The 56379-nt window shown below is 71.4% G+C and carries 53 protein-coding genes and 1 tRNA gene (1 of these 54 only partly in view); 18 read left to right on the top strand and 36 right to left on the bottom strand.

The genetic code is table 11. The annotated features are described in order from the left end of the window. From ACWDX6_RS22765 to ACWDX6_RS22755, 3 genes are all read left to right on the top strand, one after another. Positions 1-130, top strand: the 3' end of a protein-coding gene (locus ACWDX6_RS22765; protein WP_451486716.1) for an AIM24 family protein. It extends 521 nt beyond the left edge of the window; 130 of the gene's 651 nt are visible here — the last part of the coding sequence; the start codon falls outside the window, past its left edge; the stop codon is at positions 128-130. Next, positions 127-912, top strand: coding sequence for an AIM24 family protein (locus ACWDX6_RS22760; RefSeq protein ID WP_451486715.1), 786 nt, complete (start codon positions 127-129; stop codon positions 910-912). The genes ACWDX6_RS22765 and ACWDX6_RS22760 overlap by 4 nt, the downstream gene beginning before the upstream one ends. Positions 913-1032: 120 nt before the next feature. Continuing rightward, positions 1033-1509, top strand: coding sequence for a MarR family winged helix-turn-helix transcriptional regulator (locus ACWDX6_RS22755; protein ID WP_451486714.1), 477 nt, complete (start codon positions 1033-1035; stop codon positions 1507-1509). Between the two features lie 20 nt (positions 1510-1529). Here ACWDX6_RS22755 and ACWDX6_RS22750 read toward each other — a convergent pair whose 3' ends face one another. After that, positions 1530-2948: an ATP-binding protein gene (locus ACWDX6_RS22750; protein WP_451486713.1), complete on the bottom strand. Its 1419-nt coding sequence runs from the start codon at positions 2946-2948 to the stop codon at positions 1530-1532. After that, positions 2945-3610 (bottom strand): response regulator transcription factor, encoded by a 666-nt coding sequence (locus ACWDX6_RS22745; protein WP_451486712.1) that lies wholly within the window; start codon positions 3608-3610, stop codon positions 2945-2947. Before ACWDX6_RS22745 ends, ACWDX6_RS22750 begins: the two co-directional genes overlap by 4 nt. 116 nt (positions 3611-3726) lie before the next feature. On the opposite strand from ACWDX6_RS22745, the gene ACWDX6_RS22740 reads away from it, so the two are divergent. Next, complete coding sequence (locus ACWDX6_RS22740; RefSeq protein WP_451486711.1) at positions 3727-4254, top strand: PepSY domain-containing protein; 528 nt, start codon at positions 3727-3729, stop codon at positions 4252-4254. A 67-nt stretch (positions 4255-4321) separates the two neighbouring features. On the opposite strand, the gene meaB is transcribed toward ACWDX6_RS22740, so the two are convergent. Further along, on the bottom strand, positions 4322-5278 hold the full coding sequence (meaB, locus tag ACWDX6_RS22735) for a methylmalonyl Co-A mutase-associated GTPase MeaB (protein WP_451486710.1): 957 nt from the start codon (positions 5276-5278) through the stop codon (positions 4322-4324). Positions 5279-5303: 25 nt separating this feature from the next. Next, complete coding sequence (locus tag ACWDX6_RS22730; protein WP_451486709.1) at positions 5304-6521, bottom strand: acetyl-CoA C-acetyltransferase; 1218 nt, start codon at positions 6519-6521, stop codon at positions 5304-5306. 137 nt (positions 6522-6658) lie between these two features. Here ACWDX6_RS22730 and mce point away from each other — a divergent pair, with 137 nt between their 5' ends. From mce to ACWDX6_RS22695, 7 genes are all read left to right on the top strand, one after another. Then, positions 6659-7099: a methylmalonyl-CoA epimerase gene (gene mce / locus ACWDX6_RS22725; RefSeq protein ID WP_356891400.1), complete on the top strand. Its 441-nt coding sequence runs from the start codon at positions 6659-6661 to the stop codon at positions 7097-7099. A gap of 212 nt (positions 7100-7311) precedes the next feature. Continuing rightward, complete coding sequence (gene scy / locus ACWDX6_RS22720) at positions 7312-11601, top strand: polarized growth protein Scy (protein ID WP_451486708.1); 4290 nt, start codon at positions 7312-7314, stop codon at positions 11599-11601. A gap of 114 nt (positions 11602-11715) precedes the next feature. Continuing rightward, complete coding sequence (locus tag ACWDX6_RS22715) at positions 11716-12654, top strand: cellulose-binding protein (protein WP_451486707.1); 939 nt, start codon at positions 11716-11718, stop codon at positions 12652-12654. A gap of 94 nt (positions 12655-12748) precedes the next feature. Continuing rightward, positions 12749-13714 (top strand): ABC transporter ATP-binding protein, encoded by a 966-nt coding sequence (locus ACWDX6_RS22710; protein WP_451486706.1) that lies wholly within the window; start codon positions 12749-12751, stop codon positions 13712-13714. A gap of 3 nt (positions 13715-13717) precedes the next feature. After that, the gene (locus ACWDX6_RS22705; RefSeq protein ID WP_451486705.1) at positions 13718-14497 is read left to right on the top strand and encodes an ABC transporter permease; all 780 of its coding nucleotides are present in this window, start codon (positions 13718-13720) and stop codon (positions 14495-14497) included. Positions 14498-14653: 156 nt separating this feature from the next. After that, positions 14654-15748 carry an ATP-binding cassette domain-containing protein gene (locus ACWDX6_RS22700; RefSeq protein WP_451486704.1) on the top strand — a complete coding sequence of 365 codons (1095 nt, stop codon included), beginning with the start codon at positions 14654-14656 and terminating at the stop codon, positions 15746-15748. Further along, positions 15745-16563, top strand: a complete 819-nt coding sequence (locus ACWDX6_RS22695; protein WP_451486703.1) for an ABC transporter permease subunit — start codon at positions 15745-15747, stop codon at positions 16561-16563. Before ACWDX6_RS22700 ends, ACWDX6_RS22695 begins: the two co-directional genes overlap by 4 nt. A gap of 43 nt (positions 16564-16606) precedes the next feature. Here ACWDX6_RS22695 and ACWDX6_RS22690 read toward each other — a convergent pair whose 3' ends face one another. Beyond that, on the bottom strand, positions 16607-16933 hold the full coding sequence (locus tag ACWDX6_RS22690; protein ID WP_451486702.1) for an ATP/GTP-binding protein: 327 nt from the start codon (positions 16931-16933) through the stop codon (positions 16607-16609). A gap of 199 nt (positions 16934-17132) precedes the next feature. On the opposite strand from ACWDX6_RS22690, the gene ACWDX6_RS22685 reads away from it, so the two are divergent. Beyond that, positions 17133-18167 (top strand): LLM class flavin-dependent oxidoreductase, encoded by a 1035-nt coding sequence (locus tag ACWDX6_RS22685; RefSeq protein ID WP_451486701.1) that lies wholly within the window; start codon positions 17133-17135, stop codon positions 18165-18167. Between the two features lie 146 nt (positions 18168-18313). On the opposite strand, the gene ACWDX6_RS22680 is transcribed toward ACWDX6_RS22685, so the two are convergent. Then, positions 18314-18706: an SCO5389 family protein gene (locus ACWDX6_RS22680; protein ID WP_015036224.1), complete on the bottom strand. Its 393-nt coding sequence runs from the start codon at positions 18704-18706 to the stop codon at positions 18314-18316. Positions 18707-18935: 229 nt separating this feature from the next. On the opposite strand from ACWDX6_RS22680, the gene nucS reads away from it, so the two are divergent. Next, a complete protein-coding gene (gene nucS, locus ACWDX6_RS22675) occupies positions 18936-19616 on the top strand; it encodes an endonuclease NucS (protein ID WP_451486700.1) in 681 nt (226 codons plus the stop codon). 73 nt (positions 19617-19689) lie between these two features. Here the strand turns inward: nucS and ACWDX6_RS22670 are convergent, their stop codons facing one another. From ACWDX6_RS22670 to ACWDX6_RS22660, 3 genes are all read right to left on the bottom strand, one after another. Next, positions 19690-22263, bottom strand: coding sequence for an ATP-binding protein (locus ACWDX6_RS22670; protein ID WP_451486699.1), 2574 nt, complete (start codon positions 22261-22263; stop codon positions 19690-19692). Positions 22264-22535: 272 nt separating this feature from the next. Beyond that, positions 22536-22859, bottom strand: coding sequence for an STAS domain-containing protein (locus ACWDX6_RS22665; protein WP_019889522.1), 324 nt, complete (start codon positions 22857-22859; stop codon positions 22536-22538). A 138-nt stretch (positions 22860-22997) separates the two neighbouring features. Then, positions 22998-23846: a 3-hydroxyacyl-CoA dehydrogenase family protein gene (locus ACWDX6_RS22660; protein WP_403288552.1), complete on the bottom strand. Its 849-nt coding sequence runs from the start codon at positions 23844-23846 to the stop codon at positions 22998-23000. Between the two features lie 190 nt (positions 23847-24036). On the opposite strand from ACWDX6_RS22660, the gene ACWDX6_RS22655 reads away from it, so the two are divergent. Continuing rightward, positions 24037-24609 carry a cob(I)yrinic acid a,c-diamide adenosyltransferase gene (locus ACWDX6_RS22655; RefSeq protein WP_451486698.1) on the top strand — a complete coding sequence of 191 codons (573 nt, stop codon included), beginning with the start codon at positions 24037-24039 and terminating at the stop codon, positions 24607-24609. On the opposite strand, the gene ACWDX6_RS22650 is transcribed toward ACWDX6_RS22655, so the two are convergent. Continuing rightward, entirely contained in the window at positions 24529-25167 is a 639-nt protein-coding gene (locus tag ACWDX6_RS22650) for a hypothetical protein (protein ID WP_451486697.1), read from the bottom strand. The two genes, ACWDX6_RS22655 and ACWDX6_RS22650, sit on opposite strands and share 81 nt — an antisense overlap. A gap of 152 nt (positions 25168-25319) precedes the next feature. Between ACWDX6_RS22650 and ACWDX6_RS22645 the strand changes: the two genes are divergently transcribed. The 3 genes from ACWDX6_RS22645 (at position 25320) to ACWDX6_RS22635 (ending at position 29164) form a co-directional block, all read left to right on the top strand. Next, the gene (locus ACWDX6_RS22645) at positions 25320-26516 is read left to right on the top strand and encodes a sensor histidine kinase (RefSeq protein WP_451486696.1); all 1197 of its coding nucleotides are present in this window, start codon (positions 25320-25322) and stop codon (positions 26514-26516) included. Further along, positions 26513-27166 carry a response regulator gene (locus ACWDX6_RS22640; protein ID WP_451486695.1) on the top strand — a complete coding sequence of 218 codons (654 nt, stop codon included), beginning with the start codon at positions 26513-26515 and terminating at the stop codon, positions 27164-27166. The genes ACWDX6_RS22645 and ACWDX6_RS22640 overlap by 4 nt, the downstream gene beginning before the upstream one ends. Before the next feature lie 138 nt (positions 27167-27304). Next, the gene (locus ACWDX6_RS22635) at positions 27305-29164 is read left to right on the top strand and encodes a glycosyl hydrolase family 18 protein (protein WP_451486694.1); all 1860 of its coding nucleotides are present in this window, start codon (positions 27305-27307) and stop codon (positions 29162-29164) included. On the opposite strand, the gene ACWDX6_RS22630 is transcribed toward ACWDX6_RS22635, so the two are convergent. The 26 genes from ACWDX6_RS22630 to ACWDX6_RS22505 all read right to left on the bottom strand — a co-directional run bounded on the left by ACWDX6_RS22630 (position 29161) and on the right by ACWDX6_RS22505 (position 55888). Continuing rightward, the gene (locus tag ACWDX6_RS22630) at positions 29161-29877 is read right to left on the bottom strand and encodes a 4'-phosphopantetheinyl transferase family protein (protein WP_451486693.1); all 717 of its coding nucleotides are present in this window, start codon (positions 29875-29877) and stop codon (positions 29161-29163) included. The two genes, ACWDX6_RS22635 and ACWDX6_RS22630, sit on opposite strands and share 4 nt — an antisense overlap. Positions 29878-29931: 54 nt before the next feature. Then, positions 29932-30378 carry a DUF2550 domain-containing protein gene (locus ACWDX6_RS22625; protein WP_451486692.1) on the bottom strand — a complete coding sequence of 149 codons (447 nt, stop codon included), beginning with the start codon at positions 30376-30378 and terminating at the stop codon, positions 29932-29934. Positions 30379-30505: 127 nt separating this feature from the next. Further along, on the bottom strand, positions 30506-30880 hold the full coding sequence (locus tag ACWDX6_RS22620) for a F0F1 ATP synthase subunit epsilon (RefSeq protein ID WP_356891436.1): 375 nt from the start codon (positions 30878-30880) through the stop codon (positions 30506-30508). Between the two features lie 109 nt (positions 30881-30989). Then, positions 30990-32432: a F0F1 ATP synthase subunit beta gene (gene atpD, locus ACWDX6_RS22615; protein WP_451486691.1), complete on the bottom strand. Its 1443-nt coding sequence runs from the start codon at positions 32430-32432 to the stop codon at positions 30990-30992. Next, positions 32432-33349: a F0F1 ATP synthase subunit gamma gene (locus ACWDX6_RS22610; protein ID WP_451486690.1), complete on the bottom strand. Its 918-nt coding sequence runs from the start codon at positions 33347-33349 to the stop codon at positions 32432-32434. Before ACWDX6_RS22610 ends, atpD begins: the two co-directional genes overlap by 1 nt. A 20-nt stretch (positions 33350-33369) precedes the next feature. Then, positions 33370-34968 (bottom strand): F0F1 ATP synthase subunit alpha, encoded by a 1599-nt coding sequence (gene atpA, locus ACWDX6_RS22605; protein WP_451486689.1) that lies wholly within the window; start codon positions 34966-34968, stop codon positions 33370-33372. Positions 34969-35101: 133 nt separating this feature from the next. Continuing rightward, entirely contained in the window at positions 35102-35917 is an 816-nt protein-coding gene (locus tag ACWDX6_RS22600) for a F0F1 ATP synthase subunit delta (RefSeq protein WP_451486688.1), read from the bottom strand. Then, positions 35914-36456: a F0F1 ATP synthase subunit B gene (locus ACWDX6_RS22595; RefSeq protein WP_403288536.1), complete on the bottom strand. Its 543-nt coding sequence runs from the start codon at positions 36454-36456 to the stop codon at positions 35914-35916. The genes ACWDX6_RS22600 and ACWDX6_RS22595 overlap by 4 nt, the downstream gene beginning before the upstream one ends. A gap of 42 nt (positions 36457-36498) precedes the next feature. Next, complete coding sequence (atpE, locus tag ACWDX6_RS22590; protein WP_137993321.1) at positions 36499-36729, bottom strand: ATP synthase F0 subunit C; 231 nt, start codon at positions 36727-36729, stop codon at positions 36499-36501. Positions 36730-36818: 89 nt separating this feature from the next. Beyond that, on the bottom strand, positions 36819-37628 hold the full coding sequence (gene atpB / locus ACWDX6_RS22585) for a F0F1 ATP synthase subunit A (protein WP_403288533.1): 810 nt from the start codon (positions 37626-37628) through the stop codon (positions 36819-36821). 225 nt (positions 37629-37853) lie between these two features. Then, the gene (locus ACWDX6_RS22580) at positions 37854-38270 is read right to left on the bottom strand and encodes a hypothetical protein (protein WP_451486687.1); all 417 of its coding nucleotides are present in this window, start codon (positions 38268-38270) and stop codon (positions 37854-37856) included. A 265-nt stretch (positions 38271-38535) separates the two neighbouring features. Beyond that, positions 38536-39864, bottom strand: a complete 1329-nt coding sequence (locus tag ACWDX6_RS22575; protein WP_451486686.1) for an MraY family glycosyltransferase — start codon at positions 39862-39864, stop codon at positions 38536-38538. Positions 39865-39971: 107 nt separating this feature from the next. Further along, positions 39972-41219 (bottom strand): serine hydroxymethyltransferase, encoded by a 1248-nt coding sequence (locus ACWDX6_RS22570; RefSeq protein ID WP_451486685.1) that lies wholly within the window; start codon positions 41217-41219, stop codon positions 39972-39974. A 133-nt stretch (positions 41220-41352) separates the two neighbouring features. Beyond that, positions 41353-41997 (bottom strand): arsenate reductase/protein-tyrosine-phosphatase family protein, encoded by a 645-nt coding sequence (locus ACWDX6_RS22565; protein ID WP_451486684.1) that lies wholly within the window; start codon positions 41995-41997, stop codon positions 41353-41355. Then, positions 41994-42641, bottom strand: coding sequence for an L-threonylcarbamoyladenylate synthase (locus ACWDX6_RS22560; protein ID WP_451486683.1), 648 nt, complete (start codon positions 42639-42641; stop codon positions 41994-41996). Before ACWDX6_RS22560 ends, ACWDX6_RS22565 begins: the two co-directional genes overlap by 4 nt. A 73-nt stretch (positions 42642-42714) precedes the next feature. Further along, positions 42715-43560 carry a peptide chain release factor N(5)-glutamine methyltransferase gene (prmC, locus tag ACWDX6_RS22555; protein WP_356891462.1) on the bottom strand — a complete coding sequence of 282 codons (846 nt, stop codon included), beginning with the start codon at positions 43558-43560 and terminating at the stop codon, positions 42715-42717. A 37-nt stretch (positions 43561-43597) separates the two neighbouring features. After that, positions 43598-44674, bottom strand: a complete 1077-nt coding sequence (prfA, locus tag ACWDX6_RS22550) for a peptide chain release factor 1 (RefSeq protein WP_451486682.1) — start codon at positions 44672-44674, stop codon at positions 43598-43600. A 105-nt stretch (positions 44675-44779) separates the two neighbouring features. Beyond that, entirely contained in the window at positions 44780-44998 is a 219-nt protein-coding gene (rpmE, locus tag ACWDX6_RS22545; protein WP_351666445.1) for a 50S ribosomal protein L31, read from the bottom strand. A gap of 197 nt (positions 44999-45195) precedes the next feature. Further along, complete coding sequence (locus ACWDX6_RS22540; RefSeq protein WP_451486681.1) at positions 45196-46287, bottom strand: LCP family protein; 1092 nt, start codon at positions 46285-46287, stop codon at positions 45196-45198. Between the two features lie 215 nt (positions 46288-46502). Then, a complete protein-coding gene (rho, locus tag ACWDX6_RS22535) occupies positions 46503-48533 on the bottom strand; it encodes a transcription termination factor Rho (protein ID WP_451486680.1) in 2031 nt (676 codons plus the stop codon). 400 nt (positions 48534-48933) lie between these two features. Further along, complete coding sequence (gene thrB / locus ACWDX6_RS22530; RefSeq protein WP_451486679.1) at positions 48934-49851, bottom strand: homoserine kinase; 918 nt, start codon at positions 49849-49851, stop codon at positions 48934-48936. Between the two features lie 316 nt (positions 49852-50167). Further along, the gene (gene thrC, locus ACWDX6_RS22525) at positions 50168-51238 is read right to left on the bottom strand and encodes a threonine synthase (protein ID WP_451486678.1); all 1071 of its coding nucleotides are present in this window, start codon (positions 51236-51238) and stop codon (positions 50168-50170) included. Between the two features lie 6 nt (positions 51239-51244). Further along, complete coding sequence (locus tag ACWDX6_RS22520) at positions 51245-52537, bottom strand: homoserine dehydrogenase (RefSeq protein WP_451486677.1); 1293 nt, start codon at positions 52535-52537, stop codon at positions 51245-51247. A gap of 104 nt (positions 52538-52641) precedes the next feature. Next, positions 52642-54033: a diaminopimelate decarboxylase gene (gene lysA / locus ACWDX6_RS22515; protein WP_451486676.1), complete on the bottom strand. Its 1392-nt coding sequence runs from the start codon at positions 54031-54033 to the stop codon at positions 52642-52644. Between the two features lie 11 nt (positions 54034-54044). Next, positions 54045-55202: an ArgS-related anticodon-binding protein NrtL gene (nrtL, locus tag ACWDX6_RS22510; protein WP_451486675.1), complete on the bottom strand. Its 1158-nt coding sequence runs from the start codon at positions 55200-55202 to the stop codon at positions 54045-54047. Positions 55203-55345: 143 nt separating this feature from the next. Next, complete coding sequence (locus tag ACWDX6_RS22505; protein WP_451486674.1) at positions 55346-55888, bottom strand: response regulator; 543 nt, start codon at positions 55886-55888, stop codon at positions 55346-55348. A gap of 111 nt (positions 55889-55999) precedes the next feature. Here ACWDX6_RS22505 and ACWDX6_RS22500 point away from each other — a divergent pair. Further along, positions 56000-56071, top strand: a tRNA-Arg gene (locus ACWDX6_RS22500). The last annotated feature ends 308 nt before the right edge of the window (positions 56072-56379 follow it).

Genomic DNA, 56379 nt, shown 5'->3' with positions numbered 1-56379 from the left:
CGTACGGAACAAGCTGTCCACCGCGCTGGGCTGGCGCGACATGGTGGGACGCGGCTCGGGCGAGGCGTTCCAGCTGGAGCTGAGCGGCAGCGGTGCGGTGTACGTCCAGGCCTCGGAGGAGAAGCTGTGAGCGCCCCGGTGATCCACGACCCGATGACGCTGCCGTCGGACGACAACGTCAACCCGTACACCTTCTGCGTGGAGCTCAAGGGCTCCCAGTGGTTCCTGCAGAAGGGGAAGATGATCGCCTACTACGGGCGGATCGACTTCAACGGCATCGGTCACGGTCGGCTCGACCGCCTGGTCCGTACGTCCTTCCACTCGCCGCTGCACGCGAGCGACTGGGTGGTGGCGGAGGGCAGCGGCAAGATGCTGCTCGCCGACCGGGCCTTCGACGTGAACTCGTACGACCTGGACGAGGGCAATCTGACCATCCGTTCGGGAAATCTCCTCGCGTACCAGCCGACGCTGGCGCTGAAGCAGTCGATCGTGCCCGGCTTCGTGACGCTGCTGGGCACGGGCAAGTTCGTGGCGGCCTCGAACGGTCCGGTGGTCTTCATGGAGCCCCCGCTGCGGGTGGATCCGCAGGCGCTGGTGGGCTGGGCGGACTGCCCGTCGCCCTGCCACCACTACGACCACGGCTACCTGACGGCTGTGATGGGCGGCGTGCGGGCGCTGACGGGCCTGGGCGGCAGCTCCGGTGAGGAGCACCAGTTCGAGTTCATGGGCGCGGGTACGGTCCTGCTCCAGTCGACGGAGCTGCTGATGGCGGAGCGCGCGACGGGCGCGGCCCCGCATCAGCCGGGGGTGCCTGGTACGCACCATTCCGGCCATTCGGGCCAGGGTCAGCACGGTTCCGCACCGCGCCTTCCCGGCCAGCTGGGGGACCTCCAGCGTCGCTTCGGGCTGTGAGCGGTAGTCTGCGGAGTGTGACGTCCTCGAACGTCTGCACCCGTACTCCGGGGCCCCGGGTGCGTGGCGTCACACTCCCTGACTTCGTCCAGTATTCAACTTCTTAGGTAGAATCCATATATGGAGACCGAGACGGCCACCCCCTGGCTCACCGACGCCGAGCAGTGCGCCTGGCGCACCTACCTGGACGTCAACAGAATGCTGACGTACCAGCTGGAGAAGGACCTGCAGCCCTTCGGTCTGACCATCAACGACTACGAGATCCTCGTCAATCTCTCGGAGTCGGCCGACCGGCGGCTGCGGATGAGCGACCTCGCGACGGCGACCCTGCAGTCCAAGAGCCGGCTCTCGCACCAGATCACCCGGATGGAGAACGCCGGTCTCGTCCGCCGGCAGAACTGCGAGTCGGACCGGCGCGGTCTGTACGCGGTCCTGACCGAGCAGGGCATGGAGACGATGAGGAAGGTGGCGCCGCATCACGTCGAGTCGGTGCGCAAGCACTTCATCGACCAGCTGACCCCCGAGGCGCTTGGCGACCTCCACGAGTCCCTGAAGCCGGTCGCCGACCAGCTCAGAGGCCGGCGGGGCAAGCCGTAGCGACGAGGCCCGCCCGCGGGTCAGCCGGCCGTCGGCAGCCGCAGGACGAAGAGCGCGCCCCCTGACCGCCCGGCGGTCACCGTCAGGTCCCCGCCGTGGCGGCGGGCCACGTCCCGGGCGATCGCCAGACCGAGGCCCGCACCGCCCTCGTCGCGCGTGCGGGCGTCGTCGAGGCGCACGAACCGTTCGAAGACGCGCTCGCGTTCGGCGGCGGGAACACCCTCGCCGTCGTCCGCGACCGCCAGCACCGCCCACGCGCCCTCCGCGCGCACCGTCACCGTGATCCGGTGGCGGGCGTGGCGCTGGGCGTTGTCCAGGAGGTTGGCGAGCACCCGGGCCAGCTGCCCCCGCGACCCCGGCGCCTCGACACCCTCCTCGGCCTCCACCCGGACGGCGATCCGGTCCCCCGTACGCCGCGCCACCTCGGCGCGCACCAGCTCCCCGAGGTCCAGCCGCGTCCGCCCCGGCCGCTCCCCCGCGTCCAGGCGGGCGAGCAGCAGCAGATCGGCGGCGAGCCGCTGGAGCCTGACCGTGTCCTCGACGGCGCCGGGGACGTCGAGCAGACCCGGATGCGCGGCGCCCACCTCCAGCTGCGTACGGAGGCTGGCGATCGGGCTGCGCAGCTCGTGCGAGGCGTCCGCGACGAACCGGCGCTGCCGCTCCACGGACGCCTCCAGGGCGGACAGCGTCTCGTTCGTGGTCCGGGCGAGCCGGGCGACCTCGTCACCCGTCGGAGGTTCGGGCACCCGGCGGCTCAGGTCCTCCGAGGCCGTGATGGCGGCCATCTCGCGGCGGATGGCCTCGACGGGGCGCAGGGCGCGCCGGGTCACCAGCCAGGTCACCCCGCCCACCACACCCAGCAGGACGGGCAGTCCGACCAGCATGGCGACGGAGGCGGTACGCACCGCGTCCTGCTGCGCCGCCAGCGGCGCGCCCGCGTACACCCGGACCGTCCCGTCCCCGGCGTCCGCCACCTCCACCTCGGCGAACCGGTAGGCGGCGCTCCTGCCGTCCACCGTGGCCCGGCCCTCGCCGTGCCAGGTGACGGTGCCGGACTCACCGGCGCCCGGCCCGTCGTCGTCCTCGTCGTCGTCCCGGCCGGCCCCGGGACTCGCGACCGGGTTGACACCGGACACGCCGGTGCCGCTGATGGCCGTCAGGCCCTCGCTGACCGCCAGCACCCGGCCGTCCCGGTCGACGACCTGCACCGGATGGTCCTCCCCGTCCGGCAGGTCGAGGGCGGTGTACGGAGCGCCGGCCGCGATCTGCGACGCGACCCGCCGGGCGACACTGTCCGCCTCGGCGTCCGCCCGGCCGGCCAGGTTGCCGCGCAGCGACAGCAGTACGGCGATCCCGGCGGCGATCAGGGCCAGGGCGACGACCAGGGTCGCCCCGAGCGTGGCCCTCGCCCGTACCGAGGCGAACGGCCGGCCGCTCACCGCGCCTCCAGCCGGTAGCCGGCGCCGCGCACGGTCCTGATCAGCGCGGCGCCGAGCTTGCGGCGGAGCGCGCTGACGTACACCTCGACGATGTTCGGGTCTCCGTCGTAGGCGAAGTCCCAGACGTGCTCCAGGATCTCGGCCTTGGACACCACCGTGCCGGGGCGCACCGCCAACTGCTCCAGGACCGCGAACTCCTTGGCGGTCAGGGGGACCTCCTCCTCGCCGCGGTGCACCCGGCGCGCCGCGGTGTCCACCCGCAGCTCGCCGAGGACCAGCACGGGCGCCACCCCGGCCCCGGAGCGCCGGCGCCGCAGCAGCGCCTTGATCCGGGCCACCAGGACCACGTACGAGAACGGCTTGGTCAGGTAGTCGTCGGCGCCCGTGTCCAGGCCCTCCGCCTCGTCGTACTCGCCGTCCTTGGCGGTCAGCATCAGGATCGGCACGTCGTGGCCGGCGGCGCGCAGCGCGGCGCAGACCCGGTAGCCGTTCATGCCGGGCAGCATGATGTCGAGCACGACCAGGTCGTACGCCGCCTCGCTCGCCCGGTGCAGGCCCTCCAGGCCGTCGTGGACGACGTCCACGACATAGCCCTCCGCCGTCAGGCCCTTGGCCAGGGACAGGGCGAGCCGCTTCTCGTCCTCCACGATCAACAACCGCATGGGCCCAGGTTCGCAAATCCCACCTGAAGACGGCTTCAGGTTGCTTCAGCGTGGCTTCAGGTCCGGGTCCGCACAGTGGTGTCCGTCGAAGCGAACCCCATCGTTCGGAGGACCTCATGAAGCGCAACATCGTCATCGCCACCGTCGCGGCGGCCGCCGTGGTCTGCGGCGGAACCGCGGCCGCCGTCGCGGCCGACGACGGCCCGCAGGAGCCGGCACCCACCCAGGTGCGGGCCGCCGGCGCGCAGCACGCGGACGACGACGAGCGCGCCGCGGCGCGCGGCGCGAAGGTGACCGCCGCCCAGGCGATCGACGCCGCCCTGAAGGCGAAGCCCGGCACGGTCGTCTCCGTCGACCTCGACACGGACGACGACGGCGGGGACGACGACCGCGGCTGGGAGGTCGACATCCTCGGCCAGGGCACCACCTCGTACACCGTCCACGTGGACGCGGCCACGGGCAAGGTCGTCGGCACCGAGACCGGCAAGGACGACGCAGAGAAGGCCGACGCCGACGACGACGACGCGGAGGACGCCGGCACCGGCACCGACGCGCGTCAGGACGACACCGGCGACGACGGGCAGGACGACGCCAAGGACAGCGCCGCCAAGGACAGCGCCGACGACGACGGCGCCGACGACTGACACGCCCAGGGGCCCGGTGCGCGGGAAGCGCACCGGGCCCCTTCGTCCGTCGGGCCGGGTCGGGCCGTCAGTTGCCCGTCAGGCTCGCGATCAGTTCGTCGGACGCCGCGTACGGGTCCAGCTCACCCGCCACGATGCGCTCCGCGAGCGCGTCCAGGCGCCGGTCGCCGTGCAGGTCCCCGATCCGCTCGCGCAGCGCCGTGACCGCGATGGTCTCGACCTCTCGGGCCGAGCGCGAGCGGCGGCGCTCCGCCAGGACACCGTGCTCCTCCATCCAGGCGCGGTGCTTCTCCAGCGCCTCCACGACCTCGTCGACGCCCTCGCCCCGCGCCGCGACCGTCTTGACGATCGGCGGCCGCCAGTCACCCGGACCGCGCGCCTCGCCGAGACCGAGCATGTGGTTCAGCTCGCGGGCCGTCGCGTCCGCGCCGTCCCGGTCCGCCTTGTTCACCACGTACACGTCGCCGATCTCCAGGATGCCCGCCTTCGCGGCCTGGATCCCGTCGCCCATACCGGGCGCGAGCAGCACCACCGAGGTGTCGGCCTGGGAGGCGATCTCCACCTCCGACTGGCCGACGCCCACCGTCTCGACGAGGATCACCTCGCAGCCGGCCGCGTCCAGGACGCGGATCGCCTGCGGGGCCGCCCAGGCGAGCCCGCCCAGGTGGCCCCGGGTCGCCATCGAGCGGATGTACACGCCCGGGTCGGAGGCGTGCTCCGACATCCGGACCCGGTCGCCGAGCAGCGCTCCCCCGCTGAACGGGGACGAGGGGTCGACGGCCAGGACGCCGACCCGCTTCCCGGCCCGCCGGTAGGCGGCGACCAGGGCGGACGTCGACGTGGACTTGCCCACGCCCGGCGAGCCCGTCAGGCCCACCACGTACGCACCGCCGGTCAGCGGCGCGAGCGCCGCCATCACCTCGCGCAGCTGCGGGGACGCCCCCTCCACCAGTGAGATCAGCCGGGCCACGGCGCGCGGCCTGCCCTCCCGTGCCTGGGCGACGAGTTCGGGGACGTCCACCATGTGCTGATGCTCCTTAGGTACGGAACTACTTGCCGGTGCCGGATACGCGGGGAACACGGACGATCAGGGCGTCACCCTGACCGCCACCGCCGCACAGCGCCGCCGCGCCGACACCGCCGCCGCGCCGCTTGAGCTCCAGGGCGAGGTGCAGCACCACGCGGGCGCCCGACATGCCGATGGGGTGACCGAGGGCGATCGCGCCACCGTTGACGTTCACCTTTTCCGGGGTCACGCCCAGGTCCTTCATCGACTGGACGGCCACCGCCGCGAACGCCTCGTTGATCTCGATCAGGTCGAGGTCCTCGACGCCCAGGCCGTCCTTCTTCAGGGCGTGCCGGATCGCGCTGGACGGCTGGGACTGAAGCGAGTTGTCCGGGCCTGCGACGTTGCCGTGGGCGCCGATCTCGGCGATCCACTCCAGGCCCAGCTCCTGGGCCTTGGCCTTGCTCATCACGACCACGGCGGCGGCGCCGTCCGAGATCTGCGAGGAGGTGCCGGCCGTGATGGTGCCGTCCTTGGCGAAGGCCGGGCGCAGCTTGCCGAGCGACTCGACGGTCGTCTCGCCGCGGATACCCTCGTCCTTGGCGAAGACGACCGGGTCGCCCTTGCGCTGCGGGATCTCGACCGGGGTGATCTCGGCCTCGAAGATGCCGTTCTTCTGCGCGGCGGCGGCGCGCTGGTGCGACAGCGCGGCGATCTCGTCCTGCTCGGGGCGGGCGATGCCGAGGCGCGTGTTGTGCTTCTCGGTGGACTCGCCCATGGCGATGTTCTCGAAGGCGTCGGTCAGGCCGTCGTAGGCCATCGCGTCGAGCATCTCGATCGCGCCGTACTTGTAGCCGTCGCGGGACTTCGGCAGCAGGTGCGGGGCGTTGGTCATCGACTCCTGGCCGCCGGCGACGACCACGTCGAACTCGCCGGCGCGGATCAGCTGGTCGGCCAGCGCGATGGCGTCGAGTCCGGAGAGACACACCTTGTTGACGGTGAGGGCGGGGACGTTCATCGGGATGCCGGCCTTGACGGCGGCCTGGCGGGCCGGGATCTGGCCGGCGCCCGCCTGGAGCACCTGCCCCATGATCACGTACTCCACCTGGTCGCCGCCGATGCCGGCCCGGTCGAGCGCGGCCTTGATGGCGAAGCCGCCCAGCTCCGCGCCGGAGAAGGACTTGAGGGAGCCGAGCAGCCGTCCCATGGGCGTGCGGGCGCCCGCGACGATCACTGAAGTGGTACCGGTCGTTCCAGACATGAGGCACAGCCCCTTGAGATGAGGAGTGAACGAGGGTTTACCGCCAATGTACTGAGCGGTGCCGCTCAGGGTCACCGGGCAGCCGGTGTGACGGCGCGCACGTTGCGTAACCACCTCCCTGGCGTTGCACTGGGACCATGCTGACGCGAATCGACCACATCGGGATCGCCTGTTTCGACCTCGACAAGACTGTCGAGTTCTACCGTGCGACCTACGGTTTCGAGGTGTTCCACTCCGAGGTGAACGAGGAGCAGGGCGTCCGCGAGGCCATGCTCAAGATCAACGACACCTCGGACGGCGGTGCCTCCTACCTCCAGCTCCTGGAGCCGACCCGGGAGGACTCCGCGGTGGGCAAGTGGCTGGCGAAGAACGGCGAGGGGGTCCACCACATCGCCTTCGGGACCGCCGATGTCGACGGTGACGCCGCCGACATCCGTAGCAAGGGTGTCCGAGTCCTCTACGACGAGCCCCGGATCGGCTCCATGGGCTCCCGCATCACCTTCCTCCACCCCAAGGACTGCCACGGCGTGCTGACCGAACTGGTCACCTCCGCCGAGCCGTCGGCGGACCACTCCTGAGTCCGCTGCCGCGTCCACTCCTCGGTGGAGCACTGACCTCCGGATTCCTGGCCCGGTAGAGTGGGCGGCTCCGGGCCGGGGCCGGTCGGTGCCGCATGCCATGCGGCGTCGAAGTCGGGGTATCCGATCTGTCACTATTCCCCGGGGGGCCCGTTCGCCGGGGAACGGATCTCATTGGAGTGTTGCGACCAGGGGACGGATGGGACCGCGCAGTGCGGGGCTACGAACGCCAGGAGAGCCACCGAGCTGAAGACGACCATCTTTCGCGGTTCGAAGCCGAGATGGACCGGCTGAAGACCGAGCGGGAGAAGGCCGTCCAGCACGCCGAGGACCTCGGTTACCAGGTCGAGGTCTTGCGCGCCAAGCTCCACGAGGCGCGCCGCACGATCGCAACCCGGCCGGCCTACGACAGCGCGGACATCGGCTATCAGGCCGAGCAGTTGCTCCGCAACGCGCAGATCCAGGCCGACCAGCTGCGCCAGGACGCCGAGCGCGAGCTGCGCGAGGCCCGCGCCCAGACCCAGCGCATCCTGCAGGAGCACGCCGAGCACCAGGCGCGGCTCCAGGCCGAGCTGCACAACGAGGCGGTCCAGCGCCGTCAGCGCCTGGACCAGGAGCTGGCCGAGCGCCGCCAGACCGTCGAGGCGCACGTCAACGAGAACGTCGCCTGGGCGGAGCAGCTGCGCGCCCGTACGGAGTCCCAGGCCCGCCGTCTGATGGAGGAGTCCCGCGCCGAGGCCGAGCAGGCGCTCGCCGCCGCCCGGGCCGAGGCCACCCGACTGGCCGAGGAGACCCGGCAGCGCGTCGGCTCGCAGGCCGAGGCCGCCCGTGCCGAGGCCGAAGCGATTCTGCTGCGTGCCCGCAAGGACGCCGAGCGCCTCCTGAACGCCGCCTCGACGCAGGCGCAGGAAGCCACCAGCCACGCCGAGCAGCTCCGTTCGGCCACCACCGCCGAGACCGACCAGGCCCGCCGGCAGGCGGCCGAGCTGTCCCGCGCCGCCGAGCAGCGCATGCAGGAGGCCGAGGACCGGCTCCGCGAGGCCCGCGCGGAGGCCGAGAAGGCGCTGGCGGAGGCGAAGGAGGCCGCCGCCAAGCAGCTGTCGTCGGCGGAGTCGGTCAACGAGCAGCGCACGCGTACGGCGAAGGCGGAGATCGCCCGGCTCGTCGGCGAGGCCACGAAGGAGGCCGAGGCGCTCAAGGCGGAGGCCGAGGAGAAGCTCCGCGAGGCGAGCGCCGAGGCCGAGAAGCTGGTCTCGGAGGCCGCCGAGAAGGCCCGTACGGTCGCGGCGGAGGACTCCGCCGCCGCCCTCGCCAAGGCGGCCCGTACGGCCGAGGAGGTGCTCACCAAGGCGTCCGAGGCCGCCCAGGAGACCACCCGCAAGGCGTCCGAGGAGGCGGAGCGGATCCGCCGCGAGGCCGAGGCCGAGGCCGACCGGCTGCGCACCCACGCCGAGGAGCAGGCGGACGAGCTGCTCGGCTCGGCGAAGGACGACACCAAGGAGTACCGCGCCAAGACGGTCGAGCTCCAGGAGGAGGCGCGGCGGCTGCGCGGCGAGGCCGAGCAGTTGCGCGCCGAGGCGATCGCCGAGGGCGAGCGGATCCGCGGCGAGGCCCGGCGCGAGGCCGTCCAGCAGATCGAGGAGGCGGCCAGGACCGCCGAGGAGCTGCTGACCAAGGCCCGTACGGACGCCGACGAGCTGCGGGCGAGCGCGGGCGCCGAGAGCGACCGGGTCCGCTCCGAGGCCATGGAGCGCGCGCAGACGCTGCGGACGCAGGCCGAGGAGACCCTGGAGCGCACCCGGGCCGAGGCCGAGCGGATGCGGGCCGAGGCGGAGGAGCAGGCCGAGGCGGTCAAGGAGGCGGCCGAGCGGGCCGCGACCGCGCTGCGCGAGGAGGCCGAGCGGGCCGCCGAGGCCCGGCAGGCCGAGGCCGCAGAGGAGCTGGCCCGGCTGCACGCCGAGGCCGAGTCGCGGGTCGAGAACGCCGGGCGCGAGCTGTCCGACGCCCGGGCCGAGAGCGAGCGGATCCGGCGCGAGACCGCCGAGGAGACCGAGCGGCTGCGGACCGAGGCCGCCGAGCGGATCCGTACGCTCCAGGCGCAGGCCGAGCAGGAGGCGGAGCGGCTGCGCACGGAGGCCGCGTCGGACGCGTCCACCGCGCGCGCCGAGGGCGAGGCCGTGGCCGTACGGCTGCGCACGGAGGCGTCGACGGAGGCCGAGCGGCTGAAGTCGGAGGCGCAGGAGACCGCCGACCGGGTGCGGGCGGAGGCCGCGGCCGCCGCCGAGCGGGTCGCCGCCGAGGCCGCCGAGGCGCTGGCCGCCGCACAGGAGGAGGCCAACCGGCGCCGCCGGGAGGCCGAGGAGACGCTGGAGTCGGCCCGTTCCGAGGCCGGCCGGGAGCGCGAGCACGCCCGCGAGCAGTCCGAGGAGCTGCTGGCCTCCGCCCGCAAGCGGGTGGAGGAGGCGCAGACCGAGGCGCAGCGTCTGGTCGAGGAGGCGGACCGCCGGGCCACGGAGATGGTGTCCGCCGCCGAGCAGACGGCCCGGGAGGTACGCGACTCCGTCGCCGGTCTGCACGAGCAGGCCGAGGAGGAGATCGCCGGGCTGCGCAGCGCGGCCGAGCACGCGGCGGAACGCACCAGGGCCGAGGCGCAGGAGGAGGCGGACCGGGTCCGCGCCGACGCGCACGAGGAGCGGGAGCGGGCCGCCGAGGACGCGAACCGGGTACGGACCCGCGCCCAGGAGGAGTCGGAGGCCGCGAAGGCGCTGGCCGAGCGGACGGTCACGGACGCGATCGCCGAGGCGGAGAAGCTGCGCGCGGACACCGCGGAGTACGCGCAGCGGGTACGGACCGAGGCGACGGACTCGCTGGCCTCGGCCGAGCAGGACGCGGCCCGCACCCGTGCGGACGCCCGGGAGGACGCCAACCGGATCCGTTCCGAGGCGGCGGCCCAGGCGTCGACGCTGGTCGGCGAGGCGACGTCCGAGGCGGAGCGGCTCACCGCCGAGGCCGAACGGCTGCGTGCCGAGGCCGAGCGGGTCAAGGCGGACGGCGAGGCGGAGGCCGAGGCCCTGCGGGCGGCCGCGCGCGCGGACGGCGAGCGGGTGCTCGACGAGGCCCGGAAGGCCGCCGACAAGCGGCGCGCCGACGCCGCCGCCCAGGCCGACCAGCTCATCGGCGAGGCCACGAGCGAGGCCGAGCGGATCACCGCGGAGGCGGCGGAGCTCCTGGAGACGACCGAGCGCGACGCGCTGCGGCTGCGGACCGAGGCGGAGCAGGTCAAGAAGGACGGCGAGGCCCACGCGGAGGCGCTGCGGGCGGCCGCGCTGGCCGACAGCGAGCAGGTGCTCGACGAGGCACGGAAGGCGGCCGACAAGCGCCGCTCGGACGCGGCCGAGCAGGCCGACCAGCTCATCGGCGAGGCGACGAGGGAGGCCGAGCGGATCACGGCGGAGGCCGGCGAGCTCGCCGAGTCGCTGACGTCCGACGCGACGCGGCAGGCCGAACTCACCGTCTCCCGGGCGTCGGACGAGGCGGAGCGGATGCGTGCCGAGGCCGCCGAAACGGTCGGCGCGGCGCAGCAGGCCGCCGAGCGCATCCGGGCGGAGGCCGAACGGGTCCGCGCGGACGCCGAGTCGGCGGCGGAGCAGATGCGTTCCGAGGCACGTGCGGAGGCGGACCGTACGCTCGACGAGGCGCGCGAGGCCGGCGCCAAGCGCCGCTCGGACGCGGCCGAGCAGGCGGACCAGCTCATGGCGAAGGCCCAGGAGGAGGCGCTGCGCGCCACCACCGAGGCGGAGTCGCAGGCGGACACGATGGTCGGCGCGGCCCGCAAGGAGGCCGAGCGGATCGTCGCCGAGGCGACCGTCGAGGGCAACTCGCTGGTGGAGAAGGCGCGTACGGACGCGGACGAGCTGCTGGTCGGGGCGCGCAGCGACGCGACGGCCATAAGGGAGCGGGCCGAGGAGCTCCGGGCGCGGATCGAGGGGGAGATCGAGGAGCTGCACGAGCGGGCGCGGCGCGAGACGGCCGAGCAGATGAAGACGGCCGGCGAGCGCGTCGACAAGCTGGTGAAGGCCGCCGAGGAGCAGCGGGCCGAGGCCGAGGAGAAGGCCAGGGAGCTGGTCTCCGAGGCGAATTCGGAGGCGAGCAAGGTCCGGATCGCCGCGGTGAAGAAGGCCGAGGCGCTCCTGAAGGAGGCCGAGCAGAAGAAGTCGTCCCTGGTCGCGGAGGCGGAGCGGATCAAGGCGGAGGCGGAGCGCGAGGCCGAGACGATGATCTCCGAGGGCCGGCGGGAGCTGGATGTGCTGGTGCGCCGTCGCGAGGACATCAATGCCGAGATCTCCCGTGTCCAGGACGTCCTGGAGGCGTTGGAGTCTTTCGAGGCACCGGCCGGCGGTGCGAAGCCGGACGGGGCGAAGTCCGCTGGTGCGAGGGACGGCGCCAAGGCGGGCGCCTCGGTGGGGGTTACACGTTCGAGTGGCAAGCCTTCCGGGGGCTAGCCACTCAAAAGGCTGGACATTCTCCAGATCAAACGGGCATACGCTCGATGACACGCCGCTTCGGCCCCTAGGATTCCCTCTAACACCTCACCGGTCTCATTCGACAGGAACCCCATGAGCGACACTTCCTCCCCCTTCGGCTTCGAGCTCGTGCGGCGTGGTTACGACCGCGGTCAGGTGGACGACCGCATTACCAAGCTCGTCGCCGACCGTGACAGTGCTCTGGCCCGAATCACCTCTCTGGAAAAGCGCATCGAGGAGCTCCACCTCGAGACCCAGAACGCCCAGGCCCAGATGACCGACGCCGAGCCGTCGTACGCCGGTCTCGGTGCTCGCGTCGAGAAGATCCTCCGCCTCGCCGAGGAGGAGGCGAAGGACCTGCGCGAGGAGGCCCGTCGCGCCGCCGAGCAGCACCGCGAGCTGGCCGAGTCGGCCGCGCAGCAGGTACGCAACGACGCCGAGTCGTTCGCCGCCGAGCGCAAGGCGAAGGCCGAGGACGAGGGCGTTCGGATCGTCGAGAAGGCGCAGGGCGAGGCCAACTCGCTGCGTGCCGAGGCGCAGAAGGACGCGCAGTCCAAGCGCGAGGAGGCGGACGCCCTCTTCGAGGAGACCCGCGCCAAGGCCGCCCAGGCCGCCGCGGACTTCGAGACGAACCTGGCCAAGCGCCGGGAGCAGTCGGAGCGCGACCTGGCCTCGCGTCAGGCCAAGGCGGAGAAGCGCCTCGCGGAGATCGAGCACCGCGCCGAGCAGCTGCGGCTCGAGGCCGAGAAGCTGCGTACGGACGCGGAGCGCCGGGCCCGCCAGACGGTGGAGACCGCGCAGCGCCAGGCCGAGGACATCGTGGCCGACGCGAACGCCAAGGCCGACCGGATCCGCTCGGAATCGGAGCGCGAGCTGGCGGCGCTGACGAACCGCCGCGACTCGATCAACGCCCAGCTGACCAACGTCCGCGAGATGCTGGCCACGCTGACCGGTGCCGCGGTGGCGGCGGCCGGCTCCCCGATCGACGACGAGCCGGCCACCCGCGGCGTCCCGGCCCAGCAGACGCGCTGAGCCAGGCCAGCCCGGCGAGCTGAGTCCTTAAACACGGGGAGACCCTCCGCCATTCCGGTGGCGGAGGGTTTTTGGCGCCCTTAGGTTGGTACGCATGATCGAGCTCGAGGGCCTCACGAAGCGATTCGGCACGAAGACGGCGGTCGACCATCTCTCCTTCCAGGTCCGGCCGGGTGTGGTGACCGGTTTCCTCGGTCCCAACGGAGCCGGCAAGTCGACGACCATGCGCATGATGCTCGATCTGGACAATCCGACCAGCGGTACGGTCCGGATCGACGGCAGGCACTACCGCGAGCTCCAGGAGCCGCTGAAGTACATCGGGGCGCTGCTCGACGCCAAGGCGATGCACGGCGGCCGGTCCGCGTACCACAACCTGCTCTGCCTCGCGCAGGCGAACCGCATTCCGGAGAGCCGGGTCGGCGAGGTCCTCGATCTGGTCGGGCTGACCCCGGTCGCGAGGAAGAAGTCGAAGGGCTTCTCCCTGGGCATGGGCCAGCGGCTGGGAATCGCCTCCGCGCTTCTGGGTGATCCCGAGATCCTGATGTTCGACGAACCCGTCAATGGTCTGGACCCCGAGGGAATTCACTGGATCCGCAATCTGATGAAGGCGCTCGCGGCCGAGGGCCGGACGATCTTCGTTTCGAGCCATCTGATGAGCGAAATGGCCCTGACGGCCGATCACCTCATCGTGATCGGACAGGGAAAGCTGCTGGCCGACACGTCGATGGCGGATTTCATCCAGGAGAATTCCCGGAGTTACGTACGGCTGCGCTCGCCGCAGCGGGAACAGCTCCTGGACGTCCTGCACTCCAGCGGTTTCACACCGGTCGAGGCGGGCAACGGCGCGCTGGAGGTGGACGGCGCCACCACCGAGAAGCTGGGTGAACTGGCCGCGGAGAACGGGCTCGTGCTGCACGAGCTGAGCGCGCAGCGCGCCTCCCTGGAGGAGGCGTTCATGCAGATGACGGCCGGTGCGGTGGAGTACCACGCGCACGGCACGGATGTTCACGGGGGCCGAGCGCCCGGCCCCCAGTGGGGCGACACCACCAAGGGAGCCTGAACGATGGCAGCCGTATCCGCGGTCCTCCAATCGGAGTGGACCAAGATCCGCACGGTCTCGTCGACCATCTGGACGCTGGCGAGCGCGCTCCTGGTGACGGTGGCGATGAGCGCGGCGCTGTGCGCCCTGCTGGCGTCGACGTTCGACGATCTGTCCGCCGCCGAGCGGGCGACCTTCGACCCGACCTTCATCAGCTTCTCCGGGATGATGCTGGGCCAGCTGGCGATGGTCGTCTTCGGTGTCCTCGTGGTGGGCACGGAGTACAGCTCCGGGATGATCCGCACGTCGCTGGCGGCCGTGCCGCAGCGCGCCACCTTCCTCTTCTCCAAGATTGCGGTGGCGGGCGCCCTCGCGCTCGCCGTCGGTCTGGCGACCAGCTTCCTGTCGTTCTTCCTGGGGCAGGCGCTCCTCGGCGAGCACCGCACCTCGCTGGGCGCGGAGAACGTGCTGCGGGCGGTGATCGGCGGCGGGCTCTACATGGGCCTGATCGCGATCTTCTCGATGGGTGTGGCGGCGATGCTGCGGTCGTCGATGCTCTCGCTCGGCATCCTGGTGCCGTTCTTCTTCCTGATCTCGCAGATCCTGTCGGCGGTCCCCAAGGCCAAGGAGGTGGCCCTCTACTTCCCCGACCAGGCCGGTTCCAAGATCATGCAGGTGGTGCCGGACGCGATGAACTCGGAGAAGGCGCCGTACGGCCCCTGGGGCGGGCTCGGCATCATGCTGATCTGGGTGGCGGCCTCGCTGATCGGCGGCTATCTGGTCCTGAAGAAGCGGGACGCCTAGTCGGGGGAAGCGGGGCGTGCCCGCCGGCCGGCCCGGCCGGGAGTTCGCACGTCGCCGGAACCGTCAACGGCTCGATAAGCTCCTAGCTCATACGGGGGGCTACCGGCCGACGGCCACGGCCCCGACGACGACCTGACCTGTCGATGGGGCTGGAGAATGATCGAGGCAGTCGGCCTGACCAAGCGCTACGGCGCCAAGACGGCCGTGTACAACCTTTCCTTCCAGGTGCGGCCGGGGACCGTCACCGGCTTCCTGGGACCCAACGGCTCCGGCAAGTCGACCACCATGCGCATGATCCTCGGGCTGGACCGGCCGACGTCGGGGCATGTCACGATCGGCGGCCACCCCTTCCGGCAGCTGCCGAACGCGCCCCGCCAGGTGGGCGCGCTGCTCGACGCCAAGGCCGTGCACGGCGGCCGCAGCGCCCGCAGCCATCTGCTGTCGCTCGCCCAGCTCGCCGGCATCCCGGCCCAGCGGGTCGACGAGGTCCTCGGGGTCGTCGGCCTCCAGGACGTCGCCAAGCGCCGCTCCAACGGCTTCTCGCTGGGCATGGGGCAGCGGCTGGGCATCGCGGCGGCGCTGCTCGGCGACCCGCAGGTGCTGCTCTTCGACGAGCCGGTCAACGGCCTCGACCCGGAGGGCATCCTCTGGGTCCGCAACCTCATGAAGAAGCTGGCCGCCGAGGGCCGGACGGTCTTCGTCTCCAGCCACCTGATGAGCGAGATGGCGCTGACCGCCGACCATCTGATCGTGATCGGCCGCGGCCAGCTGCTCGCCGACATGAGCGTCAAGGACTTCATCTCGGCGAACTCCGCGGACTTCGCTCGGGTGCGGACCCCGCAGACGGAGCCGGAGCAGCGGGAGAAGCTGACGGCCGCGCTGACCGAGGCCGGCGGCCGGGTGATGTCCGAGCCCGACGGGGCGCTGCGGGTGACGGGCCTCGCCCTCCCCCGGATCAGCGATCTGGCCCATGGCGCGGGCGTACGGCTCTGGGAGCTGTCCCCGCACCAGGCGTCGCTGGAGGAGGCGTACATGCGGATGACGCAGAGCGCCGTGGACTACCGCTCCACCGAGGACCAGCTCGCCCACCTCCAGCCGCCGCAGGCGCCCCACCACCAGCAGCCGCCCGACCCGTACGTGGTGCCGGAGGTGCCGCAGCAGGGCTGGTACGCCCCGCCGCCGCCCGGACAGAACCCGTACGCCACGCAAGCGCACAGCGAGCCCGCCCCGAACGCCGAGGACGCCCGATGACCGCCCCGACCCCGCCGTACTCGTACGTCTCCCCCATTCCGGTCCGCCGGGCGCACCTCGGGGACGCGCTCGCCTCGGAGTGGACCAAGATCCGGTCGGTGCGCTCCACCGTGTGGACGCTCGGGGTGATGGTGGTGCTGATGCTGGGCATCGGCCTGGGGGTCGCCGCGATCGTGGCGGCGTCGAGCGAGCACCCGCAGGGCGAGTCGGCGCTCGGTTTCGGTTTCTTCGGCGTGCTGCTCGGTTCGATCTGTGTGATCACGCTGGGCGTGCTGACGATCGCCTCCGAGTACGGCACGGGCATGATCCGCACCACGCTGACCGCCTGCCCGAGCCGGGCCCGGGTGCTGACGGCCAAGGCGATCGTCTTCTTCCTGCTCGTCTTCACGGTCACCACGGTGACCGCGACCGTGGTCGCGATGGCGCAGGTGGCGATGGTGGACGCCGTCGAGCCGGCCGGGGCGGAGTGGCTGAGGGCCACGGTCGGCGCCGGTCTGTTCGTCGCGCTGCTCGGACTGCTGGCGCTCGCCGTCGGCTCGATCGTCCGGCACTCGGCGGGTGCGATCACAATCATGATCGGGGTGCTGCTGCTGCCGCTGGTCGCGGCGATGTTCATGTTCTCGGAGTCGCTGGCGAAGGTGCAGGAGGCGCTGCTCACGTACGCGATCCCGAGCCAGCTGATCGCGCTGTACGCCGACCGGTCGGCGGTGGGCCAGGGCGGCCCTTCGGGGTGGGACCCGGTGTGGATCCTGGCGGGCGTCGTGGCCGCCGCGATGGCCGGCGCGTACGCCCTGATGAACAACCGGGACGTCTGACCGGGGCCCGCGCCGGCACCGGCTCCGCCGGCCGGGAGCGGGCTCAGTACCGCGGCGCGTTACGGGACCGCTGCACCCGCGTGGTGCGGCGGTCCTTCGCGTTCCAGCACGCCTTGTGCCAGTGCCGCCGGTCCTCCACTCCCCCGTACTCGGGCCAGGCCACCACGTGCGGCGCGCCCCCGGGGATCTCCTGGTCGCAGCCGGGGCAGCGGTAGCGCTTGCCGGGCACGCTCGCCCCGGCCACATGGCGGACGAGCCACTCCTGGCCCTGCCAGGACTCGCTGCGCTGTATTCCGCCGTAGCGGTCGGTCTCCGCGCCGCGAGGGTCGGGCTTCTCGCCGCCAAGGGGGCGGTTGCGACGCGGGGACACGAATCACCTCACGGAGGCCGGGTACACGGACGGTTCCGACAAGCCTACGGGCCGCGACGCGGTCGCCCGGTCCACCCTCCAGGCGCAGTTAGCGGAAAATCGCAAGAACCTGGCGACGGGCCGTTGCCTTTGGCACGTGTCAGACGTTGTTGCCAGTACGAGGGGGAGAACCGCGTCGGCCGCAAGGAGGCAGAAGGCGATGCGCGTAGGTACGTTTGTTCTGGCCGCCCAGTTCCCGGGGCAGGGCCAAGGTGAGGCGCTGCACCGGGCGGTGCGGACGGCCGAGGTGGCCGAGGAGGCGGGGCTCGACTCCGTCTGGCTCGCCGAGCACCATTTCGTTCCGTACGGCGTCTGCCCGTCGGCCGTGACACTGGCCGCGCTGCTGCTGGGCCGCACGCGCCGTCTCCGGGTCGGCACGGCGGTGAGCGTGCTGCCGACCGTCCACCCGGTCGCGCTGGGTGAGCAGGCCGCGCTGCTGCATCTCACCTCCGGCGGCCGGTTCACCCTCGGGGTGGGGCGCGGCGGGCCGTGGGTCGACCTGGAGGTGTTCGGCGCGGGCCTCGACGCGTACGAGCAGGGCTTCCCGGAATCGCTCGACCTGCTGCTGCGCTGGCTGTCCGAGCCCCAGGTCGGGGCCCAGGGCGAACGATTCGCCTTCCGTGAGGTCGCCGTCGTGCCGCGCCCCGGCGAGCTGATCGGCGGGGATGCCGGGCCCGAGGTGGTCCTCGCCTGCACCTCCCCCAAGAGCGTCCGGCTCGCCGCCGAGCGCGGGCTTCCGATGCTGCTCGGGATGCACTGCGGCGACGAGGAGAAGGCCGAGATGGTGGCCGCCTGGGGCCGCCAGGCCCGGGAGGCGGGCCGCACCCCGGACGAGATCGCCCGGATCGGCGCCGGCCATGTGTCGGCCGGTGTCGCCCAGCTCGCGGACCGCCGGGCGGACGCGGCCGAGGCGCTGGTCAAGGCGATGCCGGGCTGGCTGAAGCAGGGGCTGGACGCCCATGTCACGGTGGACGGCCGGCACCGCTCGATGCGGGACCCCGTCGCGTACACGGAGCTGCTGTGCGCGCTGCACCCGGTGGGCACGCCACGGCTCGCGGCGGACCGGCTCGCGGCGACCTCGGAGCGCACCGGCATCACACGCTTCGCGCTGCTCGCCGAGGGCTCGGGCGACCTCGCGGCCACCGAGGAGAACGTACGGCGCCTGGGCGCCGAGGTGCTGCCGCTGCTGGCGTAGGGGGTGAAGGGTCATCTCGGTTGTCGCGGGGGGGGCGCCGGGGCCCGGCAGGAGCCGGGAGGCGGATCCCCGGGGCCGGATGCCGCCGCTCCGGCATCTGTCGCATCGTTCGGGTCTCCCCCGATGCGGAGCGGCAGCACCACGCCTCAGCAGTCGCGCAGTTCCGGCGACTGGTTGAGCAGCTGGCCGCGTACGGAGGTGAAGCGGGCGAGCCGCTCGTCCACCGAGGGGTCCAGCGGGAAGACCGCCACACGGTGGCAGTTCTGGAAGGCCAGACGCACACCGAAGTGGCGCTGCAGCGCACCCCGGATCGCATCACTCGCGAGTGCACGCAAAAGCTGACCACGTGCCTGCTCGTTCGGCGGCGGCGTCTGGTTGTCGGCGAACTCTCCGCCGTCGACCTTCAGCTGAGCCACCAGAGAACTGATCATCTCCCATGCGTAGGGCAGGGAGGTCCGGACGCAGTCGACGAAGTCGGCTTCGTCGACCTCGCCTCGCTCGGCCTGTTCCAACAGGGCCGGTGAGACGTCGAGCGACATGGGTTCTCCTCTCGCGACCCCGACGGACGGGGTCTTACGGGCAGGGATGGAGGACCCTCCGCGCGACACGCTGCGTGCACGAACGGCGACCTCCTGCTTCCACGGTAAGCGCGCCGTCCGGAGCGCACCAGGAGAATGGGAGCACAACCGGCCAATAACCGACGGGTGTTGGGCGGGCGTTAAGAGCCGAATCGCGCGGAAGAGCGCTCGTCTTGTAGCGTTGCCGACCATGCGTCTCGTCATCGCCCGTTGTTCCGTGGACTACGCGGGCCGGCTCACCGCCCACCTGCCCTCCGCGCCCCGTCTGATCCTGGTCAAGGCAGACGGCAGCGTCTCCATCCACGCGGACGACCGGGCGTACAAACCGCTCAACTGGATGTCCCCGCCGTGCACGATCAAGGAGTGCGTCGACGGTGAGGCCGGTGAGGCCGGCACCTGGACCGTGGTGAACAAAGCGGGCGAGAAACTGATCATCACGATGGAGGAGATCCTCCACGACTCGTCGCACGAGCTGGGTGTCGACCCGGGTCTCATCAAGGACGGCGTGGAAGCGCACCTCCAGGAGCTCCTCGCCGACCGCATCGAGACCCTCGGCGACGGTCACACGCTGATCCGCCGCGAGTACCCGACGGCGATCGGCCCGGTGGACATCCTGTGCCGTGACGCCGACGGGGGGACGGTCGCGGTGGAGATCAAGCGGCGCGGCGAGATCGACGGCGTGGAGCAGCTGACCCGCTATCTGGAGCTGCTGAACCGTGACCCGCACCTCGCGCCGGTGAAGGGCGTCTTCGCGGCGCAGGAGATCAAGCCGCAGGCGCGGGTGCTGGCGACGGACCGCGGCATCGAGTGCGTGGTGCTGGACTACGACGCGCTGCGGGGCATCGAGGACGACAAGCTGCGGTTGTTCTAGACGGTACGGGTACGGCGACGGCCCCGGGTGCGTGAACGCGCCCGGGGCCGTCGCCGTGCTGTCGCCGGGGCCGTCAGGCGGGGGTGCCGGTGGAGGGGGTGCCGCCGTTGGGCGCTGAGGCGGTGTTGCTGGGGCCCTGGGTCTCCGTACCGGTGGGGGTCGGAGACGGCGATGTCGTGCCCGTCTCGGTCGCTGTCGGGGACGGCGTCGTCTTCGTGGGCGTGGGCGTCGGCTTCGTGGTGGGGGTCAGCGTCGGGCGGGGCTTGCCCGGTGCGGTCGTCGTGGGGGCGCCCGGCGCGGGGCTGGTCGTGGTCTGCCCGGCCGGGGAGGACGGGGTCCCCGCCGTGCCGGTCGCGCCGGGGACGCCGGGAGTGGCCGAGCCGGTGGCGCTCGGCGAGGGCGAGTCCGAGGGGCTGCCCGTCGCGTCCTCGGTCGGCTCCTGCGCGTCGAGGCCGTCGTCGGCGCCGCCCTCCTCGCCGGTGGTGTGGTCGGAGGTGACCCGGTTGTTGGCCGGGTCGTCGCCGTCGCCGGAGGTGGCCCCGATGGTCACGACCGTGCCGAGCACGGCGGCGAGGAGCGCGCCGGTGCCGACGGCGACCAGGTTGCGGCGGGCTCCCGCGAGGATGCCCCAGCGGGCGCCGGGGCGCCGCTCGTCGCCGCCCGTGGGGCCGTCGGGGCGGCTGATCAGCGTCGGGCCGTCGTTCGCGAAGGCCGGGAACGCGGCGACGGGTGCGGGCGCCGGCGTGGGTGCGGCGGCGGGCGTGGGGGCCTGCTTGGCGAGGACGGCCGGGATGCCGCGGGGCGGGGAGAGGGGTTCCGCGGGCCGTACGACGGCCGGCTCGTCGCCCCCCGGCGCCCGGTCGCCGGGCATCGGGCGGTCCGCGCGGTCGGCGACCAGGGCGAGGGCCCGGCGGCCGGCGACGGTGCCGCGCTTGTCGGCGAGGGCTCCGCGCAGGGCGATGGACGCCTCCAGTTCGGCGCGGGCCCGCTCCAGGTTTCCGGAGCAGAGCGCGAGGACGCCCAACTCGTGGTGGAAATAAGCTTCTTCTGCGACCTCTCCGGCGAGGCGGGCGGCCTCCTGACCGCTGCGCAGGGCGCGCTCCCAGGCGCCCCAGTGCAGTCCGGCGGCGAAGGCCGGCGCGGCGCTGCGGGCGAGGAGGACGGCGGTGGCGGGGTGCTCGGGGCCCTTTCCCGGGACGAGCACCGACAGCGCGGCGAGCAGGGCGTCGGACTCGGCGACCGCGCGCCCGGGGGTGACGGAGGGGTGCCCGGCCCACCAGGCGTAGTGCTGGGCGACGGCGTGGGCGCGGTCGGCGGCGTCCGATCCGTAGCCCTGGGCGGCGAGCTGGGTCAGGACGCCGGCGGCGAGGCGGTAGCGGCTGCCGACCGGGGAGAGCAGTCCGCAGCCCATGAGCTCGCCGAGGGCGGCGTCCGCGTGGGTGTCGCCGACGAGGGCGGGGAGGTGGGCCTGGTGCGGCACCTCGCCGCCGAGGGCGACGGCGTACCGCAGGGCTTCCTGGGCGGAGTGGCTGAGCCGCGAGGCGAGCAGGGCGGCCGGGGCGGCGCCCTCGCCGAGGCTCGGCAGCGGTATGTCGCGCACGTCGACGTCGGCCGCCTCGTCGGGGTCGGTCGCGGCGGGGGCGGCCGGGGTGCCGAAGGCGTCGGCGAGGGCGCCGAACGCGTCGAACTCGGCGGGTTCCTCCGCCTGGGTGCCGAAGGCGTCGAACTCGGCCGGGGTGGCCCGGAGCCGGTCGCGCTGGCGGAGCAGCGCGCCGGCCTGGACGAAGCGGAGCGGCAGTCCCTCGGACTCGAACCAGAGGTCGCCGGCCCAGTTGGCCTCGTCGTCGGTGAGGGTGCGGCCGACGACGTTCTCCAGGAGCTCCACGGCGGAGGCGCGGCCCAGGCCGCTGAGGGAGACCTCTTCGAGGTGGGCGCCGGCGGAGGGCGCCGGCACGTCGGGGGTGGCGGCGAGCAGGAAGGCGCACTCGGGGGCGGCGGTCAGCAGCTCGTCGAGGGTGGCGCCGCCGAACTCCAGGTCGTCGACGACGACGACCGCGCCGATCTCGTGGACCAGTGCGAGCAGGGCGGGGCGGTCGGGCCGGTGGTCCGGTGCGTGCTGGACGGTGGCGAAGAGTTCGTACAGCAGCTCGGTGGGGGTGCGGTGGTGGCCGGAGAGGCGTACGACACCGTCGGGTGCGAGGCCGGCGCAGTCGCCGGCGACGGCTTCGAGGAGCGCGGTGCGTCCGGATCCCGCGGGGCCGGTGAGGCGGACCGAGCGGCCTCGGGCGAGGAGCTGGACGAGCCGTTCACGCTCCTCCTGCCGTTCGAGGAGCGGGAGGCGCGGTGCCGCGGGGCCCGGCGGTACGGGCGGGGCGGTGGCGCGGGCCGCTTCGGCGCGCTCCTCGGGGGTGCGGCGGCGGGACGGTGCGGGCTGCTCCCCCGGCGGGCAGGCCTCGATCTCGCTGCCGTCCACCGGGTTGACGGTGAGGAGCAGGTCGCCGGAGACGAGGCGGGCGGTGCGGGCGCGCGTGGGCGTCGCGGCCGGGCCGCGCTCGGAAGCGCCGCCGCGGGCGCCGTGGGCGTCGCCGCCCTCGCTGTCGTGCCCGTCCTGGCCGTACTCTTCCGGCCCCCGGTTCATCGGGTCCATGTTCAAAGCTCCCAAAAGCGGTGCGCGCCGAAGCCCCTCCCGGCCGATCTGCACGCTCGCTGTCGCTTCTGGTCCGGTGCCCGCCGGGTGGGTCCGTCAAAGGGCGGGCGACCGAACCCTAGACCTTCCGCGAGGATCCCGGGAAGGCCGGGGCCCCGGCCCGCCCAAGACGTCACGGTCTTGTGAGGATTGGACCGTGACGCCGGGTTCACACAGCGGCTTCACAGGCGGTACGACGGCGCTTCATGCCGCGGCCCGGCCCCGCCGCGCGCTCACACGCGGGGGAGGGACTCCGCGGCGAGGCCGCCTTCGATGGCGAGGATGCGGTGCAGCCGGGTCGCGACGAGCAGGCGCTGCATCTGGGGCGGCACCCCGCGCAGCACGAGCCGGCGGCCGCAGCGGCCGGCCCGGCGGTGCGCTCCCATGATGACCCCGAGACCGGTGGCGTCCCAGGAGTCGAGACCGGTCAGGTCGAGCACCAGATCGCCGACTCCGTCGTCGACGGCCGAGTGCAGGACCGTACGGGCGTCCGCCGCGCTGCGGACGTCGAGGCGGCCCCCGACGACCAGCTCGGCATGGTCGCCCCTGATGTGCATATGCGCTCCCCGGGAGTGCTCCGTCTTTGCAACAACTGACTGCCGTCGGCGCAGAAGCGTTGCGCCTTGTAAGCGAACTGATACCGAATTCACCCTGTGGGGTGATGGCGGAACGACCGCCGGGACTCGGCGGGCGGTTCAGTGCTTGTAGAAGCCCTGCCCGCTCTTGCGGCCGATGTCACCGGCGTCCACCATCCGGCGCATCAGCTCCGGCGGTGCGAACTTCTCGTCCTGCGACTCGGTGTAGATGTTTCCGGTGGCGTTCACCAGGATGTCGATGCCCGTCAGGTCGGCCGTGGCGAGCGGGCCCATGGCGTGGCCGAAGCCCAGCTTGCAGGCGGTGTCGATGTCCTCGGCGGTCGCCACACCGGATTCGTAGAGCTTGGCCGCCTCGACGACGAGCGCCGAGATGAGCCGGGTGGTGACGAAGCCGGCCACGTCGCGGTTGACGACGATGCAGGTCTTGCCGACGGACTCGGCGAACTCCCGTGCGGTGGCGAGGGTGGAGTCGGCTGTCTTGTAGCCGCGCACCAGCTCGCAGAGCCGCATCATCGGGACCGGTGAGAAGAAGTGGGTGCCGACGACGGACTCCGGTCGCTCCGTCGCCGCCGCGATCTTGGTGATCGGGATGGCGGAGGTGTTGGAGGCGAGAACGGCGCCGTCCTTGGCGATCTTGTCGAGCGCGCGGAAGATCTCGTGCTTCACCTCCAGCTTCTCGAAGACGGCCTCGACGACGATGTCGGCGTCGGCGACCGCGTCGAGTTCGGTGGTGGCGGTGATCCGGCCGAGGGCGGCCTCGGCGTCGGCGGCGTCCAGCGTGCCCTTGGCGACGAAGCGGTCGTACGACGCCTTGATGCCGTCGGTGCCACGCGTGAGGGCGGCGTCGGTGACGTCACGCAGGACGACGTCCCAGCCCGCCTGGGCGGAGACCTGCGCGATTCCGGACCCCATGAGTCCGGCCCCGATGACGGCGAGCTTCCTGGCCACGATGTCCCACCCCTTAACGCCTGTTCACTTCCGGCTCCTCGGCGGAGATTAGCGGGCGGGAGCCGTGATGTGACCGCTAAGTAATGCGCGTCACGCCAGGTTTGACGGACGTCACACTCACGGCACGCCCGCGCCGTGACGGTGGGCACACGGAGGGCCCGTGGGGGCGGGGCCTCACTACGCTGGGCTCATGGTCAATCTGACGCGCATCTACACCCGTACCGGCGACCAGGGCACCACCGCCCTCGGCGACATGAGCAGGACCGCCAAGACCGATCTGCGGATCTCGGCCTACGCCGACGCCAACGAGGCCAACGCCGTCATCGGCACGGCCATCGCCCTCGGGCAGCTCGACGAGGAGGTCGTGAAGGTCCTCGTCCGCGTCCAGAACGACCTGTTCGATGTCGGCGCGGACCTGTCCACCCCGGTGGTCGAGGACCCGAAGTATCCGCCGCTGCGGGTGGAGCAGTCCTACATCGACAAGCTGGAGGCGGACTGCGACCGCTTCCTGGAGCAGCTGGAGAAGCTGCGCTCCTTCATCCTGCCGGGCGGCACGCCCGGTGCGGCCCTGCTGCACCAGGCGTGCACGGTGGTCCGGCGTGCGGAGCGCTCCACGTGGGCGGCGATCGAGGTGCACGGCGAGACGATGAACCCGCTGACCGCCACCTACCTCAACCGGCTGTCAGACCTGCTCTTCATCCTTGCGCGGGTGGCGAACAAGGAGGTCGGGGACGTGCTCTGGGTCCCGGGCGGGGAGCGCTGACGGCCGCTGCCCTTCCGGCTCGGCCTCCGGGGCCTTCCCGGGCCAGAGGGCGTAGCTGAGGGCGATCAGGCCGTGGATGCCGACGGCGCGCCAGGCGCCGTGCATCCAGGCCTTCAGCGAGAACGTGGCGCCGTCGCCGCCGACGTACCACATGGCGCCCAGGAGCAGGGCGGTGGCGACCGCGCCGCCGATCAGCGTGCCGAACCAGATCGCGCCCTCGTGGCGGGCGCGGGCCATGCCGTGGCTCGGGGGCTTTTGCGGCGGCGGGCCGCCGGCGAGGCGGTGGGCGGCGTGGCCGTCGAGCCACTTCACGGTGCGGTGGCCGTGGCCCGCGGTGTAGCCGATGTACAGCGCGGCGAGGCCGTGCTTCCAGTCCGGAGCGGCGCCGTTCTTGAGGTCGATCGCCGTCACCACGAGCAGCACGACCTCCAGCAGCGGCTCGCACAGCAACAGCGCCATGCCGAGGCGCGGCATTTTCAGCAGGTAGCGGGTCGCGAGTCCGGCCGCCAGCAGCACCCAGAACCCGACCTCGCAGATCACGATCGTCCAGACGATCACGGCGGACTCTCCTCTCGGTTCCTTCTCAGCGTCCCGTGCCGTCGCGGCCGATTCGTCGTCGCCGGTGAGGACGTACGACTACATCCTTCGACGGAGACGCGGATCGGCCCGGACGGCGACGTCCCACCGGGTCGCACCGTGTTGGATGGCCTGTGACACTCCCCCGCCCCCACCGCGTCGACCTGCTCATCGCCGCTTGCGGCCTGGCGTGCGGGTTGCTGCTGTGGGGCTTCGGCATGGTCGTCCGGACCGACGTGCTGATCGAGGCGCGCTGGGCGGTCCTGGTCCCGCTGCTGGTGATGACGGCGACGGAGACGGTGCGCCGCACCCTGCCGCGCACCGCGCTGCTCGTCGGCACCCTCGCCGTCGTCGCGAACGAGCTGACGTACGGCAACATCGCCACCATCCTGATGTTCACGGACGTGGTCTACGCCGCCGTCGTGTACGGGCCGCCCGCTTCGGCCCGCCGCATCCCGTACACCACCGGGCTGATCACGGTCGGCATCACCATCGGCTTCCTGGTCTGGTGGCAGAACGCGATCGCGCTCCTGATCGGCGTGGCCAGCGGCATCATCTGCTTCCTGCCCGCCCTGACCGGCGCGGTGGTGCGCAACCACCGGCAGGCCGCCGACGCGGCCCGGCTGCGCGCCGAACAGACCGCGCTGCTCGCCGAGATGGACCGTACGCAGGCGGTGGTCGCCGAGCGGGCCCGGATGGCCCGCGAACTGCACGACATGGTCGCCAACCATCTGTCCGCGATCGCCATCCACTCCACCGCCGCCCTGTCCCTGGACGACGCGGCGACCACCCGGCAGGCGCTGACCGTCATCCGGGAGAACAGCGTGGCGGGCCTGGCGGAGATGCGCCGGCTGATCGGCCTGCTGCGCGACAGCGGCGGCGGCGACGAGCCGGCCGCCGCGCCCACCCTCGCCGGCGTCGACGCGCTGGTCGCGCGGGCCCGGACGAACGGGCGAGCCAGCGGGCTGACGTTCTCCCTGGAGGACACCCGGGATCCGGAGGGCCCCGCGCTGCCCGCGCCCGTGGAGCTCGCGGCGTACCGGATCGTGCAGGAGTCGCTGACGAACGCGCTCAAGCACGCCCCGGCCGGGCCGGTCGTGGTGGCCCTCGCCCGGGACGAGCGGACGCTGCGGGTGCTGGTCACCAGCCCGTTCGGGGACCGGCCAGGGCCGCGCGCGCCGGGTTCGGGGGCCGGGCTGGTCGGGATGCGGGAGCGGGTCGCGCTGCTCGGCGGCACGTTCGAGGCCGGCCCGGCCGGCTCGGCGGACGGCACGAAGATCTGGCAGGTGCGGGCGGAGCTGCCCGCCGAGGAGAGGGCGTCGGAGGGATGACGATCCGGGTGCTGGTCGCGGAGGACCAGAGCGCGGTACGGGCGGGGCTGGTGCTGATCCTGGGCAGCGCCCCGGACATCCAGGTGGTCGGGGAGGCGGCGGACGGCGAGCGGGCGGTCGCGCTCGCCCGGGAGCTGCGGCCGGACCTGGTCCTGATGGATGTGCAGATGCCCCGGATGGACGGGGTGACGGCGACGGGGCTGGTGGTCTCCGAGGGCCTGGCCGATGTCCTGGTGCTGACCACCTTCGACCTGGACGAGTACGTCTTCGGGGCGCTGCGCGCCGGGGCGGCGGGCTTCCTGCTGAAGAACACGGAGGCGAAGGACCTGACCGAGGCGGTACGGACGGTGGCGCGCGGCGAGGGGCTGATCGCGCCGGCGGTGACCCGGCGGCTGATCGCGGAGTTCGCGGCGCCGAGCCGTCCGGCGCGCGCCGCGGGCGCCGCGGATCCCTCCGTGCTCTCCGTACTGACCCCGCGGGAGCGGCAGGTGCTCTCGGCGCTCGGTGACGGTCTGTCGAACGCGGAGATCGCGGTACGGCTCGCCATGGCGGAGGCGACCGTGAAGACCCACGTCAGCAAGGTCCTGGGCAAGCTGGAGCTGCGCAGCAGAGTGCAAGCGGCGGTCCTGGCCCAGGAGTTGGGCGTGTGATCCGGGACTGACCCCCTCTCACCGACGTTGGTCTGGACCTCTTGACGATTGGTCCAGACCTTCCTACGCTCGCGGGGCGCGCACGCAGTTCACGGACCACCACCCCCACCTTGTCCGTCCGCAACGTGAGGAGCACCGTTGAGCACTCAAGCACCGACGCGCAGAACAGGGTTCAGACACCGGGCCGCCGCCGGTCTGACCGCCCTGATCCTGCCCCTGGCCGCGATGGTCGGCCTCGCCGCACCCGCCGAGGCGGCCACCTCCGCCACCGCCACGTACACCAAGGTCTCCGACTGGGGCTCCGGCTTCGAGGGCAAGTGGACGGTGAAGAACACCGGAACCACCACCCTGTCCTCCTGGACCGTCGAGTGGGACTTCCCCTCCGGCACGGCCGTCACCTCCGCCTGGGACGCCACCGTCACCAGCTCCGGCACCCACTGGACCGCCAAGAACGTCGGCTGGAACGGGACGCTCGCCCCCGGCGCCACGGCCTCCTTCGGCTTCAACGGCTCCGGCTCCGGCGCCCCCAGCGGCTGCAAGATCAACGGAGCCTCCTGCGACGGCTCCACCCAGCCCGGTGACCAGGCACCCTCCGCCCCCGGCACCCCGGTCGCCTCCGACGTCACCGACACCTCCGTCAAGCTGACCTGGAAGGCCGCCACCGACGACAAGGGCGTCAAGAACTACGACGTCCTGCGCGGCGGCACGAAGGTCGCCACGGTCACCGGACTCACGTACACCGACACGGGCCTGACCGCCGGCACCGACTACAGCTACACGGTCGTGGCCCGCGACACCGCCGACCAGACCGGACCGGCCAGCGGCGCGGTCAACGTGCGCACCACGGGCGGGGGCCCCGGCCCCGGCCCGGGTCCCGGCCCCTCCTCCACCGTGAAGCTGGGCTACTTCGCCAACTGGGGCGTCTACGGCCGCAACTACCACGTCAAGAACATCGTGACGTCCGGCTCCGCGTCGAAGATCACGCACATCAACTACGCCTTCGGCAACGTCACCGGCGGCAAGTGCACCATCGGCGACGCCTACGCCGACTACGACAAGGCCTACACCGCCGACCAGTCCGTCGACGGCGTCGCCGACACCTGGGACCAGCCGCTGCGCGGCAACTTCAACCAGCTGCGCAAGCTGAAGAAGGCCTACCCGCACATCAAGGTGCTCTGGTCCTTCGGCGGCTGGACCTGGTCCGGCGGCTTCGGCCAGGCCGTGCAGAACCCGACCGCCTTCGCCCAGTCCTGCTACGACCTGGTCGAGGACCCGCGCTGGGCCGACGTCTTCGACGGCATCGACCTGGACTGGGAGTACCCCAACGCCTGCGGTCTGTCCTGCGACACCAGCGGCCCGGCGGCGTTCAAGAACATGATGCAGGCCATGCGCGCCAAGTTCGGTACGAACAACCTGGTCACCGCGGCCGTCACGGCCGACGCCTCGGCCGGCGGCAAGATCGACGCCGCCGACTACGGGGGCGCCGCGCCGTACATGGACTGGTTCAACGTGATGACGTACGACTTCTTCGGCGCCTGGGCGGCGAAGGGCCCGACGGCCCCGCACTCCCCGCTCACCTCCTACCCCGGCATCCCGCAGGCGGGCTTCAACTCCGCCGAGGCGATCGCCAAGTTCAAGGCGAAGGGCGTCCCGGCGAAGAAGCTGCTGCTGGGCATCGGCTTCTACGGCCGCGGCTGGACCGGTGTGACGCAGAAGGAGCCCGGCGGCACGGCGACCGGCCCGGCGGCGGGCACGTACGAGCAGGGCATCGAGGACTACAAGGTCCTCAGGAACTCCTGCCCGGCCAACGGCACCGTCGCGGGCACCGCCTACGCGCACTGCGGCACCAACTGGTGGAGCTACGACACCCCGGCGACGGTCACGTCCAAGATGTCCTGGGCCAAGAACCAGGGCCTGGGCGGCGCGTTCTTCTGGGAGTTCAGCGGTGACACCGGCAACGGCGAACTCGTCGGCGCCATCAACAGCGGGCTGAACTAGCCGAGCGGCCGGCGGGGGCGGCGCAGCACGCCGTCCCCGTCGTGCCGGACGACCCGGCACTCCCGACCGAGTACGGCGACGGCGGCACGGTGGCCGTCGCCCGCCTCGACGTCGTACAGCCGCACCGGCGGGTGCGGCTGTACGCGTTCCCCCCAGGACAGCAGCGCCGCCGGCCGGTGCGGGGCGGAGACGGTCAGCGTCCCCGGATGGACCCGCAACCCCTCCCCCGTCGCCTTCAGCACGGCCTCCTTGCGGACCCAGTACGCGGTGAAGGCCGCCGGCCGTACGGAGACCGGCAGCCGCGCCAGCTCCGCCCGCTCCCCGTCGGAGAGCACCACCAGCGGCGGCTCGTCGAGAGCGGTGATCTCCTCGATGTCGACGCCGACCGGGGCGTCCCCGGTCACGGCGACGGCGACGTACTCCCGCGCGTGGGAGAGCGAGAACTCCAGCGGAGCGCCGGACAGGCACGGTTTGCCGTACGGACCGGCGCCGAAGGCGAACGCCGCCGGATCACCCCCGAGCACCTCGGCGAGCACCAGCCGCAGCAGCGCGTGCGCGGTCAGATACGACGCGCGCGGGACACCGGGGCGGAAGCCCTCGTACCTCTCCCGCTCGGCGGCGTCGAGCAGCCCGAGCAGTCCGGGCGCGGGTACGGAAACGGCCCGGGCGGTCCACACATGGCACTCACCGGGCCGTAAAGGATCAGGCGACATTCACTCTCCCCCGGACTTCGTCCGGCGGGACCCCCATCCCACGAGAAACCACTGTCAAGCCACATTGACGCGTTGGCCGGGCGGCGCCGCCTCCAGCCAGGCGAGGAAGCCGGTCAGCGCGTCCTCGCTCATCGCCAGCTCAAGCCGGGTCCCCCGGTGCATACAGCCCTGGATCACGGCGTCGGAGAGCAGCGCGAGCTCCTCCTCGCCCTCGGGCATCCGGCGCTCCAGGACCTCGATCGACGAGCGCTCCAGGACCCTGCGCGGTCGGGGCGCGTACGAGAAGACTCGGAACCAGGCGACCTGGTCACCGCTGTAGCGGGCGACGCCGTACACCCAGCCCTTGCCCGACGGGTCCGGCTCCTCGGGGACGTTCCACCGCAGCGAACAGTCGAAGGTGCCGCCGGCCCGCTGGATCAGTCTGCGCCGCAGGCCGAAGACGAAGAGCCCGATCACCAGCAGTGCGACGACCAGGCCGCCCACGAGCAGAGCGAGGAACATCTTCACCGACCTCCTCGCTGCGTCCCGTAACCGAATACACCTTGTATACGCATCGCCTCAGCCGCGACACGGTCTGGATGATTCCAGGCCGTGCCGCGGCTGAGGGCACAACTCTCGGCGCGGTCCGCTAGCGGACCGCTACCGCGCGCAGCCGGACATCGGCGCGACGCTCGGCGGCGGCGTCCGACTCCGACTTCGCGCGCTCCAGCGCGCGCTCGGCGCGCTGGGCGTCGATCTCGTCCGCCAGCTCGGCGATCTCCGCGAGCAGAGACAGCTTGTCGTCGGCGAACGAGATGAATCCACCGTGCACGGCGGCGACGACAGTGCTGCCCTCGCTCGTACGGATGGTCACCGGGCCCGACTCCAGCACACCGAGCAGCGGCTGGTGGCCGGGCATGACGCCGATGTCGCCGGAGGTGGTACGCGCGATGACCAGGGTGGCCTCGCCGGACCAGACACTCCGGTCCGCGGCGACCAGCTCGACGTGCAGCTCAGCAGCCAAGGGTGGCTCCTCGGGTCACCACCCGGCGGTCGTGCCGGGTGTTGGGGTCAATTCTAGTGGCGTGACGAGGGGGGCGGGGACACCCGCCCCCCTCAGGAGAGCACGGGGCTCAGGAGACGCCCAGCTCCTTGGCGTTGGCCTTGAGGTCCTCAAGGCCACCGCACATGAAGAACGCCTGCTCGGGGAAGTGGTCGTACTCACCGTCGCAGATCGCGTTGAACGCGGCGATCGACTCGTCGAGCGGAACGTCCGAACCGTCCACGCCGGTGAACTGCTTCGCCGCGTGGGTGTTCTGGGACAGGAAGCGCTCGACACGGCGGGCGCGGTGGACAACGAGCTTGTCCTCCTCGCTCAGCTCGTCGATACCGAGGATCGCGATGATGTCCTGGAGGTCCTTGTACTTCTGCAGGATCCCCTTGACGCGCGTGGCGGCGTCGTAGTGCTCCTGCGCGATGTAGCGCGGGTCCAGGATCCGGGACGTGGAGTCCAGCGGGTCCACGGCCGGGTAGATGCCCTTCTCGGAGATCGGACGGGAGAGAACCGTCGTCGCGTCGAGGTGGGCGAAGGTGGTGGCCGGGGCCGGGTCGGTCAGGTCGTCCGCGGGGACGTAGATCGCCTGCATCGAGGTGATCGAGTGACCGCGGGTCGAGGTGATGCGCTCCTGCAGGATGCCCATCTCGTCCGCGAGGTTCGGCTGGTAACCCACGGCGGAGGGCATGCGGCCCAGCAGCGTGGAGACCTCGGAACCGGCCTGGGTGAAGCGGAAGATGTTGTCGATGAAGAACAGCACGTCCTGCTTCTGCACATCGCGGAAGTACTCCGCCATGGTCAGACCGGCCAGGGCGACGCGCAGACGGGTGCCCGGGGGCTCGTCCATCTGGCCGAAGACCAGCGCGGTCTTGTCCAGAACGCCGGACTCCTCCATCTCGGCGATGAGGTCGTTGCCCTCACGGGTGCGCTCGCCGACGCCGGCGAACACGGAAACGCCCTCGTGCAGCTTGGCCACACGCATGATCATTTCCTGGATGAGGACGGTCTTGCCGACACCGGCGCCACCGAACAGGCCGATCTTTCCACCCTTGACGTACGGGGTGAGAAGGTCGACGACCTTCAGGCCGGTCTCGAACATCTCGGTCTTCGACTCGAGCTGGTCGAACGCCGGGGCCTTGCGGTGGATGGGCCAGCGCTCGCTGACCTCCGCCTCGGCCGCGGGGTCGTTCAGGATCTGGCCGAGCGTGTTGAACACGCGACCCTTGGTGACGTCGCCGACCGGCACCATGATGCCGTTGCCGGTGTCGGTCACCGGGGCCTGGCGGACCAGACCGTCGGTGGGCTGCATCGAGATGGTGCGGACCAGGCCGTCACCGAGGTGCTGGGCGACCTCGAGGGTCAGCGTCTTCTTCGCGCCCTCCTCGGCCGGGTCCGGGACCTCGACGTGCAGGGCGTTGTAGATCTCCGGCATCGCGTCGACGGGGAACTCCACGTCGACGACCGGGCCGATGACCCGGGCGACGCGGCCCGTGGCGGCGGCCGTCTCAACAGTGGTCGTCATTACTTGTCACTCCCCGCGGTCGCGTCGGCGAGGGCTGCGGAGCCACCGACGATCTCGCTGATTTCCTGGGTGATTTCGGCCTGGCGGGCCGCGTTGGCAAGTCGGGAGAGGTTGTTGATCAAGTCTCCCGCGTTGTCGGTAGCCGACTTCATCGCGCGCCGCGTGGCGGCGTGCTTGGAGGCAGCCGACTGGAGCAGCGCGTTGTAGATCCGGCTCTCGACGTAGCGCGGCAGCAGGGCGTCGAGGACGTCCTCCGCCGACGGCTCGAAGTCGTACAGCGGACGGAGCGTCTCCGACTCGCCCGCCTCCTTCGCCACCTCGTCGAGGCTGAGGGGCAGCAGCCGGGCCTCGACCGCCGTCTGCGTCATCATCGAGACGAACTCGGTGTAGACGATGTGGAGCTCGTCCACGCCGCCCTCCGCCGTGTCCTTCTCGATCGCCTCGATCAGCGGAGCCGCGATCTTCTTGGCGTCCCCGTACTCCGGCTGATCCGTGAAGCCGGTCCACGAGTCGGCCAGCTTGCGCTCACGGAAGTTGAAGTGCGAGATGCCACGGCGGCCGACGACATAGATGTCGACCTGGCGGCCCTCGCTCTCCAGCTTCCTCATCAGCTGCTCCGCCGCCTTGATGGCGTTGGAGTTGAAGGCGCCGGCCAGACCGCGGTCGCTCGTGATGAGCAGGACCGCGGCACGGGTCGGGTTCTCCGCCTCGGTGGTCAGCGGGTGCTTGTCGTTCGCACCCGTGGCCACCGCCGTGACCGCGCGGGTGAGCTCGGTCGCGTACGGCGTCGACGCCTGCACCTTGCGCTGCGCCTTGACGACACGCGAGGCGGCGATCATCTCCATCGCCTTGGTGATCTTCTTCGTCGCGGTGACGGATTTGATGCGACGCTTGTAGACCCGGAGCTGCGCTCCCATGAGTCAGGTCCCTTCCGTCGTCACTTCGAGACGTTGACGGCAGCGGAAGCGTCGTCGCCCAGCAGCTTTCCGTCAGAGGTCTCGAACTGCTTCTTGAACTCCGCGATGGCGTCACCGACGGACTGCAGGGTGTCGTCCGACAGCTTGCCGCCCTCGCGGATGGAGCTCATGAGACCCGCGTGGTTCTGACGCAGGTACGCGAGGAGCTCGGCCTCGAAGCGGCGGATGTCGGCGACCGGGACGTCGTCCATCTTGCCGGTGGTGCCGGCCCAGATGGAGACGACCTGGTTCTCGGTGGGCATCGGCTGGTACTGAGCCTGCTTGAGCAGCTCGACCATGCGCTGTCCACGCTCCAGCTGGGCCTTCGACGCGGCGTCCAGGTCGGAACCGAAGGCGGCGAACGCCTCCAGCTCACGGTACTGGGCCAGGTCCACGCGGAGGCGGCCGGAGATCTGCTTCATCGCCTTGTGCTGGGCGGAGCCACCGACACGCGAGACCGAGATACCGACGTTCAGGGCCGGGCGCTGGCCGGCGTTGAACAGGTCGGACTCCAGGAAGCACTGGCCGTCGGTGATGGAGATGACGTTGGTCGGGATGAACGCCGAGACGTCGTTGGCCTTGGTCTCGACGATCGGCAGACCGGTCATCGAGCCCGCGCCCAGCTCGTCCGACAGCTTCGCGCAGCGCTCCAGCAGACGGGAGTGCAGGTAGAAGACGTCACCCGGGTAGGCCTCACGGCCCGGCGGGCGGCGCAGCAGCAGCGACACGGCGCGGTAGGCGTCGGCCTGCTTCGACAGGTCGTCGAAGACGATCAGGACGTGCTTGCCCTGGTACATCCAGTGCTGGCCGATGGCGGAGCCGGTGTACGGCGCCAGGTACTTGAAGCCGGCCGGGTCGGACGCCGGGGCGGCGACGATCGTCGTGTACTCGAGCGCGCCGGCCTCCTCCAGGGCGCCGCGCACGGACGCGATGGTGGAGCCCTTCTGGCCGATGGCGACGTAGATGCAGCGGACCTGCTTGTTCACGTCGCCCGAGCGCCAGTTGTCGCGCTGGTTGATGATCGTGTCGACGGCCAGCGCGGTCTTGCCGGTCTGACGGTCACCGATGATCAGCTGACGCTGGCCGCGGCCGACCGGGGTCATGGCGTCGACGGCCTTGTAGCCGGTCTCCATCGGCTCGTGCACCGACTTACGGGCCATCACGCCCGGGGCCTGCAGCTCGAGGGCGCGGCGGCCCTCGGTCGCGATCTCGCCGAGGCCGTCGATCGGGTTGCCGAGCGGGTCGACGACGCGACCCAGGTATCCCTCGCCGACACCGACGGAGAGCACCTCACCGGTGCGCTGCACCGGCTGGCCCTCCTCGATACCGCTGAACTCGCCGAGGACGATCGCACCGATCTCGCGCTCCTCGAGGTTGAGGGCGAGACCGAGGGTGCCGTCCTCGAACTTCAGCAGCTCGTTCGCCATGGCCGAGGGAAGACCCTCGACCTTCGCGATGCCGTCGCCGGCAACGCTTACCGTTCCGACCTCCTCGCGCGAGGCCGCGTCCGGCTGGTACGACTGGACAAAGTTCTCCAGCGCGTCCCGGATCTCCTCCGGCCGGATCGTGAGCTCCGCCATCTGGGTTCCCTGCTCTCCTTGTTGGGCCCGAAGTTTCTTAGGGGGTCTGGGGGCCGACCCCCAGGAATCTTCCGCAATCTCTGCACGGCCCAACCGGGCCGCAGGTGATGCCTTGTTCAGTTGGTGGCTGACGTCAGCCGGCCAGTCGCCGGGTCGCCTCGTCGAGGCGCTCCGCGATGGTCCCGTTGATGACCTCGTCGCCGACCTGCACCGAGATCCCGCCGAGGACCGTAGGGTCCACGTCGAGGTTCAGGTGCATCTGGCGGCCGTACAGCTTGGCCAGGACGGCACCGAGGCGCTGCTTCTGCTGGTCGGTCAACGGCACCGCCGAGGTGACGACCGCGACCATCCGGTCCCGGCGCGCCGCGGCGAGCTTGGAGAGGGACTCGAGTCCCGCTTCCAGGCTACGTCCCCGGGGCTGGGTCACGAGACGGACGACCAGGCGCTCGGTGACCGCGTGGGCCTTGCCGCCGAGCAGGCTGCGCAGCAGCTCACCCTTGGCGGACGCCGTGGCGGCCTTGTCCGTCAGCGCCGAGCGGAGCTCGGTGCTGGAGGAGACGATCCGGCCGAACCGGAACAGCTCGTCCTCGACGTCGTCCAGCGCGCCGGCCTGCTGCGCCGCGGTGAGGTCGGCGATGTTCGCCAGCTCCTCGACCGAGTCGACCAGGTCTCGCGACTGCGACCAGCGGGAACGGACCATGCCGGACACCAGGTCGGCGGTCTCCCCGCCCACCTGACCGCTGAGCAGTCGCCCGGCGAGCTCGGCCTTGGCCTCGCCCGCCTGCGCCGGGTCGGTCAGGACCCGACGCAGCGACACCTCGCGGTCGAGCAGCGCGGTGACGGCGGCCAGCTCACCGGCGAGCTTCGTCGCGTCGACAGACGTGTTGTCGATCAGCGCGTCGAGGGACTCACGTGCGGCGGCCAGTGCCTCGCGGCTCGCTCCGTTCATCGGACGGCCTCGGCCTTCTCCTCGAGCTCATCGAGGAAGCGGTCGATCGTGCGGCTCTGGCGGGCGTGGTCCTCGAGGGACTCGCCGACCAGCTTGCCGGCCAGGTCGGTGGCGAGCTTGCCCACGTCCTGGCGCAGCGAGGTCGCCGCGGCCTTGCGGTCGGCCTCGATCTGCGCGTGGCCGGCCGCGATGATCTCCTCGCGCTGGCGCTGGCCTTCCGCCTTCATCTCCTGGATGATCGCGGTGCCCTGCTCCGTCGCCTCCTGGCGAAGTCGCGCGGCCTCGTGGCGGGCCTCGGCGAGCTGGGCCTTGTACTGCTCCAGCACACTCTGGGCCTCGATCTGGGCCGACTCGGCCTTCTCGATGCCACCCTCGATGGCCTCGCGGCGCTGCTCCAGAACCTTGTTGATGTTCGGGAGGAGCTTCTTGGCGAGGAAGCCGAAGACGATGACGAAGGCGATCAGGCCGATGACGAGCTCGTCGAGATGCGGGACGAGAGGAGGCTGTTCCTCCGCCGCCGCAAGAAGCAGAGCGTTCACATCAGTGCCTTCCGTGAAAATGGGGCTGTCGTCGAATCAGGCTTAGTAAACGAAGCCCATGACGATGCCGATGAGGGCGAGCGCCTCACAGAAGGCGAAACCCATGATCTGGTTGGTGCGGATCAGGCCGGCAGCCTCGGGCTGGCGGGCGAGGGCCTGGGTGCCGTTACCGAAGATGATGCCGACGCCGACGCCGGGGCCGATCGCGGCGAGACCGTAACCGATGGAGGCGACGTTACCTTCGACGGCGGCAAGGGTCTGGAGAGCGGACATGCCGGTTCTTCCTTCTCTTTCAAGGACCCGGTGGGGGTTGGCCACCGGACGATTGTTGGATTGGGGGTGGAGCTGGATGCCGGACTGGCTCAGTGGTGCTCGGAGAGCGCGCCCTGGACGTAGCTGCACGCCAGGAGGACGAAGACGTACGCCTGGACAGCCTGGATGAAGAGCTCGAAGGCGGTCATCACGAGAACCATGACGAACGAGGTGGCGGCGTAGACGATGCCGATCTCGTTCAGCAGGTACCAGCTCGCGAGGGAGAACATCACGATCAGCAGGTGACCGGCGAACATGTTCGCGAACAGTCGGACCGCGTGGGTGAAGGGCCTGATCAGCAGGTTCGAGAAGAACTCGAGGACAACGACCAGCGGCAGGATCGGGCCGAGCGACTTGTCGTAGCCGGTGATGTTCTTCCAGCCGCCGACGAAGCCGTGCTTCTTGAAGGTCAGGCTGACCCACAGCACGTACACGATCAGGGCCAGCGCCGCCGGGAAGGCGATCAGCGAGGTGACCGGGAACTGCGCGAGCGGGATGATGGACCAGAGGTTCATGATCCAGACGAAGAAGAACAGCGACACCATGAAGGGGACGTACTTCTCGCCCTGCTTCTTGCCGATGATCTCGTAGACGATGCCGCGACGCACGAAGTCGTATCCGGCCTCGCCGACCATCTGCATCTTGCCCGGGATCAGCTTGGGCTTGGCGAACGCCGCCCAGAAGAACCCGACGACCACGAGCGAGCTGATCAGCGCGAGCAGCATGGGCTTCGTGAACTCGAAGCCGCCCCACGTGGCGATCGGCTCGTACATGAACGTGTGCAGGCCCGGCGCCGGAAAGCCACAGCCAGTGAAGATCTGGCAATCCGGGTCGAAGGCAAGCGTCTGGTCAGCACTCACCGCGGGCTCCTTCAGCGTGGCGCATAGGTACGGCAACCTCGTTGTGTCGGCGCGGCACGCAGCCGCGGGTCGGCACTGGACTGGTCTTACGGATAAGGGGGCGGCGGTTCGGCATCGTGCCTCGCGCTGGGACAGGCGTCAGCTCGGATGCCCGCGCCCGCAGTGCCGCAGTTGGCACCGGACGATAGCAGGAAGCCGAAAGCGCCTTTATCCCGGCCCTACCCCTCACGTCGACGACCCCGGCTTCTCGGGATCGTCGATGTACATGATCTTGGCCTTCATGTACGCGCGCGCCTGCGCGGCGATCCAAATGATGGTCACCGCGAGCAGGGTGAAGGCGAAGGCCTTGAAGTCGAAGAACGTGGCGTTCTTGAGCAAGGCCATCACGATGAAGAGGAGCAGCAGCTGGGCCGTGTAGAGCATCAGCCCCATGGCCTGGAACAGATGCGGGAACGACTTCGCGGTCCGCTGGAGCACCACGAGCCCGATCCCCATGAAGGCGATGACCACTACGGTGCCGAGGACGGCGCCGAGCGCGCCCTTGCCGCCGGCGACCACGCCGCTGACGGCCGCGGCGATGGCGCCGGCGGCAGCAGCGGGAATGGCGGCTGACAGAAGGATGCGTGCGTCGTTGGACGGCATGGCGGTGTCTCCGCTGTTTGCTGGTGGGGGCAGTGGTGTCGTCAGGGACGAGCGTAGGCCCGGTCCGAGGTGTGTCTCGGGGCCAAGAGGCCGTCGCACTACGGCCCTTCGGCTCTGTCGCCGGGTCTCGTGAACGGTATCACAAACTATTTGAGTAGTTCTTTACCCGTGCGGTGTGCGGACTGTCACACATGAGAGTTACCGCGCGCGTGTGTGCACGTCCGGGCGGCGACTTGTCTGGTATTGGACGCCGATGCGGCGTTCGTCAACTCGGCGTTCCGGCCTTCCGCCGGTCGGTGAAGCGCGAACGGTGGCCGATCGCGGTGGCGCCGTTGACGCCCGCGGGGACCGGGACGCGTTCCTCCGGCGGGCCCTCGACCGGGTGCGCGGAGACCGGGGCGACGGTCTCCATCCGCGGGACGGGCCGGCGCCGGTAGCGCGGCGGGACGAAGGACTCCGCCCAGCGCGGGGCGCGCGGGGTGAAGCGCGGCAGCAGCAGCAGGACCAGACCGACCGCGCTCAGCAGCACGACCCCGAGGACGATCCACATCGACGTCGAGTGCACCGAGTACGCCAGCGTTCCGAAGGCGATCAGCGCGGACCAGAAGTACATGATCAGGACGGCCCGGCTGTGCGAGTGCCCGATCTCCAGGAGCCGGTGGTGCAGGTGGCCCCGGTCGGCCGCGAACGGCGACTGGCCGTTCCAGGTCCGCCGCACGATGGCGAGCACCAGGTCCGCCATCGGGATCGCGATGATCGTCAGCGGCAGGAGGAGCGGGATGAAGACCGGCAGGGCGGCGTGGGTGGCCTCACGGGTCGAGCCCTCGAAGAAGATCTTCAGGATGTCCGGGTCTACCTGGCCCGTGATGGAGATCGCCGACGCGGCCAGGATCAGACCGATCAGCATCGAGCCCGAGTCCCCCATGAAGATCCGCGCCGGATGCATGTTGTGCGGCAGGAAACCCAGGCACATGCCCATGAGGATGGCGGCGAAGAGCGTCGCGGGGGCGGCGGCCTCGATCGTGTAGCCGTACCAGAGCCGGTACGCGTACAGGAAGAAGGCCGCGGCGGCGATGCAGACCATGCCGGCGGCCAGACCGTCGAGGCCGTCGACGAAGTTGACGGCGTTGATGGTGAGCACCACCAGGGCCACCGTCAGCAGCGTGCCCTGTCCGCGGGTGAGCGCCACCGTGCCGACGCCCGGGATCGGCAGCCACAGGATCGTCAGACCCTGGATCACCATCACGCCGGCGGAGATCATCTGCGCGCCCAGCTTGATCAGGGCGTCCAGCTCGAACTTGTCGTCCAGGACACCGATCAGCCAGATCAGGGCCGCGCCGGAGAGCAGCGCCCGGGGCTCGTTGGACAGCTCGAAGACGCTGTTGAGGTTCTGCAGGTGGTCGGCGACCAGCAGTCCCGCGCACAGCCCGAAGAACATGGCGATGCCACCGAGCCGCGGAGTCGGTTCTCGGTGTACGTCGCGGGCGCGGATCTCCGGCATCGCCCCGGTCGCGATGGCGAACTTCCGCACCGGACCGGTGAGCAGGTAGGTCACCGCAGCCGTGACACAGAGCGTCAGCAGGTAATCACGCACGGGCTGCCCCACAGGAATCGCTGGCCATCTCAGCCCCACACCCTAGCCGTGCTGTCCATGTGCTTGAGGACATACGGTCCCGCGGGATGGTTGCGCTCCGCCCTCCCTCACCTGCCGTACGGGGGAAATCGCCCGGCCAGATCCCGTACTTCGGCGCGTACCCGGGCCGTCTCCTCCGCGTCGTCCCGTAGCGCGATCGTGAAGAGCTCGGCGATCCTCGCCATCTCCGCGGCGCCCATTCCCTGCGTGGTCACGGCGGCGGTGCCGAGGCGGATGCCGCGGCCGTCGCCGTAGGGCAGGGCGCAGGTGTCGAGGACCATGCCCGCGGCGGCCAGCCGTGTCCGGGCGGTGCGGCCGTCGAGGCCGAGGGGGGCGGGGTCGGCGGTGATGAGATGCGTGTCGGTGCCGCCGGTGGTGACGGCGAAGCCCTCGGCGGCGAGCGCCCCGGCGAGGGCGCGGGCGTGCGCCACCACCCGGTGGGCGTAGGCGGCGAATCCCGGTGCCGCCGCCTCGCCGAAGGCGACGGCCTTGGCGGCGATGGTGTGCATCTGGGCCCCGCCCTGGGTGAACGGGAACACGGCCCGGTCGACGCGGCCGGCGAGGTCGGCGCCGCAGAGGATCAGCCCCCCGCGCGGGCCGCGCAGCACCTTGTGGGTGGTGGCGCAGACGACGTCGGCGTACGGCACGGGGCTGGGGGCCGCTCCCCCGGCGACCAGACCGATGGGGTGGGCGGCGTCGGCGATGAGATAGGCGCCCACCTCGTCGGCGATGTCCCGGAAGAGCGCGTAGTCGAGATGGCGCGGGTAGGAGATCGAGCCGCAGACGATCGCCTTGGGGCGGTGGTGACGGGCGAGCGCGGCGACCTGCTCGTAGTCGACGAGCCCGGTCTCGGCGTCGACACCGTACGGCACGAAGTCGAACCAGCGGCCGGAGAAGTTGGCGGGCGAGCCGTGCGTGAGATGGCCGCCGTGCGCCAGGCCCATGGCGAGGACGGTGTCCCCCGGACGCAGCAGGGCGGCGTACGCGGCGAGGACGGCGGACGAGCCGGAGTGCGCCTGGACGTTGGCGTGTTCGGCGCCGAAGAGGGCCTTGGCCCGGTCCACGGCGATCCGCTCGGCGGCGTCGGCGAACTCGCAGCCGCCGTGGTAGCGGGAGCCGGGATAGCCCTCGGCGTACTTGTTGGCGAGCGGGGAGCCGAGCGCGGCGAGGACGGCGGGCGAGGTGAAGTTCTCGGCGGCGATCAGCTGCAGGCTGTCGGACTGCCGGCGCACCTCGCCGAGCAGTACGTCGGCGATCTCGGGATCCTGCCGGCGCAGGACGTCGAGATCCTCTTCGGGGGGAGCGGTGACCGGCATCTGTGGCTCCAGGCGCGGGGGCTGGGCTTCAGCTCCAATGTAGGCGCGCCGGGGCCGCTCCGCCCGGTGTCCGTCCGGCCCCTGCGCCGTCCGGCCGAACCGGGCGCCCGCTCCGCGCCGCGTACGACGGTTCTCAGCGCCGTGCCGGGACGCCCGTCAGAGCCGTCACCACGGGATCGAGGGCGGTGTTGATCTCGTCGCCGATCGAGCGGAAGAACGTGATCGGGGCGCCGTACGGGTCGTTGACCTCGTCCGCCTCGGCGTTCGGGGCCAGGAGCCACCCGCGTAGAGCCGCCGCCGCACGGACCAGCGCACGCGCGCGTTCGACCATGCCGTCGTCGAGCGGGTCGGGCAGTGTGGCCGGATCTATCGCCCTGACGAGGCGGGTGAACTCCTTCAGGGTGAAGGTGCGAAGCCCCGCCGAGTGGCCCATCGAGATGACCTGCGCCCGGTGGTCCCGCGTCGCCGTCAGGACCAGGTCGGCGCGGATGACGTGCTCGTCGAGGAGCTCGCGGCCCACGAAGCCGCTGGCGTCCGCGCCGAAGTCGGCGAGGACCAGCTCCGCGTTGGCCTCCATCGGGGCCCCCTCGTGGCCCCACGTGCCCGCGCTCTCCACGATCAGGCCGCCGCCCCGGGGGTCGCCCAGGCGGTCGCACAGGGCATGGCGGGTCAGCCGCTCGGTGATCGGCGAGCGGCAGACGTTGCCGGTGCTGACGTGGAGAATGCGGAAGGAAGTGCTCTCGTGCCCCGCTATGCCACGCCCCTCAGGGGCGGTCAATTGGCCACCTCGAGGTCGGGTACGACCTTCCGGAGCTCCTCCGGGGAGAGCGCGCCCTCGCGCAGCAGCACCGGCACCTTGCCCGTCACGTCGACGATCGACGACGGCACGATGCCGGGCGTCGGACCGCCGTCCAGATACACCGACACCGAGTCGCCGAGCATGGCCTGCGCCGCGTCGCAGTCCTCGGGCGAGGGGTGTCCCGTCAGGTTCGCCGAGGAGACCGCCATCGGGCCGACCTCGGTCAGCAGTTCGATCGCGACCGGGTGCAGCGGCATCCGGATCGCGACGGTGCCCCGGGTGTCCCCCAGGTCCCACTGGAGCGACGGCTGGTGCCGCGTGACCAGCGTCAGCGCGCCCGGCCAGAACGCGTCGACGAGCTCCCACGCCTGCTCGGAGAAGTCCGTGACGAGGCCGTGCAGCGTGTTGGGGGAGCCGATCAGCACGGGCGTGGGCATGTTCCGGCCACGGCCCTTGGCCGCCAGCAGGTCCGCGACGGCCTCCGCGCTGAAGGCGTCCGCGCCGATCCCGTACACGGTGTCGGTGGGGAGCACGACCAGCTCGCCGCGGCGGACGGCGGACGCGGCCTCGCGCAGCCCGGTGACTCGGTCGGTCGCCTCGTTGCAGTCGTATCGCCGAGCCATTACTCGCCCGCCTCCATCTTTCTGGTCACTCGGTTCGCCTGAGCGGCGGCCGTCCTCGTCGTGTACAGGGACCTCATGGCATCGCCTTGCGCGCGGTCGCGAAGCGCGGCCGGTTGTTCAGGTCGGGGTGGTCGGCGGCGTCCGCCCAGCCGGCCTCCTCGTTGAAGATCCACGGCACCTGGCCGCCCTGGGTGTCCGCGTGCTCGATGACCACGAGACCGCCGGGCCGCAGCAGCCGGTGCGCGGTGCGCTCGATCCCCCGGATCGTGTCGAGGCCGTCCTCGCCGGAGAAGAGCGCCATCTCCGGGTCGTGGTCGCGTGCCTCGGGCGCCACGTACTCCCACTCGGTCAGCGGGATGTACGGCGGGTTGGAGATGACCAGGTCGACCTGGCCGTCGAGCTCGGGGAGCGCGCTGAGCGCGTCGCCCTGGTGGACGGTGACCCGCGAGCCCTCGGCGTTCTTACGGGTCCACACCAGAGCCTCGTCCGAGAGCTCCACGGCGTGCACCCGCGAGCGCGGCACCTCCTGCGCCATGGCGAGCGCGATGGCGCCGGAGCCGGTGCACAGGTCGACGATCAGCGGCTCGACGACGTCCATCGCGCGTACGGCGTCTATCGCCCAGCCGACGACCGACTCGGTCTCTGGCCGGGGAACGAAGACCCCGGGCCCGACCTGGAGCTCCAGGTAGCGGAAGAACGCCCGGCCGGTGATGTGCTGGAGCGGCTCGCGCGCCTCGCGGCGGGCGACCGCCTCCCAGTAACGGGCGTCGAAGTCGGTGTCCTTGACGTTGTGCAGCTCCCCCCGCTTGACGCCGTGCACGAACGCGGCGAGCTCCTCCGCGTCGAAACGCGGCGAGGGAACGCCGGCGTCGGCCAGCCGCTGGGTGGCCTGGGCCACCTCGGCAAGCAGCAGGTTCACGCTGGTCCTCCGTGGTGCGGGGTGGGGCCTACGGGCGTTACGCCGCGGCGAGCTTGGCAGCGGAGTCGGCGTCGACGCAGGCCTGGATCATGGCGTCCAGATCGCCGTCGAGCACCTGGTCCAAGTTGTACGCCTTGAAACCGACCCGGTGGTCCGAGATCCGGTTTTCCGGGTAGTTGTACGTCCGGATCTTCTCGGACCGGTCGACGGTGCGGACCTGGCTGCGGCGGGCGTCCGCGGCCTCGGCCTCGGCCTTCTCCTGGGCGGCGGCGAGCAGCCGGGACCGGAGGATACGCATGGCCTGCTCCTTGTTCTGGAGCTGGCTCTTCTCGTTCTGGCAGGACGCGACGATGCCGGTCGGCAGGTGCGTGATGCGGACCGCGGAGTCGGTGGTGTTGACGGACTGGCCACCGGGACCGGACGAGCGGTACACGTCGATGCGCAGGTCGTTCTGGTGGATCTCGACGTCGACCTCCTCGGCCTCGGGGGTCACGAGGACACCGGCGGCGGAGGTGTGGATACGGCCCTGCGACTCGGTGGCGGGCACGCGCTGGACGCGGTGCACCCCGCCCTCGTACTTCAGGCGCGCCCAGACACCCTGGCCGGGCTCGGTCGCGCCGTTGCCGCCCTTGGTCTTCACCGCGACCTGGACGTCCTTGTAGCCGCCGAGCTCGGACTCGGTGGCGTCGATGATCTCCGTCTTCCAGCCGACGCGCTCGGCGTAGCGCAGATACATCCGCAGGAGGTCGCCGGCGAACAGCGCGGACTCGTCGCCGCCCGCGCCGGCCTTGATCTCGAGGATGACGTCCTTGTCGTCGCTGGGGTCGCGCGGGACGAGCAGCAGCCGCAGCCTGTCGGTCAGCTCCTCGCGCTGCTTCTCCAGCTCCTTCACCTCTGCGGCGAAGTCGGGGTCGTCGGCGGCGAGCTCCTTGGCCGTCTCGATGTCGTCCGCCGTCCGCTTCCACGCCTTGTACGCGCCGATGATCGGGGTCAGCTCCGCGTAACGCTTGCTGAGCTTGCGCGCGTTCGCCTGGTCGGAGTGGACCGAAGGGTCGGCGAGCTTCTTCTCGAGGTCGGCGTGTTCGCCGACCAGTTCCTCGACCGCTTCGAACATCGGTGCTCCTGGTCTCGATCGTGAGGGCGTGAAGGACTGCGGGGACGGCAAAGCGCCGGTCCGGTCCCCCCTGCGGGAGCGACCAAGGACCGGCGCAGTGACGTGCTACTTCGTGGCCGCAGCCTTGCCGAAGCGGGCCTCGAAGCGGGCGACGCGGCCGCCGGTGTCGAGGATCTTCTGCTTGCCCGTGTAGAACGGGTGGCACTCGGAGCAGACCTCGGCACGGATGGTGCCCTCGGTGAGGGTGCTACGGGTGGTGAACGACGCGCCGCAGGTGCAGCTGACCTGGGTCTCGACGTACTCGGGGTGGATCTCGCGCTTCAAGGTGTCTCCTAGTTTCGGGAGGGCACCGGGTCGCCGTGCGGGATGCACTGCGTGAACCGGGGCCGACGTACCAGTCTGCCAGGACCGGCCGTATCTCCCAAAACCGGGTCCGTGGTGAAACTATTCCGGGGCCGCGTCGCCGGCCGCCGGGGATGGGTGACGAGGCTCCGGGGTGGTGTGGCAAGGCCCCTTCCGGGCTACCTGACGAGGCCCTCGGCCTTGCCGGTGGCCGCGTCCCGGGTCGCCGACGGCGGGATCGGCCGGTCGCCCTTGAGCGCCCTCCAGACCTGCTGGGACTGGGCTGCCAGGGGGATGACGCGGTTGGGGTCGGCGGGGTCGTACTCCACCGGCATCGTGATCATGTGCACGTCCTCGGCGCCGAGCCCGCCGAGCCCCTTGGCGAAGCTCATCAGCTCGTTGACCGAGTCGAGCTCCGAGTCGGGCGTGATCGCCTTGGTGGCGGTGTCGGCGATGTCCAGGAGCTTCTTCGGGTGGGTGAGGACGCCGACGTCCTTGACCTGGTCGATGAAGGCCTTCACGAAGGCCTGCTGGAGCTGGATGCGGCCGAGGTCGCTGCCGTCGCCGACGCTCTTGCGGGTGCGGACCAGGCCGAGGGACTGCTCGCCGTCGAGGGTGTGGGTGCCCGGGGTGAGATCGAGGTGGCTCTTGGTGTCCTGGATGGGCCGGGTGGTGGTGATCTCCACCCCGCCCAGCTTGTCTATCAGCTTCTTGAAGCCGGTGAAGTCGACCTCGACGTAGTGGTCCATCCGGATGCCGGACATCGACTCGACGGTCTTCACGGCGCAGGCGGGGCCGCCGACCTCGTACGCGGTGTTGAACATCGCCCGGCTCTCGCCGGCGACGGCGGCCCCCTGGCCGTCAGCGCACTCCGGGCGGTCGATCAGGGTGTCGCGCGGGATGGAGACGACGCTGGCCTTGCGGTGGCCTTCGTAGACGTGGACGACCATCGCGGTGTCGGAGCGGGCGCCGCCCTCGTCCGTGCCGTACGCGGCGTTGTCGCCGGAGCGCGAGTCGGAGCCGAGGACGAGGATGTCCATCGAGCCGTTGTCGAGGTTCTTGGGGCGGTCGGTGCCCAGCTGGGCGTTGATGTCGACGCCCTCGAGGTTGCCGTTCAGCTTGAGGTAGACGTAACCGAGGCCGGAGCCGCCGACGAGGACGAGTCCGGCCGCGCTCCAGGCGGCGACGGTCGCCGCGCGGCGGCCCTTGGCGGGCGGCTTGCGGCGCCGGCCGCTGCCCCGTATTCGGCCACCTGTGGTCTGCTCGGTCATCTGCTTCCTCGGGTCCTCGGTTCACTTTGTGTGACGGCGAAACACCCGAAAGGGTTGCACGCACAGCTGTGAGGTTCCGAGGAGCGAGCCTCCGACCACCCCCTGGACGCACGGTGCCCACCGTGTGATGCACGGTGGGCACAGCGGTCTTTACGCAGGTCACGGCGGTACTACGGACCGGGGCCCGCAATACCGCCGTGTGACCGAGATCTCGACTAGTCGTTGCCGTTTCCGGCGCCCGGGGTCGTCTTCTGGATCTGGAGCAGGAACTCGCCGTTCGACTTCGTCTGCTTCATCTTGTCGAGCAGCAGCTCGATCGCCTGCTGCTGGTCGAGCGCGTGCAGCACGCGACGCAGCTTCCAGGTGACGGCGAGCTCGTCGCTGCCGAGCAGGATCTCTTCCTTGCGGGTGCCGGACGCGTCGACGTCCACCGCCGGGAAGATGCGCTTGTCGGCGAGCTTCCGGTCGAGCTTGAGCTCCATGTTGCCGGTGCCCTTGAACTCCTCGAAGATCACCTCGTCCATGCGCGAGCCGGTGTCGACCAGCGCGGTGGCCAGGATGGTCAGCGAGCCGCCGTCCTCGATGTTGCGCGCGGCACCGAAGAAGCGCTTCGGCGGGTAGAGCGCGGTCGAGTCGACACCACCGGACAGGATGCGGCCGGAGGCGGGCGCCGCGAGGTTGTACGCGCGGCCCAGACGGGTGATGGAGTCGAGCAGGACGACCACGTCGTGACCCAGCTCCACGAGGCGCTTGGCGCGCTCGATGGCCAGCTCGGCGACGGTGGTGTGGTCCTCGGCCGGGCGGTCGAAGGTCGAGGAGATGACCTCGCCCTTGACCGACCGCTGCATGTCGGTGACCTCTTCCGGACGCTCGTCGACCAGGACGACCATCAGGTGGCACTCGGGGTTGTTGTGGGTGATCGCGTTGGCGACCGCCTGCATGATCATGGTCTTACCGGTCTTCGGCGGGGCCACGATCAGGCCTCGCTGGCCCTTGCCGATCGGCGACACGAGGTCGATGATCCGGGTGGTCAGCACGCCCGGGTCGGTCTCCAGACGGAGCCGGTCCTGCGGGTAGAGCGGGGTCAGCTTGTTGAACTCCGGGCGGCCGCGGCCGGAGTCGGCGGCCATGCCGTTCGAGGAGTCCAGGCGGACCAGCGCGTTGAACTTCTCGCGGCGCTCGCCCTCCTTCGGCTGACGCACGGCGCCGGTGACGTGGTCACCCTTGCGCAGGCCGTTCTTGCGGACCTGGGCGAGGGAGACGTACACGTCGTTCGGGCCGGGGAGGTAGCCGGAGGTCCGGATGAACGCGTAGTTGTCGAGGATGTCCAGGATGCCCGCGACGGGGATCAGGACGTCGTCCTCGGACACCTGCGGCTCGCCGGCGGCGAACTCGTCACGGCCACGGCGCCCACGACGGTCGCGGTAGCGGCCGCGACGGCCACGACGGCCGCCCTCGTCGTCGAAGTCGTCCTGCGGGCCGCCCTGCTGACCCTGCGGGCCGCTCTGACGCTGCTGGCGCTGGCCGCCCTGGCCACCGCCCTGCTGGTCGTCGCCCTTGCCGCGGTCACGGCGGTCGCGCTGACGGTCCCCGCGGTCACGCTGGCGGTCACCGCGGTCGCCCCGCTCACCGCGGTCACGACGGCCACGGCCCTCGGCGGTGTCGACCGCGCCCTCGGCCTTGCCGTCGGAGGAGGCGTCCGTACGGGTGTCCGTACGCGCCTCGACCCTGGTGTCGGTCTTCACGGCCTGGGCGGTCTCGCCCTTGGCCTCGTTCTCCGGGCTGCCGGCCGGGGCGGTGGCCCGGCGGCGGCGGCGCTCGCCGACCGGCTGGTCGTCGGAGGCCGGCTGGCCGGGGATGTCGATCTGCTGCTGGGCGACGGCCTTCTCGGCCTTCTCGGCCTTCGGCTCGGCCTCGGCGGCGGCGTCACCGGCGCGGGCCTTGGAGGTGGCGCGGCGCTTCGGCTTGGTCTCGACGGCGTCGGCGGCCTTGGCGGGGGCGGAGGCTCCTCCCCCGGCCTGCGCCTCCTTGATGACCTCGATCAGCTGGCTCTTGCGCATACGCGCGGTGCCCCTGATGCCGAGGCCGGACGCGACCTGCTGCAGCTCGGCCAGGACCATGCCCTCGAGGCCGGTGCCGGAGCGGCGGCGCCGTGCGGTGGTGCCAGTGGCAGCACCTGCGGCGGGCGCGGCGGTGTCGACACTGTTGTCGGCAGTCACGCCCATCAGATCGGTGGTGTCGCTCACGAAGGGTCCTTCCCTGGAGCGGACGTCGGCCATCTGGCTCGGCGACCGGTTGTGCTGTCCGACGACGGTCCTGCTTCTGGACCGGGTCGGGGCGGTGGTCCCGCCGGGTACGGCGGAGAGAGAAACGTGCTGTGGGTCCGGCCCGAGGCCCCCTGCTCGGCCCTCACCGAGGAAGAGCGAGGGGTGTCGTGCCGGTTCCGGAGCGTGCTCGAAACTGCTCAGGCAGGCTGCTCAGGCAGTTGGGGAGGCTCCCGGAAGAATGGGTGGTCCCTGATGGGGACACTCAGCACCGCGCCACAAAGACGTCGGGTGCAGACTTGAGGTTAACACTACCGGCTCCAACAAACATTCCCCCTCTCCCTCACCGGCAATCCCGTGTCCGGACGTGTCGCGCTCGCGCCTAGGGCGCGAGCGGCAGAACACTCGCTCCGGACACATCGAGGTCGAGCCGGTTCGCGGCCCATGCCTCGCCCGCCAGTCGGGCGACCTTGTCGGCCGTCCCGTGTTCGGCCAGCGCGAGCACCGTGGGGCCCGCGCCGGAGATGACCGCGGGGACGCCGTCCGCCCGCAGCCGGTTCACAAGGGCGATGCTCTCCGGCATCGCCGGGGCCCGGTACTCCTGGTGCAGCCGGTCCTCGGTGGCCGCGAGCAGCAGCTCGGGGCGGCGGGTCAGCGCCTCCACCAGGAGCGCGGCGCGCCCGGCGTTGGCGGCGGCGTCGACGTGCGGGACGGTGCGCGGCAGCAGACCGCGGGCGGTCTCGGTCAGTACGGGCTTCCCGGGGACGAAAACCACCGGAACGATGGAATCGGCGGGGTCCATCCTGATGGCGCGCGCGGCACCGGACTCGGTCCAGGCGAGCGTGAAGCCGCCGAGGAGGCAGGCGGCGACGTTGTCGGGGTGCCCCTCGATCTCGGTGGCCAGCTCCAGCAGCGCGGTCTCGTCGAGACGGGCGTCCCCGCCTATGGTCACGGCGCGGGCGGCGACGATGCCGGCGCAGATGGCGGCGGAGGAGGAGCCGAGGCCGCGGCCGTGCGGGATGCGGTTGGCGCAGACGACCTCGAGGCCGCGCGGCTGACCGCCGAGCAGGTCGAAGGCGGTGCGCAGGGAACGGACGAGCAGGTGGCTCTCATCGCGCGGGAGCGTCTCGGCGCCCTCGCCCGCGATGTCGATGTGCAGCCCGGAGTCGGCGACTCGGACGACGACGTCGTCGTAGAGGCCCAGCGACAGGCCGAAGGCGTCGAAGCCCGGGCCGAGGTTGGCGCTGGTGGCGGGAACGCGCACCCGTACGGCGGCGGCGCGGAACGCGGGACCGGCCATCGCTCGATGACTCTCCTTGACTTGCGACTGCGGGGGTTTCACTGCGGGGTGGTGCTGCGGCGGTGTGACTGCGGGGTGGGGCAAGAGGGGTACGCGGGACCCGGGGGCCGTCTCTGCCTCGGGGGGCGACAACGGCAACGACACCGCGCATATGCAACGGGGCGGGTTCGGTACAGCCTATCGAAGGAAGGTTCTGCGGCGACATAGGGCGCACAGGAGGCGCACGATGCGTGTCGCGAGCCTTCCTGTGCGCCTATGTACGTTCCTGATCGGGTTTGCCTCTCCGGGGATTCCGGAGAGGCGGACACCCGGAGGATCAGGCGAGGCCGAGGCGCTCGGCGGCGGCCGCGGCGTCGACCGGGACGGTGACGGGCTGCGGCGCTCCGGCGACCGCCCAGTCGGGGTCCTTGAGGCCGTTGCCGGTGACGGTGCAGACGATCCGCTGGCCCGGGTCGACCTTGCCCTGCTCGGCGGCCTTCAGCAGACCGGCGACGGAGGCGGCGGAGGCGGGCTCGACGAAGACGCCCTCCTGGGAGGCCAAGAGACGGTAGGCGCGCAGGATCTCACGGTCCGTCACCTCGTCGATGAAGCCGCCCGACTCGTCCCGGGCCGCGATCGCGAAGTCCCAGGAGGCCGGGTTGCCGATCCGGATCGCGGTGGCGATGGTCGACGGGTCCTTGACGACCTCGCCGCGCACGAGCGGCGCGGAGCCGGAGGCCTGGAAGCCCCACATGCGCGGGGTGCGCGTGGACAGGCCGTCCGCGGCATACTCGCGGTACCCCTTCCAGTACGCCGTGATGTTGCCGGCGTTGCCGACGGGCAGCACATGGATGTCGGGCGCGTCGCCGAGCATGTCCACGATCTCGAACGCGGCGGTCTTCTGACCCTCGATACGGACCGGGTTGACCGAATTGACCAGCGCCACCGGGTAGTTGTCGGAGAGGGCGCGGGCCAGGGTGAGGCAGTCGTCGAAGTTGCCGTCGACCTGGAGGATCTTCGCGCCGTGCACCAGGGCCTGGCCCATCTTGCCGAGCGCGATCTTGCCCTGCGGCACGAGGACGGCGGAGACCATGCCGGCGCGGACGGCGTAAGCCGCCGCGGACGCCGAGGTGTTTCCGGTGGAGGCGCAGATGACGGCCTGCGCGCCCTCCTCTTTGGCCCTGGTGATGGCCATGGTCATGCCTCGGTCCTTGAAGGACCCGGTGGGGTTGGCGCCCTCGACCTTGAGGTGCACCTCGCAGCCCGTGCGCTCGGAGAGGACCTGAGCGGGGACGAGCGGCGTACCGCCCTCACGGAGCGTGACGACCGGCGTCGTGTCCGTGACCGGAAGGCGGTCCCGGTACTCCTCGATGATGCCGCGCCACTGGTGGGTGCCCTTGCTGGTCATGGGTCCTTACTCCCCTTCAACACGCATGATGCTGGCGACACCGCGCACGGTGTCGAGCTTGCGCAGCGCCTCGACGGTCCCGGAGAGGGCGGCGTCGGGCGCGCGGTGGGTGACGACGACGAGGGAGGCCTCGCCGTCCTTGCCCTGCTGACGGACCGTGTCGATCGACACGCCGTGCTCGGCGAAGACCGTCGCCACCTGGGCGAGGACGCCCGGCTTGTCGGCCACGTCGAGGCTGATGTGGTACCGCGTCACCACGTCGCCCATGGGGCTCACGGGCAGCTGGGTGTACACGGACTCGCCGGGGCCGGTGGCCTCGTTGAGCTTGTTGCGGCACACGGCGACCAGGTCGCCGAGCACGGCCGAGGCGGTCGGAGAGCCGCCTGCGCCGGGGCCGTAGAACATGAGCCGCCCGGCGGCCTCCGCCTCGACGAAGACCGCGTTGTAGGCCTCGCGGACGGAGGCGAGCGGGTGGCTGAGCGGGATCATCGCGGGGTGCACGCGCGCGGTGACGGACCCGCCGTCGGCGGAGCGCTCGCAGATGGCGAGCAGCTTGATGGTGCAGCCCATCCGCTTGGCGGAGGCGAAGTCGGCGGCGGTGACCTCGGTCATGCCCTCGCGGGAGACGTCGTCGAGACGCACGCGCGTGTGGAAGGCGATACCGGCGAGGATGGCGGCCTTGGCGGCGGCGTCGAACCCCTCGACGTCGGCGGTCGGGTCGGCTTCCGCGTACCCGAGGGCGGTGGCCTCGTCGAGGGCTTCGGAGTACCCGGCGCCGTTGGTGTCCATCCGGTCGAGGATGAAGTTGGTGGTGCCGTTGACGATGCCCATGACCCGGTTGATCTTGTCCCCGGCGAGGGACTCGCGCAGCGGCCGGATCAGCGGGATGGCGCCCGCGACGGCGGCCTCGTAGTACAGGTCCTGCCCGTGCTGGTCGGCGGAGGCGTAGAGGCTCGTGCCGTCCTGGGCGAGGAGCGCCTTGTTGGCCGAGACGACGGAGGCGCCGTGCTCGAAGGCGGTGGTGATGAGGGTGCGGGCCGGCTCGACCCCGCCGATGACCTCGACGACGACGTCGATGTCGCCCCGTTTGACCAGGGCGGTGGCGTCGGTGGTGATCAGCTCGGCGGGGATGCCCTCCCGGACCTTGTCGGGGCGGCGGACCGCCACGCCGGCGAGCTCGACCGGGGCGCCGATGCGCGCGGCGAGGTCGTCGGCGTGCGTCGTCATGATGCGCGCCACCTCTGAGCCGACCACACCACAGCCCAGCAGCGCCACCTTCAGCGGACGCGTACGCATCATCCGACCTCGTTTCTCGTACTACTTCGTATCTCTACGGTGGGACCAGTCTCACTCACCGGACGGAGGTTTCTGTCCTCCGTCCGGATCCTGAGACGACTATTTCATCAGCCGACATCGAGACGCAGGAGATCTTCCTCCGTCTCGCGCCGGACGATCACCCGTGCCTCGCCGTCGCGGACGGCGACGACGGGCGGGCGCAGGGCGTGGTTGTAGTTGCTCGCCATGGAGCGGCAGTAGGCGCCGGTGGCGGGTACGGCGATGAGGTCGCCGGGGGCGACGTCGGCGGGCAGGAACGCGTCCTTGACCACGATGTCACCGCTCTCGCAGTGCTTGCCGACGACACGGGAGAGCATGGGCTCGGCGTCGCTGGTCCGCGACACCAGGGCGACGCTGTACTCGGCGTCGTACAGCGCGGTACGGATGTTGTCCGACATGCCGCCGTCGACGCTGACGTACGTCCGCAGCCCTTCGAGGGGCTTGACGGTGCCGACCTCGTAGAGGGTGAAGGCGGTGGGCCCGACGATGGCGCGCCCCGGCTCGACGGAGATGCGCGGCGTGCGCAGCCCGGCGGCCTCGCACTCGCGCGTGACGATCTCGTTGAGGGCCTTGGCGATGTGGTGGGGCTCACGGGGGTCGTCGTCGGCGGTGTAGGCGATGCCGAGGCCGCCGCCGAGGTCGATCTCGGGCAGCTCGACGCCGTGCTCGTCCCGTACCTCGGCGAGCAGCTGGACGACGCGCCGGGCGGAGACCTCGAAGCCGGCCATGTCGAAGATCTGGGAGCCGATGTGGGAGTGGATGCCGATGAGTTCGAGCCCGTCGAGCTTGAGGGCGCGCCGGACGGCCTCGGCGGCCTGGCCGCCGGCGAGGGCGATGCCGAACTTCTGGTCCTCGTGCGCGGTGGCGATGAACTCGTGCGTGTGGGCCTCCACGCCCACCGTCACCCGGATCTGGACGCGCTGCCGCTTGCCGAGGGACTGGGCGATGTGCGCGACGCGCACGATCTCCTGGAAGGAGTCGAGGACGATGCGCCCCACGCCGGCCTCGACGGCGCGGTGGATCTCCTCGTGGGACTTGTTGTTGCCGTGGAAGGCGATGCGCTCGGCCGGCATGCCGGCGTCGAGAGCGGTGGTGAGCTCGCCGCCGGAGCACACGTCGAGGTTCAGTCCCTCCTCCGTGAGCCACCGGACGACGGCGCGGGAGAGGAACGCCTTGCCGGCGTAGAACACGTCGGCGTCCCGGCCGAAGGCGTCGGCCCAGGCGCGGCAGCGGGCGCGGAAGTCGGACTCGTCGAGGAAGTAGGCGGGTGTACCGAAGCGCTCGCGGAGCTCGTCGACGCGTACACCTCCCACGGTCACCACGCCGTCGTCGTCACGGCCGACGGTCCTGGCCCACACCTTGGGGTCGAGGCGGTTGAGGTCGGCGGGCGGAGCGGTGTAGTGCCCCTCGGGGAGGACGTCGGCGTGGCGGGGCCCGGCGGGGTGGGCGGAACGGCTCATGTCTGCATCTTTCACATCTGGTCGGGGGCGCTGATGCCGAGCAGGGAGAGGCCACCGGCGAGCACCGTCCCGGCGGCTTCGGCGAGCGCGAGGCGGGAACGGTGGGCGGCCGAGGGTTTCTCGTCGCCGACGGGCAGGACGGTGTGCTGGAAGTCGAGCAGCGCGTCGGCGGTGGCTTCGAGATGCCGGGCGACCCGGTCGGGGGCGCGCAGCCGGACGGCGGAGGCGAGGACGAGGGGGTGGTCACCGAGGACGTCGGCGAGGATCCGCCCGTCCTCGACGTGCTCCTCGGCCGCACTCCGGAACCCCAGCCGCTCGGCGTTGCGCACGAGGGCGCGGGTACGGGAGTGGGCGTACCGGACACGGAAGAGGGGGTTGCCCTCGTGCTGGCGGAGGAGGTCGTCGCCGAGACGGGGTGCGTCATGGGCGGCGGCGGAGAGGAGCCCCCAGCGAGCGGCATCGGCCCCGAGGCGCCGCACCAGCTCGCGGGCGGAGTGGGGGGCGGGGCGGGGCGCGATGCCGGCGGGTAGGGGGTCGGGGTCGGGGGCCTCGGTGTCGGGGGCCTCGGTGTCGGGGGCCTCGGTGTCGGGGCCGGCGGGCGGGGCGGGGTGGGGCGCCTCGGTGTCGATGCCGGCGGGTAGGTCGTCGCGACCGCCCTCGGCCTCGATCCGTACGCCGAGCTCGGCCCACGCGGGGTCGGCGGTGTCCTCGCAGCCGGTGCGGACGAGGAAGCCCTGGGAGAGGAGGATCCGCCGCAGCGCGTCGGCCGTGACGGCGGCGCGCACGTCGGGGCGGTGGCTGAGCTGGGCGACCTGTCCGGTGGGCGCGCACCACCCGTACTGCGGCCCGCGCCGCAGGATCTCCCGTACGAGCCGCTGCTGGGCCCCGGTCGCAAGGGTGAGGTTGAGGAAGCCGGGCCCGGTGACGTCGACGGCGGCGATCCCGGGGCTCCGCTGGAGCCGCTCCTTCAGGATCTCGGCGACGTCGAGGGGCTTGCGCCCGGCGGCGCCGGCGAGCTTGAGCGCGACGCTGCTGACCCAGTCGCCGTGCCCACCGGGCCGGGGCCGCTCGACCGTCACGCGCTCGGGAACGGCGACCCGCAGCGCACCATCGCCGACCGCGCGGCGCACGGCGTGCAGCACGGTGAGGGAGAGGTCCGCGGGGGTCACGGGACAAGCGTATGGGAGGAGGGGGGTCGTCACGCGAACCGGTTTCGCGATGCGGTCACTCGGGGGCCATACGGAGGGGTCCGTGGATGCGGCTCACGGGCTCGAGGGCTCAGGAGCTCAAGGAAGCACTCACGGGCCGCGCCTCAGGAGAGCCGCTCGCACTCCCCGGCCCGTCCGGCGACCCCTTGTCGGCCACGGTCGAGGGCAGACGGCCCCTCCTGTCCGCCGCCGCGGCACTCCCCGCGCCGGCCGCGTTCTCCCCGTTCGCGCCGCATGAGCTGCCGCACGACCCGGACGAGCTCGGTGGGCTCGAAGGGCTTGGCGAGGAACGCGTCGACGCCGGCGGCGACGCCGCTGTCCAGCTCGGCCGCGGTACAGGCACTGACGATCGCGACCGGCACATGGCTGGTCCGCGGATCGGACCGCAACCGCTCGGCGGTTCGCAGCCCGTCCAGCCTGGGCATGACGACGTCGAGGGTGACGACATCAGGACAGACCTGATGCACGACATCCAGACACTCGGCACCATCGGCCGCGGTCACGACCTCGAAGCCCTCAAGCTCGAGGTTGACCCTGATCAACTGCCGGATCACGCGGTTGTCATCGACAACAAGCACCCGGCCGGACACGCCTGACACACGACGAGAGTAGGTCGCAGGAAGAGGCCGCGTCCGGGTTTTGCCCACTTCCGACCCGTGCGGGGTAACGAGGGGCCGGTGACGCGACGGAAATACCTGTTCACAGCCACGTCCCAGATGCTGGTAGGGTTCTACCCGTCGCCGCCGAACGCGGCGGACGCCCCCGTAGCTCAGGGGATAGAGCAACGGCCTCCGGAGCCGTGTGCGCAGGTTCGAATCCTGCCGGGGGCACTCCAGCTCGGACAGCGTGATCAAGCCGCTGACCAGCGAGAGTGCCAAGCACAGAGACCCGGACTCAGTCCCACTGAGTCCGGGTCTCTGTCGTTGTGTGTCACTGGTCGCGAGTGAGTGGCGAGTGACTTTGCTTGGCCACTCGCCCTGCCAGGCCGCCAACATCACATCTGACTCTTCGTATCCTGGGCAGCGGCAAGGCCCCCTCCACATAGCCCCTCGGGCTCGTCGGGAGAGGTGGGTGCGGGCATGGAAGGGGGAGCCCTTCTGCTACGGCGGGGAAGGAAGGGTGCGCGACCAAAAACCTA

This window comes from Streptomyces sp. NPDC003027 (assembly GCF_053591435.1).
This window is presented reverse-complemented; position numbering and strand designations above follow the sequence as displayed.

Bases quoted from the DNA above. Each gene is read 5' to 3' on its own strand.
- ACWDX6_RS22695 (WP_451486703.1), top strand. From the start codon at position 15,745: ATGACCGCCCCGACCCCGCCGTACTCGTACGTCTCCCCCATTCCGGTC.
- ACWDX6_RS22745 (WP_451486712.1), bottom strand. From the start codon at position 3,610: ATGCGGTTGTTGATCGTGGAGGACGAGAAGCGGCTCGCCCTGTCCCTG.
- ACWDX6_RS22610 (WP_451486690.1), bottom strand. From the start codon at position 33,349: ATGGGAGCGCAGCTCCGGGTCTACAAGCGTCGCATCAAATCCGTCACC.
- ACWDX6_RS22665 (WP_019889522.1), bottom strand. From the start codon at position 22,859: ATGCACATCAGGGGCGACCATGCCGAGCTGGTCGTCGGGGGCCGCCTC.
- ACWDX6_RS22630 (WP_451486693.1), bottom strand. From the start codon at position 29,877: ATGTCGCCTGATCCTTTACGGCCCGGTGAGTGCCATGTGTGGACCGCC.
- ACWDX6_RS22640 (WP_451486695.1), top strand. From the start codon at position 26,513: ATGACGATCCGGGTGCTGGTCGCGGAGGACCAGAGCGCGGTACGGGCG.
- ACWDX6_RS22715 (WP_451486707.1), top strand. From the start codon at position 11,716: ATGAGCGACACTTCCTCCCCCTTCGGCTTCGAGCTCGTGCGGCGTGGT.
- ACWDX6_RS22625 (WP_451486692.1), bottom strand. From the start codon at position 30,378: ATGTTCCTCGCTCTGCTCGTGGGCGGCCTGGTCGTCGCACTGCTGGTG.
- ACWDX6_RS22705 (WP_451486705.1), top strand. From the start codon at position 13,718: ATGGCAGCCGTATCCGCGGTCCTCCAATCGGAGTGGACCAAGATCCGC.
- ACWDX6_RS22580 (WP_451486687.1), bottom strand. From the start codon at position 38,270: ATGCCGTCCAACGACGCACGCATCCTTCTGTCAGCCGCCATTCCCGCT.
- lysA (WP_451486676.1), bottom strand. From the start codon at position 54,033: ATGAGCCGTTCCGCCCACCCCGCCGGGCCCCGCCACGCCGACGTCCTC.
- ACWDX6_RS22570 (WP_451486685.1), bottom strand. From the start codon at position 41,219: ATGCCGGTCACCGCTCCCCCCGAAGAGGATCTCGACGTCCTGCGCCGG.
- ACWDX6_RS22655 (WP_451486698.1), top strand. From the start codon at position 24,037: ATGGTCAATCTGACGCGCATCTACACCCGTACCGGCGACCAGGGCACC.
- atpE (WP_137993321.1), bottom strand. From the start codon at position 36,729: ATGTCCGCTCTCCAGACCCTTGCCGCCGTCGAAGGTAACGTCGCCTCC.
- ACWDX6_RS22540 (WP_451486681.1), bottom strand. From the start codon at position 46,287: ATGACCGAGCAGACCACAGGTGGCCGAATACGGGGCAGCGGCCGGCGC.
- ACWDX6_RS22670 (WP_451486699.1), bottom strand. From the start codon at position 22,263: ATGGACCCGATGAACCGGGGGCCGGAAGAGTACGGCCAGGACGGGCAC.
- ACWDX6_RS22680 (WP_015036224.1), bottom strand. From the start codon at position 18,706: ATGTCGCTCGACGTCTCACCGGCCCTGTTGGAACAGGCCGAGCGAGGC.
- atpD (WP_451486691.1), bottom strand. From the start codon at position 32,432: ATGACGACCACTGTTGAGACGGCCGCCGCCACGGGCCGCGTCGCCCGG.
- ACWDX6_RS22520 (WP_451486677.1), bottom strand. From the start codon at position 52,537: ATGATGCGTACGCGTCCGCTGAAGGTGGCGCTGCTGGGCTGTGGTGTG.
- ACWDX6_RS22710 (WP_451486706.1), top strand. From the start codon at position 12,749: ATGATCGAGCTCGAGGGCCTCACGAAGCGATTCGGCACGAAGACGGCG.
- ACWDX6_RS22600 (WP_451486688.1), bottom strand. From the start codon at position 35,917: ATGAACGGAGCGAGCCGCGAGGCACTGGCCGCCGCACGTGAGTCCCTC.
- meaB (WP_451486710.1), bottom strand. From the start codon at position 5,278: ATGGTGGACGTCCCCGAACTCGTCGCCCAGGCACGGGAGGGCAGGCCG.
- ACWDX6_RS22730 (WP_451486709.1), bottom strand. From the start codon at position 6,521: ATGTCTGGAACGACCGGTACCACTTCAGTGATCGTCGCGGGCGCCCGC.
- ACWDX6_RS22685 (WP_451486701.1), top strand. From the start codon at position 17,133: ATGCGCGTAGGTACGTTTGTTCTGGCCGCCCAGTTCCCGGGGCAGGGC.
- ACWDX6_RS22700 (WP_451486704.1), top strand. From the start codon at position 14,654: ATGATCGAGGCAGTCGGCCTGACCAAGCGCTACGGCGCCAAGACGGCC.
- thrC (WP_451486678.1), bottom strand. From the start codon at position 51,238: ATGACCAGCAAGGGCACCCACCAGTGGCGCGGCATCATCGAGGAGTAC.
- ACWDX6_RS22755 (WP_451486714.1), top strand. From the start codon at position 1,033: ATGGAGACCGAGACGGCCACCCCCTGGCTCACCGACGCCGAGCAGTGC.
- mce (WP_356891400.1), top strand. From the start codon at position 6,659: ATGCTGACGCGAATCGACCACATCGGGATCGCCTGTTTCGACCTCGAC.
- nucS (WP_451486700.1), top strand. From the start codon at position 18,936: ATGCGTCTCGTCATCGCCCGTTGTTCCGTGGACTACGCGGGCCGGCTC.
- thrB (WP_451486679.1), bottom strand. From the start codon at position 49,851: ATGGCCGGTCCCGCGTTCCGCGCCGCCGCCGTACGGGTGCGCGTTCCC.
- atpA (WP_451486689.1), bottom strand. From the start codon at position 34,968: ATGGCGGAGCTCACGATCCGGCCGGAGGAGATCCGGGACGCGCTGGAG.
- prfA (WP_451486682.1), bottom strand. From the start codon at position 44,674: ATGTTCGAAGCGGTCGAGGAACTGGTCGGCGAACACGCCGACCTCGAG.
- ACWDX6_RS22560 (WP_451486683.1), bottom strand. From the start codon at position 42,641: ATGGCTCGGCGATACGACTGCAACGAGGCGACCGACCGAGTCACCGGG.
- ACWDX6_RS22740 (WP_451486711.1), top strand. From the start codon at position 3,727: ATGAAGCGCAACATCGTCATCGCCACCGTCGCGGCGGCCGCCGTGGTC.